This is a genomic window from Pontixanthobacter aquaemixtae, from assembly GCF_009827395.1.
GTDB lineage: Bacteria > Pseudomonadota > Alphaproteobacteria > Sphingomonadales > Sphingomonadaceae > Pontixanthobacter > Pontixanthobacter aquaemixtae.
Genome location: NZ_WTYX01000001.1, coordinates 489,291 through 546,513 on the forward strand (window position 1 = coordinate 489,291; position 57,223 = coordinate 546,513).

A 57,223-nucleotide genomic window follows, 5' to 3' on the forward strand; every position below is an offset into this window, starting at 1 on the left:
AAAGCGCTCATCTTGGCGTCCCCTCTTTGTGGTGCCCAAAATCGGGCTCACCCACGCAATTTCACTAACGACTGCTGGCCATAGATGCCCAAGCAGTCGTGTTCAGAAATGGTGAATAGATTGGAAACCTTATTTTTCTCTAAAGGTCTCGGGCTGTTTTTGCTGTCAGCGTGCGCCGCGTTTGAGCATATGCTCTGCGCGCCCGAGACAGGCAGCGAGACGGGTCATGTTGACGGCGCCGATCCGGCGCGCACCAAATAGCCAGCCGAAGGCCGAAATCGCTGCAAGAACAGGAATCTCGATGGGGAGGAGCATATTTCGCAAGCGGCCGCGATTTCCCTGCGCCGCCGCTCCGCGTCCAAGCCGTTGATAGCGCCGGAAAATGAACTCTCTGGTCATCTCGTGCGGCTGGATCTGGTGCCGGACCAGGGCATTCGGGATAAAGCGTACGCCGGCCCCTTTCCGGTGCAGTCGATGGGCCATTTCGGTATCTTGCCCGCCGGTCGGTTTTGCCCCGGCTTTCAGATTGGTCCGGTCCTCGTCAAAGCGTAAATCGTCAAGAGCGGATCGGCGGATCGCCCAGTTGCCGCCTTTGGCAAATCGCGGTGGGCAGGGCCCTTCTTCGAGCGAAAGCGGCGTGCAGCCACAACATTTCCCGATATTGGTGAGATGGATGAGCCAATCGGGGGCATGGGCAAGAAATTCGGGCCGGATTTGCCCCAGAAATGCGCCCGTATCCGGATTGTCGCGGGCTGCCTTGCGATAGGCATCGAGCCAGCCATCGGCGGGAAGAATATCATCGTCGATAAACACCAACAGATCGCCGCGCGCCTGTTCTATCGCCGTGTTGAGCGCGAAGGATTTTCCGGGCCTGGCCTCATGCACAATCGAAACATTGCGCCCTTGGGCAAATGCGTTGAACATTTCTGAGGTGCTGTCTGTGCTCGCATTATCGGCAAGGACAAACTCGACGTCGTCATGCGCCGCGGCAATCGGCTCGAGGATCGCGAACACAGGCCCAAGCGTGTCTTCGCCGTCCTTGCTGGCAATTATGATCGAGACTGCGGTGCCGGCCATCTTAATATCGCCCCGTAAACCGGCCTGTCGCCGCGGCATAGGTGCAGCCGGCCGCCCAGATCGTGGTCCCTGCGACGATGCCGGGCAGATATTTGATCGCCATGCCGAATTTTCCGCCGCTGACTATTCGCTTGAGGATCAGCGCGCATTTCGCCGCCCCGAGCAGTGGTGAAGCGGGCCAGAAGCGGACGGCTTTATGCCCGGGCATGTCGGTGCTCATGCGAACCTTGGCGAAGTGACGACCCTGATTCATCAGATGGCGGTAGAAATGGCTGAAACCGGGCAGGTTGAAATGGCCGACCTGCATATCGGGTTGGAAAATCTGTGTTTTCCCGGATTGGCGAAGCAGGTGGAACAGCATCGTATCTTGTCCTGCCCGGAAATTCTCTGGGAAATAGCCGACTGCGGCAAGATCAGCCTTGCGCACCGCCAGATTGCACGATGCGCCGCCGCGCTGCTCGCCAAAGGGGCGCCACGGCGCTTGTTCGGAAAATTCACAATGCCATACTGACATGCCCCAATACCCGCCCGTTTCCGCAGTGCCGATCGAGCCGACAATGAAGGCGCCAGGATTTGCGTGCAAGTTCTCCGCGGCCTGTTCGACCCAGTCCGCAGCAGGCACGGTGTCGCAATCGCAAAAGGCAATCGCGTCTGTCGTAGCGATCGTTGCAGCTTTGTTCCGCGCCGCGCCCGCGAACAGCCTTTCAGGCGAATGGAGCGCGGTCACTTCGGGAAATTCGCGCGCGATCCAGTCGGTCGGATCGTCGGTGCCGCTATGGCTGACAAAGATGGCGGTTGGCTGCTGCGTTCCATTGCGCAGCGCCATTAGCACGCGGCGCAAATAGGGCGTCGGCCCATAGGCCGGAATGATGACCGAGATTGAGAGTGGGTCAGCCATCGGTGGTCTCATATTGCAGCGCGCGTGCGGGGCGTGCAGCATCCGCAGGACGCTCCGCCGGCACCGGTTTCCAATGGGTCAGATCACGTCCAAGGAAATTCTCCACCCATTCAACATCACCGCGAAAACGCGACAAAAGAAGCGCGCGCGTATCGGCATTCAAAGGCGGATTTTTTGCTTTGGCGGTGCTGACCTTTTTGAGCATCTCGCGAACCTTGCGGCGTGTCGATGCACCGAATAGCGGCTTGGTGAACTTGCCGAGCCATGCAGGCGGATAGAAAGCGAGGTCGAGAAGAAAGCGCGATCGGGGAACCTTCGCGCCGTTTTTCACTGCGAGTTCGGTCCGCTCGGCAAATTCCGGATCGATCCCCAACCACTGATAGAGCTCGCGCAGGCATTCCACCGGCCTGTCTTTGAGATCGTCGAGCAGGACCAGACGGACATTGCTCTCTCCGAAAGTCTCCAAGAAGCGGCTGATATTCTCCTGATATCCATAGACTTTCGAATAGATCAGGTTCTCCGGAATGCCCTTGCGCTTCGGCGCGATTGACGCAGCGCGGCGCTCTTCTGCTGCCAGCGAAGCCTCCAGCGAGGGCAGGTTTTCTGCGCCGGTAAAGCTGAGCTGGTGATACATCGAATGCACCGCGTCCGCCGGATTGCGCAAGGCGATAATGATCTTTGCATCGGGTGATGCCGCCTTGATATTTGCAGGGGCCGTGGGATTGTAAAAATAATGGGTAGAGCCATCGAGAGCGTAGCCCGTGCCATCCCACTCATCATAGAATGACAGATAGTCGGCCTCCGGCAAATCGCCCGCCATGGTCAGGCCGCCACGGAAGAAGATCGGTTCCTTGACTTTCGAACCGAAAATTTCGGGATGCTGCGCGAGCCAGTCATACAGCGAAGTCGTGCCGCATTTCGGTGCGCCTGCAAGGAAGAGGTTCGGATATTGCGAAGTCATAATTCTCTACCGGTGGCTGGCTGACGGCGGCCAATCAATTGCAATAGCGACGGGTCAAAGCCCAATAAGCGGCGCGTTGCAATCAATGCGGCGGTGTTCCACGCAATCAATCCCACAGAAACTGCAATGGCTGCGCCCGTTGCACCATAATGCGGGACCAGCAGAACTGCGGCCACCAGAGCCGCAACAACGCCGAGAACCTTGCTGATTGTTGCCATACGGACATGTCCGGTCATCGTCAGAAGATAGCCGACCGGCCCCGTTGCAGTGTTGAAGATCTGGCCCGCGCCGACGATCCACAGCAACGGCGCGACCGCAGTAAAATCGGGCCCGAATGCCAGCAGGATCAGCGGGCCGAGGCCGGCCAGAGTGATCGTGACGGCTGTGGTCAGGCCGCAAGTGGCAAGCGTGTATGTGCGGGTGACGTCGGCCAGCCGCGACATCTGGCCTGAATTCCAGAATTCCGACACGCGCGGCGCATAACGCATTGCGGCGGCGGTAGCTGGCAGCGCAATGATCGGAGTGAGGCGAGCGATCGGCTGGTAAAGTCCGGCCTGCTCGGGAGAGGCGAACAGTGCCAGCATGATTGTCGCAAATTCGCCCTGGACGATAGCGAGCATCGACAGGGCAAAAAAAGGCGCGGCTTTGCCGAAGAATGCGGGATTGTCTGAGGTTTCGGTGTTGGCTGTGCGTTCGACTGTATTGCGCGCGGACATGTGCCTGCGGACCAATATCGCCCCGGCCAGGGCGCTGCACAGGCTCGCCATGGCAAACATGATCAGGAAGCCGGGCGCGGTCACATCGGGTATGAAAGCGAGCGAGCAGACCACCAAGGCGATCAGCATCGCGGGTCGCAATATTTCCCCGGGCCATTGCGCGGCCGATACATCGCCAAACCCCTGCGCCATCCCGCGCAAAAGCTGGATCAGCGCGACTGCCGGTATTATCGCCGCGGCAACCAGAATGACCGAGCGATATTCCGCCAGAAAGGGGCTCGCTGCGAAAATCACTATTGCCGAAAGCGCAGAAATCCCGAGCACCGATACAACTGCATGACGGGCAAATTTGCCCAGCAAATGCTGTTTTCCGCTGGCCAGCCAGCCGGCGATTTCGCGCGTGGCCAAGGTTCCGTATCCGAACAGCGCGAAAGCCGCCGCGATATGCGCAACAGACAATGCGACCGCGACCAAACCATAGCCGTCAACGCCCAGCAAACGTGCCGCGATGATTGCCTGCACAAAGGAAAGCGTAAGGCCGGTGATGCGGATCAGCACGCTGACGATAGATCCGCGTGCGATGGGCCCGGCGGCAAGCGCTGATCCGCGATTGACCAATTTGCGAAGCGCGCCGGTCATCGCTCCATCCCCGCATGTTTTAGAACGGCCAGAGCAACACGGTCCCAATTGTAGAAATCGCGCGCTGCAGTCTGTGCCTCGCGGCAAAATTCGCTGCGTTGGACCTCGGGCATTGCGGCGATTTTTTCGATCGCATCGGTCCATGCCTGGGCGTCGCCCGTGCCAATCAAGTGCCCGGTCGTTCCGTCCAGCACCGCATCGCGCAATCCGCCGTGATCTGCCGCCAGAACTATTGCGCCCGATGCAGCCGCTTCTGCCGCAACGAGGCCGAACCCTTCATACTCGCCATTGTCAGGCTCTATATTGGGCACAATGACGCACAGCGCATTGCGATAGGCATCGGCCAGCCGGTCAGGGTTAAGGCATCCGAGATAATCAACGCGCCGGTCTTCAATCACATGCGCTTCGCTGTCATCCCAGCCTGTGCCGGCGATTTGTAGGCGGATTGTTTCGGGCAGGTGAGGCAGGACGTTGTTGACGAACCAACCGCACCCTTTGCGGTGGACCAGACGACCGGCAAACAGGATGTGTCCATTGTGGCTGGAATCGTATGACGCCCCGCAATGCGCAGTACCCAGCGGGACAATCTCGCTGTTGGTCCAGCCGGTTTCGCGGGCAACTTCGGCGGTAGCGCGCGAATTGGCGATGATTATGGAGGCCGGCAGCAGTCGTGCACCCAGCCGCAGGTAAGCGCCGTAAAGCGATCCCTTGATCCCGCCTCTGCGGTGATAGGCAACATCGGTCCCGTGCGCGGCGATCAAAATCTCGGGTTTGCCGCCGCGCAATTTGGCCAGAAGCGCGAGCGGCCAAAGCGCCATGTCGCCAAGCAGAATGGCCTTGAGGCTCTCTGAACGGGTGAGGTAACGGCGCAGGACCGTAAACGGAAACAGCAGCAGGCTGAACACCGATGGCGGCATCCCGTTCTCGCGCCCCTTCAGTGCAATCAGATCAATCGGGCGCCGCGCAAGCAAATGCTCTGCCAGCTGGATCGACCATGTCTCCATCCCGCCCATGGCTGGTGCCCATTTGCGCGTAACAAACAGAAAATCCGCCGCCCGATTTGTGCGATGCGCGCTCTTGCCGGCGGGCGCATGGAGCGAGGGATCGTGCGCTGACATATCAGTACACCGTGAACAATGCGCCGGCGGGGAATGGCTCTGCCGGGATGGGCAGATTGTCGCCCCAACGAAGCGTGGCCGCTTCGCTTAGCGGACCGACCGAATAAGAGCCGCGATCAAGCCGGATGACCGACCCCACCGGATGGAGCGCGCCGTCTATCGTCAGAGCGGTGCCTTCTACCGTGTAGAATCCGGGAATAAGCAGCTCGATCGTTTGAAACTCGGTTGAAGCCGGGATCGATTTGCCAGCAACGTAGACCCGGCCCCAATGCGGGATGTAATTGTCGCGAAGCGCCTTTGCGTCCTGGGGAAGCAAGGCGTTGATGTCGTCTTCCGCGGGATCAAGAACCTCAAGCGCGTACCCCTGACGGAACAGGAATGGCGCGGGCGGATTATCCATTGCGGCGGTATAAATCGGCGTACCCTTGCGGCGATAATTGGCGAGCGCCCAACCAGACGCGAAATGCGGCACCGCGCGCGGGAAATCGGGGCGGAAGGCAATGTCATCGATATAGCGCGTGGGACTGGGGAAAATCTCGGAAATGCCGTCTTGAACGGCGCGCTGGCGGTCCAGCATCTCCCGCGGCTGGGTGGCGCTCAGCAGAACCGCATTGGCGATTATCACCGCAAGAGTGATTTTGGCGCTGTAGCGCTCGATGATCACCGATGCGCCGATGGCTGCGGCAATCGCGACAGGCGGCAAGATAAAGGCATAGAAATACGGGTAGGCATTTCGGTAGATGAGCACCCAGGCAAGCGGCGCTATCAAGCCGGAGAGCAGCCACCAAGGCATCGTGCGATCGCCGCGTAGCGCAGCGATAATGGTGCACAGGATGAATGCGGTCAGGACCGGCGCGAAGATCATTTGGTCAATAAAGAAGCGCCCTTGCGGGAACAGGCCTGCGCTGAACATGCGCCTGAGTGATGATCCGGCAAGGCCGGTAAATGACTGCACTATATCGGCGGGAACCAGCAACCAACCGGCAGCGGCGAGCGCTATTGCTGCCGCGGCCACCATGGCGAGCGTCCCGGCTTGGATCCGGTCCTGCCAGCGCCACGCGGCCATCGCCATCAGAGCCGGAGCGTAAAGCACGCTCTTGATTGTCGCGATTGTCGCAAGCCCGCACAGCAATGCGGCGACAGCGGCCCAAAGCATTGTCCTGCGACGGGTCGCGAGAATCCACAGCGCCCCGGTCAACAGCGCCGCCGCAATCATATCCGCGCGCAAAGCAAATGCATGGAGGAAGACATAACCGCCGCCGGCAAAGGCCAAGGCGGCCAGCGCCGCCGACAGATTATTGGTGAAGCGGCGCGCAATATCGAAAATCGCCAGACCCGTGACCAGCGAACAGGGCAGCAGCAGCAAACGGGTCAGCAGGATATGATCAATCGGCGTGCCAGGAAGCGCGGGAACCCAGCCGAACAAAGTCACATGCGGCGTCTGCAGCCATTGGACCGGTTCACCGCGCAGGCTGGCGTGAATCTGGCTGAAATGGAAAAATTCGTCCCAGTTGATGCTCTTGGCGAACAGCAGTTCCACCTGAACCGCGACAAGGAACAAAGCGGCGAAAATCAGCCACTTTGCCTCTAGCGTTGAAGATCGTTTCGCCGGCACATCAAGAGTTGGGGCATGGCTCGCCATTCTCAGCCGACCTTGCGGACTTTGCTATTCCGGGGTGTCTCGTCCGATTTGCCGTTCGCCAATTGATCGCGCAGCTCGCGAATTTCGTACAGATTGGTCTCGATCAATTTGCGGTTGGAAGCAACCAGATCGGCCAGCACGCCCATTGTTGCAATGAGAGTGCCAAGAACCAGCAGCGCACCGCCAATAACCAGCGACTGGATATGACCTTCGCCATCTCCGGTCAGGTAAAACCACACGAAACGCAGGATAGGTGCGAGGCCGATCAAAGCCATCAACGCACCGCCGCCAACAAACACCCGCAGCGGATTATGAGTGGTGTAGGCGCGCGCGATGGTGATTCCGGTGTTGATGATGAAACGCGGGATTGATGTGAACAGGCGGGAAGGGCGCAGCGTTTCATTGGTGCGGATGGGCACGCTCTTGATGGCCAGACGCTTGCGGCCCGCCTGGATCAGCATATCGGTGGTGTAGCTGAAATCCGTGGTGATATTGATTTGCTGCGCGGCCGCCCGGGTCATTGCCCGAAAACCGCTGACCGCATCGGTGATGTCAGTGCGCGACAGACGCCGGACTACGGTGCTGCCCAGCCTTTGCAACAGCCGCTTGAAAGGGCCGAAATAGGCATTGTTGGCGACCCCGCGATCACCGATCACAATGTCTGCTTCTCTCGCAATGACAGGCGCGACGAGCTTGGCAATATCCTCGCCAACATATTGCCCATCCGCATCGGTGTTGACGATGATATCCGCGCCCGCGTCCAATGCTGTGCGAATGCCTGTGCGGAAAGCGGTGGCCAAACCGCGATTGCGGCGATGGCGCACGATGTGATGAACGCCCCAGCGGCGCGCCACATCGGCGGTGCCATCATGGCTGCCGTCATCGATCACCAGGATCTCTACGGCAGAAATCCCGTCGATTTTGCGCGGGATCGCCGCCAGCGTCGCAGGCAGATCCTCTGCCTCGTTGAAACACGGTATCTGGACAATCAGCTTGGTCATTGTCTTGGTCGTTGGCCCCCACATGCACGCGAAAAACCGCGCGTGAGGGCGGTTTGGCAGGCAAGGCTTTAAGGAAGTGTAAACCACGAGTGGAAAGATTTTGGTGAGCAGCGGCCCACCGGGGGCCTGTTAAGAGCTATCTTCGAACCAATCAGTGATTGAAACATCGACCACACGCGCTACACGAATTGCAAAGGAATTGCCCCTAGTGGGCGCGTCAAATGTAACCCGGTTTGATTGAGGGCACCTCTCCATGTGCGGAATTATTGGCATCGTCAGCACCCAGCCAGTCGCGGATCGTCTGGTCGACGGTTTGAAGCGGATGGAATATCGCGGATATGACAGCGCCGGCGTGTGCACGATAGAGGGCGGCGAACTGGTCCGCCGCCGTGCGGAAGGCAAGCTTGGAAATCTGGTGACCGAGCTGGAGAGCAATCCTGCGCCTGGCAATATCGGTATCGCGCACACACGCTGGGCAACGCATGGCGCGCCGACCGCGCATAATGCGCATCCGCACGCCACGGGCGAAGTGGCGCTGGTTCACAACGGTATTATCGAGAATTTCAAGCCGCTGCGCGAGGCGCTGAAAGCCAAGGGGCGTCAGCTCGAAAGCGAGACCGACACCGAAGCGGTTGCGCATATGATTTCCGAAGAAGTCGAAAATGGTGCGAGCCCTCAAGACGCGGTGAAAACGGTTCTGCCGCAGCTGCGCGGCGCGTTCGCATTGGCGATTGCTTTCCGCCAGAACCCCGACATGCTGATCGGCGCACGCCTTGGTTCGCCATTGGTGGTTGGATATGGCGAGGGCGAGATGTTCCTTGGCTCTGATGCGCTTGCATTGGCGCCGTTAACGCAAAAAATTGCCTATCTTGAAGAGGGCGACTGGGTTGTCATCACGCGCGACGGTGCGGCGATCTATGACGAACAGAACAACCCTGTCGAACGCGAGATTACCACTTCGGGCGCCTCCGCAGCATCGATCGAAAAGGGCAATTACCGCCATTACATGCAGAAAGAGATTTTCGAGCAACCAACCGTGGTTGCGCAAACTCTGAGCAGCTATTTACGCCAGGCGGACGAGACGGTTGCGCTGCCCCAGATCGATTTCGACCTGTCTACTGTTAACCGTATCACAATCGTCGCTTGCGGCACCTCATATTACGCCGCGATGGTGGCGAAATACTGGTTTGAACAATTCGCCCGTGTGCCGGTCGATTTGGATTTCGCCAGCGAGTTTCGTTACCGCGAGCCGGTTCTGGAAGAGGGCGGCCTGGCTCTGTTCATTTCCCAATCGGGCGAAACCGCCGACACGTTGGCCGCGCTGCGCCATTGCAAGGCAGAAGGCCAGACTATTGGCGTGGTCGTCAATGTGCCGACCAGCTCGATGGCGCGCGAAGCGGATTTGCTGCTGCCCACGCATGCCGGCCCGGAAATCGGTGTGGCCTCGACCAAGGCCTTCACCTGCCAGCTTGCGGTGCTGGCCGCACTCGCGTCGCATCTGGCCGTCAAAAAGGGCAGAATGGACCGTTCCGAAGAACAGGAAGTGGTTAAACATCTGCTCGAAGCGCCCGCGTGCCTCAATGCCGCGCTCGATCATGATGATGACATCGCCAGCATGGCGCATCTGATCGCGCCAGCGCGTGATGTGCTTTATCTAGGCCGCGGACCTGACTTCCCTCTGGCGCTTGAGGGTGCGCTCAAACTCAAAGAAATCAGCTATATACATGCCGAAGGTTATGCTTCGGGTGAAATGAAGCACGGGCCGATCGCTCTGATCGATGAAGAGGTTCCGGTGATCGTGCTGGCGCCGTCTGGCCCGTTGTTCGAGAAAACAGTTTCCAACATGCACGAAGTGCGCGCGCGCGGCGGGCAAGTGGTGCTGATCTCTGATCGTGCGGGAATCGAGGAAGCGGGCGAGGGCTGTATTGCCACCATCGAAATGCCGCAGGTCCACCCGCTGATCGCGCCATTGGTCTATGCGGTTCCGGTGCAGCTGCTGGCCTATCATGTGGCCTGCGTAAAAGGCACCGATGTTGACCAGCCAAGAAACCTGGCAAAGTCGGTTACAGTCGAGTGACAAAACTGTCGGAAATTTAGCCCGTTTTCTGCGCAAAGTTTTACTGCCCGCTAACCTTTTTTGCTTACCTGCAAATGCGTGAGCGAGAACCCATCCGATTTACCGGCATTACCGGAGCGTCTTCCCGCGCTGGCTGTGCTTGGAATAACCAGCCCCGATCAGGATGATTGGGCGCGCCTGCGCGGTCTGCAATATGCGAGGCTTTCGGAAAGCAACTGGCTGCGTCTGTCATCGCATTCCATCGCTGCTGCTGTTGTCGTTTGGGTCTACGCCAGCACCGTTGGCCTAACCGCGCTGGGCGTGTGGCTGGTTGCGCTGATGGGCACGCTCTATCTGTGCCATAAATGCGATAGCCAGCTGGCAGGTGCGGAAACGCGCAAGCTGACGCGCACAGAATTTCGCAATCGCTCCATATCGATCACCCTGTTGAGTTTGGCCTGGTGCGTTCCGCTCACGCTATTCGCACAACAAGGCACCATTTCCGACCTGCTGGTCCTATGGACGGCGATCTCGGTGATGATTGTCGGATTGGTTCTGGTCGTCGCGGCAGCGCCGCTTGGCACGGTGATATTCACGGTTCTCACAGGCCTGTCGGTGGTCTTTTCGTCTCTCGTGTTTGGGGAATTCAAGGCCGCTGCCATTGCCGGGTTTTTCATTGTCGTCGTGCTGTTCGGCACGGTTGCCAGCGCGCGAACATATCTGACCGCCCGAATTGCCGAAGCAGGCATGGCGGAAAAGGGTGAAGTCGTCTCGCTGCTGCTGCGCGAGTTCGAGGACAACAAGGCAGATTGGCTGTGGCAAATCGACACCAATCGCCGCATCCGGTCGGTTTCTCCGCGGTTCTCTTTCGCTCTCGGCAAGGAACCGGACGCGCTGGAAGGGCAGCCATTCTTGCAGCTTATTGCCGGCGACGCGTGGGAATCGGGGTCCTTTCCCCCAAGTCTTCACGAGCTTGCTGACAAGCTGAAGCGCCGGGAAAGTTTCTCCAACCTGATCGTCAAAGTTGTCATAGGCGGGCAAAACCGCTGGTGGGAATTGTCGGGCACGCCGATCCTTGACGAACGACAGACCTATCTCGGGTTCCGCGGGGTCGGTTCGGACGTAACCGAACAACGCGAATCGAGCGACAAGATCGCTTACCTTGCCCGCTATGACACGCTGACCGGCTTGCCCAACCGGCTGATGCTCAACGAAGCGCTTAGCGATGCGATGGACTATGCCAAAAAATGGCGCACGCGCTGCGCGTTCCTGATGCTCGATCTCGACCGTTTCAAGGCGGTAAACGATTCGCTCGGTCACTTGGTTGGTGACCAGATGCTGGCGCAAGTTTCCAAGCGGCTCAAACAATTGATGGGCGAAAACGCGATGTGCGGCCGTTTGGGCGGCGATGAATTCGGCATTGTGATCCGCGACGCATCCGACAAGCGAAAAGTTGAAGAGCTGGCCAGAAATGTCATCGCCAGCCTGTCGATGCCGTATGATATCAGCAACAACACGCTCTATGTCGGCGCCAGCGTTGGCTCGGCGATCGGTCCGCGCGATGGCAAAACGGTCGAAGAGATCATGCGCAATGCCGATCTCGCACTGTATCGCGCCAAGGATGAAGGCGGGGGCGAACATTGCCAGTATGAGCCGACTCTGCACGCGCATGCCGAAGAACGCCGCAAACTGGAATTTTCGCTGCGCCGCGCGCTGGAGCGCGACGAGTTCGAGCTGCATTACCAGCCCGTTGTCGATGCCAATGACGAAACCGTGGTCAGCTTCGAAGCTCTGGTCCGGTGGAACAGCCCCGAACATGGTTATGTCCGGCCTGACAAGTTCATATCGCTGGCAGAAGACACACGCCTGATCGTTCCGATCGGTGAATGGGTCCTGGCGACGGCCTGCGCCGAGGCGGTGAATTGGCCGCCCCATGTCCGCGTTGCGGTCAACGTCTCTGGCGAGCAATTGATCGAACCCAATTTCGCGACAACAGTGGTTCAGGCTTTGTCCGACAGCGGCCTGCCTGCCAACCGTCTGGAGGTCGAAGTGACCGAGAGCATTTTCCTGCGCGATGCCAATGTCGTTCGATCTGCGCTTGAACAGGTCATGGCCTTGGGCTGTACCGTAGCGCTGGATGACTTTGGCACAGGCTATTCCTCGCTGGGTTACCTGCGCAAACTCAGCTTCTCGACCATCAAAGTCGACCGCAGCTTCGTGCAAGGCGCTGCGCAGGGCAGCGCAGAAAGCCTCGCGATCATTCGCGCCGTTGTGGCAATGGCGGACAGTCTAGAAATGTCGACGACTGCCGAAGGTGTCGAAAACGCCGAAGAAGCCGAAATGGTCCGCGGGCTGGGATGTAAGAAAATCCAGGGGTACTATTTCGGGCGCCCGATGCCCGTGGACGAAGTTCAGCAGGTGTTTGCGCGCAAGGGTGAAGTCAGAGCGCGTATCGCGTAACGGCGCGGGTCAGGCCGCGACCAAACCCTTGATCGCGGTTTCGAACAATGCCCGGCCATCGCTGCCACCATGCGCGTCTTCGATGGCGCGTTCGGGGTGGGGCATCATTCCCAGCACGTTTCCGGCATCATTCAATATACCGGCAATGTCGCGCTGAGATCCATTGACCGAATCGAGATAGCGAAAGGCCACGCGGCCTTCGCCTTCGAGCCTGTCCAGCGTGTCTTCATCGGCAAAGAAATTGCCGTCATGGTGTGCGACGGGAATGTGAATTGTTTCACCCGAATCGTAGCCGGAAGTGAACAGCGACTGGTTGTTTTCCACCCGCAGCGGCACATCGCGGCAAACGAAATTCTGGCTCGCATTGCGCATAAGCGCACCGGGCAGCAGGCCGCTTTCGGTCAGCACCTGAAAGCCGTTGCATATGCCAAGCACTGGCACACCGCGCCCCGCAGCGGCAACGACGGCCTTGGTGATCGGGCTGCGCGCAGCCATCGCGCCCGAACGCAAATAATCACCATAGGAAAAGCCGCCGGGCAGCGCGATAAAATCGAGACTTTCCGGCAATTCGGCGTCACCATGCCAGACGCGGGCCGGCGCGGTGCCAGAGATTTGTTCCAACGCCACCGCCATATCGCGGTCGCAATTGGAACCGGGGAAAGTGATAACGGCGCTGCGGAAGCTCACTATGCGTTCTCCAGCTTCTCGATCCGGTAATTCTCGATCACCATATTGGCCAAGAGCTTGCGGCACATCTGGTCAAGATCATCATCCGAAGTGCCGTCGGCGACATCCAGTTCGATCAGTTTGCCTGCGCGAACATCGTTCACGCCGGAAAATCCCAATGCCTCCAACTCGTGATGGATCGCGCGCCCTTGCGGGTCGAGCACTCCGGGTTTCAAAGAGACGTGAATATGGACTTTCATGGGCCAAACCTTTGCAAATCTACACGACTGGCGAGTCCCGCGCAGCCTATGACCGCCTATGCCGCCAAGGGCAAGTTTGCAGTGACGCTAAGCTGTCGGAAAAACCCGGCTCGTTTCATTCGCTTTCCGTCGCTGCGCCTTTGTCGCCCGTCTCGGGCACAACGCGGAACTCGACCGCGTCGGTAGGCTGGAGATATCGCACTGCCAATGCCTGCAAATCCTTGCCGGTGATGTTCTTGTAACGGTCGCTGGCGGTTAAGAAGCGGCGGATGTCATCGGGATCGCTTTGCGCGCGATCGACCAGGCTCATCCAGCCGCTATTTGTCTTCAAACGGTTTTCAAGCGATTCCAGCACCGGCTGGCGCGCACGCTGGAGCGTGTCCTCGTCCGGCGCATTTGCGATGAGATCTTGCACCACTTCGAGCAGAGCCGCCTTGGTCGCATCGAGCTGGGTCACATCGACCGACGCCCCCATCGAGAAGACGCCATAATCGCGATAAATGCTCGCCTGACTACTATTCACCGAAGGGGAGTAAGTCTGGCCCAGCTCTTCGCGGAGCTTTTCGGTCAGCTTCAGCCGCACGACCCGTGCCAGCAGGCTGAGCGAGGAGGACAGTTCCCAATCGCTGTCGTCTGTGGTGGGCCAGACCAGCCGGATCATCGCCTGATCGGGTTCGCCGCCATGCGTAATCATATGCAGCCCGCGCTGCGCAGTGAACGGACGGATCCGCCGCGCATCATCATAGGGCTGGAAAGCGGCCTCGCGCGCGGGCAAGGCACCGAATGTTTCGGCGACCATCGAGATCACTTCATCCTCGTCAAAATCACCGACGATCGCCACTTCCATTGCACCGTTTGACAGCCGGTCGCCGATGACCTTTTCGAGCTGGTCGAAATCGAGCGCACGATATGCCTCGACAGGTTGCCGGGCGAAGCGTGGATCGTTGTCTGACAGGATCGCTCTCGATCCCTCGCCATAGGCCGAATTTGGTGTTTTCCCGAGACGCGCGAAGAAATCATCGAGACCCTTGCGCCAAGGGCCCAGTCCTTCGGGGCGATAACCGGGATCGGTGACGTAAGCGGCGAACAATTGCAGCTGCAGCTTCAAATCGCGCGGCGTCGTAGTGGCGCCGCTCACGAAAGTTTCGCCCGCGCTGCCAAAACTCCCCGAGACCGACCGGCCGGCGAGGATCGATTGCAATTCATCGCGGCTATGCTGGCCCAATCCGCCGCTGCTGAGCAGGCCTGCCAGTTCTACCGCAAGCGGGTTTTCGGCCGAACGGAGCATGTCCCCGCCATCAATATAGGTGCGGATTGTTATCCGGTCGTCCTGCAGATCGGTGCTTTTCAGATTGAGCATTACGCCATTGGCGAAGCGGATGGTGCGGATGCCCAAATCTTCCGTCCGCTCGTCAGACACCACCTCACCTGCGGGGCCGAAATCGGTATAGGCAAACTCGGCGGTCCCGGCGTCCTCGGGCGGTGCCAGCTCGCGGGAAAAGGCGGTGTTGACCGTCGATCGCAGTGCATCTGCGCCGCCATCGGGCGCGGTCTTGCCGGAAAAACGGATCAGCGGATTTTCGAGCAGCAGGAACTTTGCACGCATCGCAGCGAGCACATTTTCTGGCGTAATGTCTGGCGCAAGCGCCTCAAAGCGGGCAAGCGATGCCTGCGGATCGGTGGTAACGCTCTCTCCGCGCGCAATGTCGAATGCGTCGCCCAGAAAATTGCTGTTGGTGCGGGTCGCGGCATTGGCTGCGGCGTTTTCGTAAGACGTGCGCAGACCGGCCACTTGTTCGGCAATTTCGGCTTCGGTGAAACCATGCATCAAGCCGCGCCGGAATTCGTCAATTGCGGTATCGAGGCCCAGTTTCCACCCGCCTTCTTCGGTGCTGACACGCAGCTGCACGGTTTCCGCAGATTTGAGGAAATCGCCCGAGGATATACCGACGCCGCGAAATGGCGGGTTTTCGCTACGCTGCAATCGTTGCAGCCGCCGCTGTAACGCACGGGCCCCGACGGTGGTCAGCAGGTTTTCGCGTCGCTCTTCGGCAGTGTCGGGCTTGTCCATATAGGGCGCGTGCCGCGACAGGGTGATGGTTTCGGTCAGCGCGGGGTCGAGGTAAATATCGGTTTGGCCGCGATATTCCGGATCGACGGGCCCGGCCTCAGGCTGATCGGGGGAGGGGGCGGCTTGCCAATCGGCAAACCGCGCGCGGATCTTGCTTTCGACCATCGCCGGATCGAAATCGCCCACCACAACCACCACCGTGTCGGCAGGGACATATTCACGTTCCCAGAATGCGCGCAGTCCTTGCGCGGTTGCGCCTTCGAGCGTTTCGATCGTGCCGATCGGCAGGCGCTGCGTCGCATGCGATCCGGGATAGGAAAATTCCAATCCATCGACGAGATCCTTGAATCCGAAACTGTTGCGCACCCGCCGCTCGGACAGGATAACGCCGCGTTCGCGCTCGACCGCTTCTTCTGTGATGGTCAGCTCGCTGGCGGTTTCACGCATCAGCGTCAGCGCCGTGTCGAGCAGTTCTTCCTCTGCCTTGGGTAAATTGAGCTTGTACTGGGTGCGGTCAAACCCGGTGGAGGCATTGGTATCCGCGCCGAAGGCCAGCCCCAATCGCTCAAGCAGTTTGACCATTTCGCCTTCGGGCACATTGGTCGATCCGTTGAATGCCATATGTTCGACATAATGCGCAAAGCCGCGCTCTTCATCGCGTTCGTCGAGCGAACCGGTGGCTATTTCCATGCGCACCAGAGCGGTATTTTCCGGGCGGTCATTGCGCCGGATGATGTAGCGCATTCCGTTGTCGAGCTTGCCGAAAGTCCAACCGTCCTCGGGTGAAAACTCGCTATCCTCGAGATCCCAATCGGCCGGGTCCCAGCCGGAAGTCGCGGCGACAGGTGCGGGTTCGGCAAGGTCAACCTGGCCTGCCTCAGCGCCATCTTGCGCGGCAAGCGGAGCGGCAAGGGCAGTGGTCAGGAAAAGCGACAGCGCGGCGCGCGTAAAGATGCGGGATTTCATCCCGTTCTCATGCCCAACTAAGCCTGAACCCGCAACAACGGGCTGAAAGCAAAGGCCCGGCTCTAAACGGTTACTTCTTCGGCGGAGTGGTGCGCAATTTGCTGCGATGGGCGTTCATGTCGAGTACTTCGCCGGGGCCATTATCGTCATTCTGGAGGATGCCCAGACGCCGGGCTACTTCCTGATAGGCTTCTTCTTCGCCGCCCAGATCTTGCCGGAAACGGTCTTTGTCCATTTTTTCGTTGGTTTTCATGTCCCACAGGCGGCAGCCATCGGGGCTAATTTCGTCGGCGAGAATGACGCGGCTGAAATCGCCGTCGAACAGCCGGCCGAATTCCAGTTTGAAATCGATCAGGCGGATATCGATGGCGGCGAACATTCCGCACAGGAAATCGTTGATACGGATCGCCATGCTGGCGATATCCTGCATTTCTTCCTGGCTTGCCCAGTTGAAGCAGGCGATGTGTTCTTCGGACACCAGCGGATCGCCAAGCGCGTCGTCCTTGTAATAATACTCGATCAATGTGTGCGGCAGCGGGTCGCCTTCATTGAGGCCGAGCCGCTTGCAAATCGAGCCCGCAGCGACATTGCGCAGGACCACTTCGATCGGCACAATTTCGCATTGGCGGATCAATTGCTCGCGCATGTTCAGCCGGCGGATAAAGTGAGTCGGGATGCCGATATGGCTGAGACGGGAAAACACATATTCGCTTATGCGATTATTGATCACGCCTTTGCCGTTGATCGTGCCCTTTTTCTCCGCATTGAACGCGGTCGCATCATCCTTGAAATATTGGATGATCGTGCCCGGTTCGGGACCTTCGTAAAGGACCTTGGCTTTGCCTTCATAGATCTTGCGGCGACGGGACATGCGCGGGTTCCTTCGAAAATAGCAGCGCCCCGGCGGACTGCGATAGTGCCGGGGCGTTTGCGCTGTTTACCGCCTGACGGGAAAAAGCGCAATCAATGAGGCAATCAATGGGTAGGCGGCGGCAGTTCTTCTTCAACCGCAGGCACATGCTTGGCTTTGAGGCTTTCTATCAGCTTGCCCAGAGTCGCACGCTGGACCAGTACGGAGAACAGCACTGCGGCGAATGTCGCGGCGAGCAACAGGTCGCGGGTCGGCCCTTCTGGCAGAGACAATGCCAGTGCAATCGAAATGCCCCCGCGCAGACCGCCCCACCAAAGCACTCTTCCGGCGCCCTTTTGATCGAGCCGCGCCGCAGGGATGATCTTGGTGGCGCTGCCCACCGCAATACCGCGCGCCGCCAGCGTAATCACGATCGCAGCGATGCCGAGCATTACGTGCGGAATGCCGGGAACAAGCGCGATCAGTTCGAGCCCGATCAGCAGGAACAGTACCGAATTGAGCAATTCATCGACCAGCTCCCAGAATTTGAGAACATAATCGCGGGTCACGTCGCTCATCGCGAAGCTGACGCCGTGATTGCCGATCAGAAGGCCGGCGACCGCCATCGCCAGCGGGCCGGACAGGTGGAACTGCGTGCAAAGCGCGTATCCGCCCATCACGATCGCCAGCGTAATCAGCACTTCGAGCGTATATTCATCCATGCTCGCCAGCGCGCGGTAACCGACATATCCGAACACCAGGCCAACCAGCACCCCGCCGCCTGCCTCGATCGCGAACAATCGCGCGCCCTCGCTTAGCGAGAAATCCGCGCCCGTCACTGCGGCGCCAAGCAGGATCGTGAACACAACGATGCCCACCCCGTCATTGAACAGGCTTTCTCCGGCGACCGCCGATTGGAGCGAAGCCGGGACGTTTTCTTCCTTGAGCACACCCAGCACCGAAACCGGATCGGTGGGCGATATCAATGCGCCGAAAACGAAGTACCAGATCGGCTCGATCGCAAGGCCGAGCAATGCGCCCACGCCCCAGGTGGCAAGTCCGATAAGAACTGTTGAGAATATCACGCCCACGGTCGAAAGCAGAAGGACCGGAAGCCACGCGACGCGCAGCCGGTCGAGATCGACATGCAGCGCCCCGGCAAACAGCAGGAAGCTCAGCATTCCTTGCAACAGCGTGTCGGTAAAGTTCATCTGGGTGAGCAAGTCCGCCACCCAATTGTCCAGCGTGATGCCCGGAATAAAAGCGTCGGCAATCATCAATCCGATGGCCGCGATCGCGCCCATCACGGTCAGGCCGATGACATGCGGCAATTTGATGAAATGGTGATTGAGCCAGCCAAGCACCGCAGAGGCGACGACCAGAATTGCAGCAATGTCGAAAGGCGAAAACGCGGATGATGTCTCGTGCATGTGCGGCGCATAGCCCGACGATGCGGGATTGCCAAACCTTGCCAATCGTAGCTGGCCTTGCCGCTTCCGGGGGACTGCGCCATTGATGCGCAATGACCATGAGATTTGAGCGCGATGGCGCGATTGGATATTTGCTGATTGACCGCGCCGCGAAACGCAATGCCGTGTCGCTGGCGATGTGGCAAAGCATCCCTGCTTTGATCGACGGAATAGAAACCGAAGCGGGATTGCGGGTGGTCGTTGTGAAATCGGCATCAGGCGGCGCGTTCAGCGTCGGCGCGGATATTCACGAAATGCTGGAAAATCGGGGCAATTCCGACTGGTTGGCGCAAAATCGCGCGGCTATTTCACAGGCGCAGCACCGGCTTGCGCGGTGTTCGGTCCCGACCATTGCGTTCATTGAAGGGGACGCGATGGGCGGCGGCTGCGCGATTGCTTTGGCATGCGATATCCGCATGGCCACCGGCGCGGCCAGGCTGGGGGTTACCCCTGCGCGGCTGGGGCTGGTTTACCCATTCCACGATATCAAACTGCTCAGCGATCTTGTCGGGCCGGGGCAAGCGAAAAGATTGCTGTTCACGGGTGAACATCTTTCCGCATCCGAAGCCGCGCGGATCGGATTGGTCGATATCATTGCCGACGAGGTTGGTGATTTGGCGCTGTCTATCGCCAGAAATTCCGGACGTTCCAACAAAGCAATGAAGCTGATGATGCGCCGCGTGCTTGATGGCCAGAGCGATGAGGATGCGATGACCCGAAAGATGTTTGCCGATGCCTTTACCGACGATGACTTTGCCGAAGGGGCAACCGCCTTTGCCGAAAAACGCCCGGCCAAGTTTGCTGATTAGGAGATTAGGAATGGATATTGCCAAGCTGATGTATCGCGACGGTCTGCTCGCGGGTGAGCGAATTTTGGTCACTGGCGGCGGGACCGGCTTGGGGCGCGAAATGACCGAGGCTTTCCTGAAGCTTGGGGCGACGGTGCATATTTGCGGGCGGCGCCCGAACAAGCTGGATGAAACCGCCGGTGAATTGATGGCCGCGCATGGCGGAAGTGTGGTGGGCCATGCGTGCGATATCCGCGATGCAGAAGCGATTGATGCGATGGTCGGCGCGATCTGGGCCGATGGCGGCGCGTTGACCGGTGTCGTGAACAATGCGGCGGGCAATTTTATCAGCCGGACCGAGGACCTTTCTATCAACGGCTTCAATGCGATTTCGGATATCGTGTTCCGCGGGACTTTCTATCTGACTCACAATGTCGGCAAACGTCTGATTGCAGAAGAAAAGAAGGCGAGCTTTCTCTCCATCCTGACGACTTGGGTGTGGAATGGGGGGCCCTTCGTGGTGCCGTCGGCCATGTCAAAATCGGCGATCAACACCATGACCCAGAGCCTTGCGGTCGAATGGGGGCGGTACGGCCTACGGTTCAACGCCATTGCACCGGGCCTGTTCCCGACCGACGGGATGAGCGCGCGGCTCTCTCCCGGCGGTCGCGGCGACAATTCCAGTGACCAGATGAATCCGATGGGTCGCCACGGCGAAATGCACGAGCTTGCCAATCTGGCCGTGTTCCTGATGGGCCCGGGCGCGGAATGGGTGAACGGGCAGACTATAGCGATTGATGGTGCCGGCTATCAGGCATCTGGCGGGAACTTCTTCCAGTCACTGGCACCTTTGGGCGACGCGGAATGGGAGCAAATGCGTTCTATGATCAAGAGCACCAATGCCAAAGACAAAGCCGATCGCAGCTAAGGCAAGATTTCGCGGTTCATCGGCACCGGTTGCGGCTACATAACGGCCTGGATCACGAAGAATTTCGAACCGTAATCTTTCCACATCATTTCCCGAACCGTGAATGATTGGAACAGTTTAGCATAACGCTCCGTCACTTCGTCACAGTTTTTGAAGTGGCGAACATGCGAAAAAGCGGGGAAGTTCGGAACTGACCCGAGCAAAGTCGCACCCGGTTTTATACGCCGCAGAACGTCGATTTCGTCTTCGACATGTTCCAGAAATTCCAGCATCACGACGCAGTCATAATTGCCGTCCTCAAGCGAGTTATCCGCTCTGATATCTGCGCATATAAAGCTGTAGTCAGGGCAGGCCTTTTGCCCTTTGACGGTAGCGACCAGGCTGAAGTCTAGCCCGGTATAGGACGGCACGCCCTGGTCAAACAGCATCGCCGCGAACTGCCCCGGTCCGCATCCAATATCGAGAATATTTTCAAAGCCTTCGCGCGAAATACGGTCTGCTATCACCGCCCACATCGGGAAATAGGGTGACTGCGTATAATGCGCCGATCGATGATCGACTGCGAGGAACTTGCGGTCATAAAAATTTGACGGCCGCTCCGGATTTCCGGTTTTGTTGTGATGGGAAGGCGCGCTCATTGGTGTGGTTTACGCTCACCCCGCGCAATTGGGAAGCGTCAACGCCGGATCAAAACTCGCGTAGACGGGATTTCGCCCTTGGCGAGTTGCGCGATCAATTCTGCTGAGGGGAATGGTGCCTCGAGGTGGATTCGAACCACCGACACCACGATTTTCAATCGTGTGCTCTACCAACTGAGCTATCGAGGCATTCATATCGCCGCGAACCACCGGAGTGGCTGCTGGATAATGGAAGAGCGCCTATGGCGAAGCAGCGCGCGCTTGGCAAGGGCCTAAGTGACTCGAAAGGGCGCTATTTCTGCGTTTCCCAATCGCCGGTCGCAAGTTCCTCTGGAGAGGCAGGGCGTCCGGGCACCGCATAGCCATCGCCAAACCACTGGTTCAAATCGCGATCACGGCATCCGCGCGAACAGAAAGGGTGAAATTCCTCCACGCGTGCTTTCTTACAAATGGGGCAGGCTTTGCTCATCACGGGCTCTCTAGAGGGACTGCCTGGGCAAATCCACCTTCCATCGCAAGCGTCGGGTCGCGTTCGATCCTGATTTCGCGCCCGGTGCGCTGGGCCAGAGATTGTAGCCACGGCGCTGTCAGCTTGTCTGCCACCGCATGATGGCAGCGCAGCAGAATGGCGCCGGGGTCGGTGACTTCTTCAGCGCGGCGCAGCAGCAATCTTGCAGCAGCACCGGTGCGCGAGAAATGGGTGCGGTGGAGAAGAGACGGGCGCTCCAGCCGGGCAACGATCTGGACGAAGCCAAAGCCGTTCATCGCTGTTTTTTCATGCGGCCAATCGCCAAGCGCCGCGGCAAGCGCATCGTCAACTGCCTTGCGGTCAGACTTGGCTTCCAATGTAGGAAAGTCGATCCCGATCGAACCGCCAATATCAAACCGGCCCAGCGCTTTGGCAATCGGCCTGCAAGCGGCCAGGGCAAGCTCGCGAGGGGCAAGTGCGCCATCAATATCGATCAAGGTCATTGCGGGCGTGGGTGAAAAGTGCAGCGATCCGCCTTTGAAATCATAGAATCCGGTCCACGCGTCGTCATAGATTTCTTCCCAGAAATCATCGGGAAATTGGCGGACAATCTGAACCGTGTCGCCCGCGGCTCTTATGCTGTCGGCTAGCGTTGGGGCAGGGCATAGGGGAAGCTCCGTCGGCCGCGCCTGCGCCCGTTTTACGCGTCCGCTTTCACCGATCTGGCTTCGGGTAATCTCGATCCGCAAGCTTGCCCCTTGTACCGCATCGCGCGGCAGGTGGCTGACAAGCACTTCTTCGCCATTTGCCAATTGCGCCGTACCGCGCGCACTTCCCTTGGCGCGGGATACAAGCTTTGCTTCTTCCACTTGGCCGGCGGATGCTTTGCCCGGCCAATCGACGCGGGCGCGTAGTGCGGTTCCGCCGAGCATCGCGAGCGCGCGATGTTCACCGATGCCTTCTTCAACCAGCCAGTCAGCCAATGGCAAACCCCGCTGATTTGAGCAGCGCGCGAGTCTCGTAAAGCGGCAATCCCATGACGCTGGAATGGCTACCCTGAATGCTCACAATCAACCCTTCGGCCGCGCCCTGGATGGCATAGCCGCCGGCTTTGCCTTCCCATTCTCCGCTGGCCAGATAGCTGGACAGTTCGGCGCCAGACAGGCGTTTGAACTTGACGATGGTTTCGTTCAGCTTTTCGCGCAATGTCCCGTCGGGCGAAAGCAACGCCACCGAACTCAGAACGCGGTGGCGGCGGCCTGACAGAAGCTCCAGACATTTGCGCGCGGTGGCTTCATCTTCTGCCTTGGGCAAAATGCGCCGACCAACAGCAACGACTGTATCACCCGCAAGGACAAACCCGTCCGCCGACGCGCCGGCGAGCGCTTTTTCACGCCCTATGCGGCGGGCATATTCTTTGGGTAATTCATGCTCCAGCGGGTCCTCATCGATATCCGCTGGAGCGATCCGGGCCGGTTCAACGCCGATGCGGGCAAGAAGATCTCGGCGCCGCGGGCTGGCCGAAGCCAAAATCAGTTTGGGCGATGTCATCGCCGCATCAGGCAATTAAGCGCTGGGTGCGCCGGGGTCGCGCGGGTCGGGGCCGCCGCGTCCGGGCATAAAGCGATAGGTAATTCGCGCCTTGGTCAGATCATAAGGTGTCAGTTCGCACAGAACTTCGTCACCGACCAAAACACGGATGCGGTTCTTGCGCATCTTCCCGGCAGTATGGCCAAGGACTTCATGTCCATTCTCAAGCTCTACCCGGAACATCGCGTTTGGAAGCAGCTCAACCACTTTCCCGCGCATTTCGAGGAGTTCTTCTTTAGCCATATATTTTCATAACCTATGTAGTTGGTCGAATAGTGTTGCGCGCCCATAGCCCCAGGCGGGACAAAAGGGAAGCCTGACCCTTATGGCGCGGGGCATTCACCCTACTGTCATGAAATTACGACAAATTGATACGAAACGCGGCTTGCGTTTATCTGTATCGCTGCAAATGGCTTTTCGCATGTTAGATCCCAAACTTCTTTGCTCCTGCGCAATCCTCGCGCTTGCCACTCCATCCTACGTTGTCGCTCAAGAAAATCTTGCAACCCAACCGGAAGAAGAGATCACCCTTGATGACACGATTGTGGTTGTGGGTGAACGTATTCGCGGCCAGGTCGATACAGAGCAGGAGCCGATCCTCGAACTGAATGAAGAAGATATTGCGGCCTATGGGGCAGGCTCGATTGCCGATCTGGTCGAAGCATTGGGACCGCAAACGGAATCCTCTCGCGGGCGCGGCGGCCCTCCGGTATTCCTGATCAACGGCGTCCGCGTCGGCAGTTTCCGCGAGTTTCGTTCCTATCCGCCAGAAGCGATCCGCAAGGTAGAGGTCCTTCCCGAGGAAACAGCACAGAAATTCGGCTTTGCGCCCGACCGGCGTGTGGTGAATTTCATCCTCAAGGATGATTTTTCGGCTGTGACAGTCGAGGCGGAATACGAACAGCCTTCCATTGGTGGCTATTCGCGAACCGAGCAGGAAGCGACCTTGCTCAAAATTACCGGCGGCGGACGCCTGAACTTCAATCTCGAACTGAACGACACCACGCTGCTGACGGAAAGCGAACGTGATATTGTCCAAACAGAAAGCAGCATTCCCGATGTTGCGACCGACCCTGATCCGGCCGAATATCGCAGTCTGATTGCCGACAGCGCGGATATCGAGGCGACAGCCAATTATGCCAAAGCCTTTCTGGATAGCGGCAGTTCGCTTGGCCTGAACGCAACGTTCAACAGAAGCGACAGCCGCAGCCTGTCCGGGTTGGACAGCGTGCTCTTGACCGATGGGGCCGGGAATAGCGCGCTTCGCACATTTGGCGCCGACAATCCGCTTGAGCGGCGTTCGCGGACCGACACGTCTTCAACATCGGCGAGTTACAACCGGCCAATCGGCGATTGGCAGCTGACCGCAACCGCAGATGGCAGCTACGCAGATTCGACAACAGAGATTGACCGGCGCGCCGATACTTCGGGGCTGGTTGCGGATGCCTTGGCGGGAACGCTGGCTATCGACGGCATGCTTCCCGCACTGGCTGATGCCGGTTTCGATACCGCCAATCTCAAAACCTATGCCGCCAGCAGCAAGCTGACGCTGGCAGGCAGGCCATTCTATCTCCCTGCGGGCGATGTCTCGACCACTTTTGATCTTGGTTATGACTGGACACGTCTGGACAGCGACGATTCCCGCGCAGGCTCTGCGATCCGGCTAACACGCGGCGATCTTTCGGGCGGTTTCAATGTGTCTGTGCCGATCGCGAGCACGCGCGACGATGTTCTGGCGGCGCTGGGCAGTGTGACGCTGAACGGGCAGGTCGGGTTCAATCACTATTCGGACTTCGGCACATTGTACCGGTGGAGCGGCGGTGTGAACTGGGCGCCCACGGACACGCTTGATCTTCAGGCGACCTATGTCTGGCGTGAAGTGCCGCCAAGCCTCGCCCAATTGGGAAATCCGCAGGTTACGACATTCAACGTCCCGACATTTGATTTTGCGACAGGCGATACCGTTCTTGCGACGGTAACGACCGGCGGAAATCCGTTGCTTCAGGCGGAAACCCAATCGGATTGGAGCGTGTCAGCCAATTGGGAAGTGCCCTTTATCGAAAATGCGCGCTTCAGGATCGATTATTCGAACAACCGATCCAGCGATGTGTCTTCGTCCTTCCCGTTCTTGACGCCCGAAATAGAAGCGGCCTTTCCCGGACGGGTGACGCGCGATGCGGGCGGAACCTTGACCGCGATTGACAGCCGTCCGGTCGATTTCTTTGAAACACGCAGCGAACGGCTGACCGTCGGGCTGACTTTGCGCGGTGCGTTTGGCGAGGCGCGCCCGCAGGCTGCCCCGGCATCACAGTCGCCAGCTCGATCCGCAGCACAGCCTGCAGGCCGTCCCGCAGCCGGAGAAGGTCGTGGGAACTTTGCTGCCTTTCGCGAGCGTCTCTGCGCCGATGATGGCGAGGCATTCCTGCTGCGGCTGATCGAAGCTGCATCGCGCGGCGAAACAATTGACGAAATTCCCGGTTTCGATCCCCAGCGTGCGCAGATGATGCTGTCCCGTGTTCAAAACGAGGATGGCACGATCAATCGCGAACGGCTGGCGCAATTCCGATCGCGCGTTTGCGAGGGCGGAGGGCCGGGTGGTCAAGGCGGCGATAGCGCGGGCGAACGTCCGCGTGGAGCCCCCGATTTTGCCAATATGAGCGAAGAACAGCGGTCCGCCTTCATGACTTTCCGCACCAAAGTCTGCGCGGCTGATGGCGATGCATTCTTGTTGCGCTTTGTCGAGGCGGCTGGTCGCGGTGAAGCTTTGGAAGATCTGCCCGGATTTGATCCGGAACGGGCTGAACGAATGATCGCTCGGTTCCGCAATGAAGACGGAACGATCGCTCCCGAACGGCTGGCGGCGTTCCGGTCACGCATATGCAGCATGCCCGGCGCGGGTCAAGCCAGCGGCCCGCCAGCCGGCGGAAACACCCGTCAGCGCGGTGGCGGCCCCGGATTTGGGCGGGGCGGCGATGGTCGCGGTCGTTTCTTCTTCAACCTGTCGCACTCATTCGAACTCAACCGCGAAGTGCTGATTGCTCCGGGCGGTCCTGCGTTGGATTTGCTCAACGGGGATTCGCTCAGCAGCACCGGAACGCCGTCTAATTCCACCCGGATTGAAGCGGGTATGTTCCGCGGCGGCCTCGGTCTGCGGCTTTCCGCACGCTATACCGGCCCTGCGCGGATTGACGGTACAGGCGCGCCGACCAGCACCGATCTGTTCATCGATGATCTGGCCAGTTTCGATCTGCGGCTGTTTGCCGATCTGGGCGAACTGCTCAAGAAGGATGACGGGATATTCAAGGGAATGCGGATGTCATTCCGCTTCGACAACATCTTTGATGGCCGCCGCATCGTGCGCGACGGTAATGGCGATATTCCGGTCAGCTACCAGCCGCTGCTGATCGACCCGACCGGACGCTATCTGGGAATGGAAATTCGCAAGCTGTTCTAGCTGCTGGCGGTCAGTGCAGGCTCGTTTTGGGGAATAGGAAGCTGGCGAAGCCGCGCGCTTCAAACGGTTTCCATTCCCCTTCCGCCTGGGCCAGCCGGTCCGCGATTGCGTACATCACCGAAGGGTTCACGCCCAGGCCGATATGGCTTGCGATGACTTCGATATTCTCTGTCTGACCTTCGCTGTCAGGATGGGGATGCTGGACCGAGCCGCGCCAATGGACAACGCCGTCCCCTTTGGTCAGGATCGAGGTTGTCGGGACGGGCGGCGCATCGGCCAGATTGGCGAAATTGCCGTCGCGCTGCGGCTCCGGCTGGTCGCCGTTGAAATATTGGAACAGCCGGTGGACATTGGTATGCGCGCCCGGTTCGTTGGCAATTGGGCTGCCAAGCGAAATCACGCTGCGGACATGTTCGGGCGTGGCCTTGGCCAGCTCGCGGGCAAGCACACCGCCAAGGCTCCAGCCGACAATCGAAATTTTCCCGCCGGTGCGTTCTGACAATTCGGTAACGCGCGCTGTCATCGCATCGACCCGCTCGTTGGTGATGTGAATGTTGCGGCCCAGATTCCATCCCGCCGCGTGATAGCCAAGCCCCTTCAAAACAGACCGGATTGCAGCAGTTGATCTGTCACCCGCGAGAAAGCCGGGCAGTACCAGAACACCATGCCCATCGCCCTTGGGCAGCGCTTTCATCATCGGCCGCAGCGCGATGAAACTGGCCAATTCAGCCATAGCCCGGCTTGGCTCGGTCAAGGCGAGCAAGCGGTGCGGCGCGCGCGGCGCGCGCGTTTCGGTCATGGTTGCGCTGGTCATCTGGATATGGGTCCTCTCGAATTGCGACTCTTATATAGTTATCGGGGCATCGTTTTGCAGGTCGCCGCTATGTCTTTCTGGCGCGGCTCTTTGCTGGTGCAGCCTTCTTTGGTGCTGCTTTCTTTGGTGCTGTTCTCTTTGCTGGGGCCTTTTTCGCCGGGCGTTTCTTCGCAGCTGGCTTCTTGGGGGCTGCTTTTTTGGCTGCGGGTTTAGGCTTTGGTTTCGCCGTTTTCTTGGCAGGCTGGGGCTTGCCCGGCGAAGGTGCGGCGGCCTTGGCGGCATCGCGCAATTCCTCGAAACTTTCTTCGATGCATTGCGCGTAAAATTCCGGATCGGGCATGATATCGCGGCAGGCGGTGAAAGAGATTGTCGCCTCTTTCAGATAGCTTTGCACCACATGGCCAAGCCCCATCCCGTCAGTCAGGCAAATCAGGCCCATCATGCTCTCCAACCGTGCGCCGGCTGAATAGAGCGGGATCGGCGGGCCGGGGACATTGGTGACGACGGTGGTGAAAGGCGGGCCGACCCGATCGGCAAGGCCGAGCCGGGTGTACAGCCGCGCGCCCAGCGCCATGAACAAGGCGGGGCTGACCTTGCTCATTTCGGTCATATTGCGCGCGCCCATGGCATCGCTCATCGCTTTGCTATTGGTCGTTTGCGAATAGACATATTGTAGCCGTTCGACCGGATTTTCGAGATGCGTGCCAAGCGGGGCAATCATCGCCGCGACCTGGTTGCCCATATCGCCTTTCTCTCCATCGGTGCGGACGGAAATCGGGGCCATTGCGGTCAGCGTTTTGTCGGGCAAATCCTCTTTCGCCAATAGGTATCGCCGCATGGCCCCGCCGATAATCGCAAGGAACGCATCGTTGACCTTGGCCCCCGGCACGGCGGTGCGGATCGCCTTGATATCGGCCAAGGGTACGCTGCGCCCTTCCACCACGCGGTGGCTGGAAATTGTCCGGTTGAAGCGTGTGCGCGGTGCGATCATTTCGCGGCTCACTTCAAAATCTTTGACCGCAAGCCCCTTGATCGCTTTGGCAACGCCTGGAACCGCGCGCGCGGCAACTTCCAATTGCTTGGTCGGGTTGGTCAGCGCGTTGAGATAGGATTTGCCCAGCAATTCGGCCGTACTCGGCACTTTTTCCGGCTTCCAGTCATCTGGGCTGTTGAGCGGCGGCGCATCGGGTGTCAGCGTGTGCTGCGCTTCCATCAGATCGATGCCGCTTTTGCCATCGATCGCCGCGTGGTGGACCTTGGTCACCAAAGCATAGCTGCCCTTGGCAATGCCAGGGATATTGTCGAGCCCTTCGACCACGGTGAATTCCCAAGGCGGCCGCTTGAGGTCGAGCGGGCGCGCAAAGATACGCGCGGCCTGGATGCATAATTGCCGCCAGTCGCCCGGCTGCGGCAGCGCGATATGGCGGATGTGATATTCCAGATCAAAGTCGGGGTCTTGGATCCAGTAGGGATAATCAAGATCAAACGGGACTTTGACCATCCGTTCGCGAACGAGTTTGGAAAGCTGCAATCGTCCTTCAAAGAAGCTCAAAATATCTTTGAAGCGGACAAACCCGCCCGGTGCGGTTTCGGGATTGTAGATCAGGATAGAGCCAATATGCATTGGCGAGTTGCGCGTCTCCAGCGCAACGAAAGAGGCGTCCATACCTTGGAGTTGGCGCAAATTATTTTCCTCTCCGGGGCAGGTCTGATCGCAAAACCGCCTGCACTATGCTTCCTTGGGTAACAGAGTTGCGCCCATCGTCAATGGCAGCCGGGCAAGGCCATAGACGGTAGCCTTGTGGTGATTGGTGGGTGGCGAGCGCGCCGCTGCTAGGCGTGGGTCGGCACTTTCTTCGATGCGCCGATATAGGTCCGCAAAGATTGCCGGTACCGTTTCATTGACCGGGCGGGCTGGCGCGACTGGACAAGCGGCGGGACTGAAGACGCCTCGGTCTTTCCAAGCACACCCATTTCTTCCAGCAAACGGGACATTCCCGTCGAGCTGCGGACGCTCATCCCGGCCATTCCGGGTAAATCGGTGCAATCCGCATGGGTCAGGCCGAACAGGAACAACTCGCGGTACGCCACACGCTCTGCCAATCCGCCGGTTACCCGCAGCCCGAGTTCGGCGGGCAATTGCGAAATCGCGGCATTGAAGCGTTCAAGTTGCAGCTTTTCGGCGCGGCGGACGCGGTTTTTGACTAGCATCCAATCGGTTGGCGCAAAGCCGTTCGCGACGCGTTCTGCGCGCAATTGCATCACCAATTCGGCAAAGCTTCCGGCATTGGTCAATTTCATCGTGCCGACGTTGAACTTCGCAACCGAATCCAGATCGACAAAGTTCGGATTTACCGGCGTGACCAGCTTGTCAGCCAGAGCAATGGCGCGTCTTGCGATGGGTGAATCATGCCCGGCAACGTCGATGACAATCGTATCGCAGCCTTGCCCGCTGCGGGCGATTTCCTGCATCAGCATCGCACCGCTTTGATGGTTCAGAACAAGATGTTTCGGTGTGGGCAATTCAATGCCCAGACTGCGCGTCGTGGCTTCGCGGTTTTCCAATGCGTGGTCGAGCGAGCGTTGCCGCTTGTCTAGATCGATCGCCAAAACCTTGTGCCCGGCGCGGGCAAGCGCGACTGACGTATGGAATGCCAGCGTCGATTTCCCGACCCCGCCTTTTTCATTGGCAAATACGATGACACGTGCGGAAATTTCCGGGCGATTGCGAATGTCCGCCAGAACAACTGATGGATGCTCTCCATCCACGCCGGGTTTGCCGGTTGCCTGGCTGCCTGCTGCCGGATTGTGAATGCCCATAACTGCCCCTCGGTCCCCATTTCACCGCCGAATTGCGCAGTCCAGCGCGACTCGGGATTCGCCCGATAGTGTCGCCAATTCACATGTTTTCCACAAGTAAATTCGATTCTCGTTTCGGGACGAAAGACCACTGAAATGATTCAGTGTTTTGAATCAGTTGGGTAGGTGTCATCTGACGCATTCGAGGCTATGCTTCGCGCATGTCCAAAGCGCGCGAACCCTCTGCTGCAGGCAGCCCGCATGATCCGCGCGGGGCTGAGCGGTTCAATGAAGAGAAGGCGACCTATACCGTTGCTTCCGCCACGCCGGACCTTGATGCCGGGCTGCAGGCGATCCGCGATACGGTGAAGACTTTAAAGCCGGTGCCGGGTGTTTACCGGATGCTCGATCAGCGCGGCGATGTGCTTTATGTCGGCAAGGCACGCGTGCTCAAAAACCGCGTTGCCAATTACACCCAGCCCAAGAACCAGCCGCAACGCTTGCTGCGCATGATCAGCCAGACGCGGGCGATGGAAATCGTTACCACAAATAGCGAGGCAGAGGCGCTGCTGCTGGAAGCGCAGCTGATCAAGCGGTTCCGCCCGCCTTTCAATGTGCTGCTGCGCGACGACAAGAGCTTCCCCTTTATCCTGCTTCGGTCCGATCATGATTTTCCGCGGATCATGAAGCATCGCGGTGCGCGGCGTGCGAAAGGCAATTACTACGGCCCCTTTGCCAGCGCCGGATCGGTCAACACCACGATCAATGCGCTGCAAAAACTGTTCCTGCTGCGCAGTTGCACCGACAGTTTTTTCAGCCGGCGCGACCGGCCATGCCTGCTTTACCAGATAAAGCGCTGCTCGGCCCCCTGTGTGGATCGGATCAGCAAGCAGGATTATGCCGAACTGACGCAGCAGGCGAAGGATTTCCTCGCGGGGAAATCGGGCGCGGTGCAGGCCGATCTTGAACGGCAAATGGCCAAAGCGGCGGACGATCTGGACTTTGAAACCGCGGCTATCCTGCGCGACCGGCTGCGCGCGGCGACTTTTATCCAGGGCAGTCAGGCGATCAATGCCAGCGGCGTGGGCGATGCCGATGTCTTTGCTTTGGCAAGCAAAGGCGGACAAATCGCGGTGCAGGCATTCTTCATTCGCGGTGGGCAGAATTGGGGCCATCGCGCTTTCTTCCCCAGCCACACCAAGGGCGTGGACGAAGCGCAAGTGCTCACCGATGTGCTCGCGCAATTTTACGAAGAAGTCCCGCCGCCGCGCACCATTCTGGTTGATCGTGAACTGCCCGAGCAAGCGCTGATCGAAGAAGCCTTTGCCGCTAGCGCCGAACACAAGGTCGCGATCTCCACCCCGCAGCGCGGTGACCGGCGCAAGCTGATGCAGCAGGCGCAGCGCAACGCGGTGGAAGCGCTTGACCGGCGGCTGGCGGAAAGCGGGACCAAGGCCAAAACCATGCGCGAACTGGCGGAGTTTCTGGAGCTGCCCGAAGTGCCGCAGCGGGTCGAAGTCTATGACAACAGCCACATTCAGGGCGCGAAGGCAGTGGGCGGGATGATCGTCGCCGGGCCGGAAGGCTTCATCAAGAACCAGTATCGCAAATTCAACATCAAGAACGCGCAGACCGATGATGATTTCGGGATGATGCGCGAAGTGATGCAGCGCCGCTTTGCCCGCGCGATGAAAGATGACCCGGATCGAGAGACCAGCGGAGAGAAAGCCGTGTGGCCCGATCTGGTGCTGGTCGATGGGGGCAAGGGACAGATGAGTTCGGTGCGCGATACGCTGGAGGAGCTGGGCATCGAGGACGTGCCGCTTATCGCCATCGCCAAGGGGCCGGGCCATGGCCGCGAAGGGCGCGAAGTGTTCCATTTCCCCGATGGCCGCGAGAAAATGCTGCCGACGAATTCGCCCGTCTTGTTCCAGCTGCAGCTATGGCGCGATGAAGTGCATCGCTATGCAATTGGTGCGCACCGTGCCAAGCGGAGCCGCGCGATCACAGCATCGCCGCTCGATGAGATTCCCGGCGTAGGCCCCGCCAGAAAGCGCGCGCTGCTGCTCCATTTCGGTACCGCCGGGAAAGTCCGCGCGGCCTCGCTTGAAGATCTCCAGCGCGCACCCGGCGTCAGCGCAGGCGTGGCGCAGACGGTGTATGATTATTACCACGCGGGCGGGTGAATTTTCTCCACTGCGCACCGCGGTTTGACGGGCGCAAAATTGACTCGCGAAACATGCATCGGTTACGCGCGCAGGCATCCCCGCTTGCAAGAGAATATGACCACCAATGATTACTTTGCTGTCCCCCGCGAAAAAGCTGAATTTCGATGCGGCCGAGACCGATCTTGAATTCACACGTCCGCGCCTGACCAAGGACACGCGTGAAATTGCCGAGGTCGCGAAGCAGCAATCGGCAGGCGACCTCAAGCGGTTGATGCATATTTCGGACAATCTGGCCGAGCTCAATGCAGAGCGTTTCAAAGCTTTCAACCTTAGCGGCCGGAGCAATTCGGCCAAGCCTGCTGGTCTGACTTTTGACGGCGATGTCTATTGGGGGCTTGAGGCCAAAAGCATGGATTACGCAACGCTGTCCTATGCGCAGGATCATTTGCGGATCCTGTCTGGACTGTATGGCCTGCTGCGCCCGATGGATGCGATCCAGCCCTATCGATTGGAAATGGGCACGAAGATGGCCAATCCGCGCGGCAAATCGCTGTATGATTTCTGGGGCAGCAAGATTGCCAAGACGATCAATCGCGACCTTGGCGGCCATGCGGACCAAACAATCGTCAACCTTGCCTCTGACGAATATTTCAAAGCGGTCGATCCGCAGGCGCTTTCATCGCCGGTCGTCACCGCGTCTTTCCTCAACGTGAAGGACGGCGAAGCTCGCAAGCTGATGTATCACGTGAAATTCGCGCGCGGGCTGATGGCGCGGTGGATCATGGACAATCGTGTTGACCGGGCAGAGGGTCTGAAAGACTTCAATGCGGAAGGATATTCGCTCGATGCCAAAGCGTCGAACGACACAGAGCTGGTATTTTCTCGCAAGCAGCCGCCGCTGAAGAAGTAGCGCAGAGGCCTGAGGGCCGCGCCGCTAGAGGATACGGTCGCGATATTCGGGCGGCGCGATCCAGCAGATCTCTCGCTTCCCGAAAATGCGATAGCGGTTCCGGGCGATAAAACGGTACACCGCGTCGCGTAAGAAGGCAGGTACTATTCGCAAGACGCTCGCCAGCCTCCACGGCCAGCCCAACCCTTCATAAATGCCCAGCACCGCATCGCTATCCTGCTTTACCGTGTCGCCGTGGACCAGCAGAATGCTGACCGGATCTTCGGGATCCAGTCCGTGTTTGCGAAACAAGCCCGCGCCGATTTTTCCCTGCATTGATGCCAGCCGAAAATAGCCATTCCTATCGCGGTCGAGCACGAATTGCGCATTGGCTGAACACAACACGCATTCAGCATCGAACAAGATGATGGGGTGATCCTGAATGGACGCTTCTTCGATTCGAGAGAGCCCTTTCACGTTCGATCAGCTTTCCGATTGCGCTCTGCGGGTGCGGATCATCCCTTCTTGCGCCACGCTGGCAACCAATTCGCCATCGCGGTTGAACAGACGCCCGCGGTTGAAGCCCCTTCCGCTTCCGCTCCACGGGCTGTCGGTCGCATAGAGCAGCCATTCATCGGCGCGGGCAGGGCGGTGGAACCAGATCGAATGGTCCAGGCTCGCCCCGTTCAACTCGCCCCGCATCCAGCTAAGGCCATGCGGAAGCGCGCTTGTACCAAGCAACGTATAGTCGCTGGCATAGGCGATCACTGCGCGGTGGATCGCCGGATCATCGGGCAGCGTAGCGGCCGCTTTGAACCAGCTATGCGCCCTGGGCTCTTTCTTCTCGCTATTCATCCAGTGCAGCCGGTCAATCGTGCGCATTTCAATCGGGCGCGGGCGCAGCATCATCTTGCGCGCCGCTTCGGGCATGCGGGGCTGCTTGGCGATCATCTCGCGCCGCATTTCCATGTCAGATTTCAATTCTTCCGGAGGCGCGACATCGGGCATGGCATAGTCGGCATGCTCAAGCCCCTCTTCGGCTTTTTGGAAGCTGGCCGTCATGTTCAGGATCGGGCGGCTTTGCCCATCCTCTTCGGTCTGGCTGGCCACCACACGCCGGTTGGCAAAGCTGTGACCGTCAAAATCGCGCGCGATGGTATAATCGATCGGCGGCCCTTCTTTGCCGCCGCGCAGGAAATAGGCGTGCAGCGAGTGCGCTTGCTTGTCTTCGGGAACACATTGTTGTGCAGCCATCAGGGCCTGCGCAATCACTTGCCCGCCAAACACGCGGCCAACGCCGCCTTTCTGCGGGCTTCCGGTGAAATTGTCATCGCTGTTGCGCTGGACAGTCAACAATTGAACAAGATCGTCGACCAGATCTTGCGGTGATTTAGGTTCGCTCATGAAACCGTTTTGCGTTGCAGCGCAGCGCAGGTCAACGATGCTTAGCCGACTAGCCCAAACTTTCGCAGCGCGCGGTAGGCATAGGCCTTTGGCTTGTTCGATCCGGGCCAGCGTGATGGCGCGGTCGGGGTGATGCCGGATTTGCGCAGGATGCGGTTGAAACCGCGCGCGTCGGCTTCTTCAAAGCTCCAATCGCTGCGCCAGGTGATCGATAGCGAAATAGAGCTGGTCGGCCCGTTGCGCACGAAATGCGGTGCCATTACGGGCACGAACAGAGCCTGTCCGGCGCTGATTGCAAACTCTGTCCCGCCCTTGGCGAAACTGTCATCCCAAGTCAGTTCGCGCGCGCCGCCCGAATGATAGCCTTCATGCACTTGATCGGGCGCAAACCGGGCGTCGCCTGCGGGGAATTGGGTCATCACTTTCGAACCCTTGAGCTGGAGCAGGATATTATGCTCCGGGTCGAAGTGATAGGGCGTGACCGCGTCGGGCGATGAGATGAAGATAAAGCCCTGCGGGCGAAGCATCGCGCCGGTCTTTGCCTCGATCTGCGGTTTGAGCTCTTCCAAGAGCGAGAGGAGCAGATTTTCATAGGCGGGAGATTGCTCGATATTCTTGAGCACCGCCCAGCTGTTGCTCGTCGCAATGTGGCGGATAGTGTCCTGGATCGTCAGACCGGTTGCGTCTGGCTTTCCGTCAACGCCGATCGGCAAATCGCCGCTGTTGAACTCGATAGAACTGGCCGGAAGCACGCCTGCAAGCTCGGCCAGTGCATCGAGCGACAATGCGGCATGATCCGCCATCTGGTGGTGCAGGATATGCGGCGTTTCGGGATAGTTCGCGGCGAACATATCGCGCGCGCTTTGGCCGAAAACCGCTTCGACCGCGTGCTCGCCATCATCGAAGTCATCGGCGGCAATTGTTTGAAAGTCCTGAAGGCCATCCATTGTCATTCTCCGAGGCTTTGCGCGCCGCTTTCGGCGCGTGCCAGCTGCTTGAAAGCAGCCTGCCGCAGCGATCCGCCAATGCCGATATTGACCCGTACGACAGAACGTTTCTCGCGCCAGATCCGTTCGATCATCGGGTGATCGGCCGCGGCGCAGCTATCGGCCCATTCGATCTGCGGATTGTCGAGCAGTTTGAGGTTTTCGCGTTGAAGCAGCACCCCGGGGGAAAAGCGCGCATAGCTTTCGTCAAAAGTGGTTTTGAAAGAGAATATTCCCGGCTTGCTGATGAAATTCACTAGCATCGCAATTGGCTTTCCGTCGAGCGACAGTGTCAGCCGTTCGATACGATTGGCTTTCGCGCCTTGTGTCAGGGACTCGCGGAACAGCTGCTCGGTATCGCTGCTGGAGGCGAGGGCAGATCCTTCCTTGCCTTTCCATCCGGCCGCTTCGAGCGCGAGAAATTGGTCAATCCAGTCGGTGATGCCGTTCGCGCCCGCCTGCCGTTCTATCTTTACCGCGCCCAGATCGGAAAGACGGTTGAACTGGCGGCGCAATTCCTTGCGCTTTTTGCCGCTCATAGAGGCGGTGAAATAATCCTCTGCGGATTGCTCGGAACGCAGCAGAGCCCGGTCTTCGCGGTGGACGACAAAAGCGGGGCGAGCGCCCAACCGATCGCGAAGCGAAGAGAACAGCTCTCCATTGTCGGGCATATGCATCAGATGAAGAAACAGGCCGGTTCTGGTGCTTTCACCGGCCCAGTGGATCAAGGCATCCCAGAACGCCGTTTCCGATCCGCTGGCGACCAGAGGAACGCCGCAAAATGCATTGTCGTGCAGCCACGCGCTGATGTGCGGGATCGGATATCCATAATACATGGCGGGCCGCTCTATCGGCATCAGCCCGCACAAAACGCCGTTCTGGCGGAACTGGACAATCTCTACCGATCCGCGCGGATCAAAAGATTTCAGCGCGGCATGCAGGTTCCAGCTTTCGAAAAACGGATTGGGTTCGGCCGCGACTTCGGCAAGGTCGTTCCATTCGCGCAGGAATGCAGGGTCGATTGTCTGTTGCCAGCTCCGGGCCTGAATTTCGCCCTCGCACAGGGGGGCAGCCGCAGGAATCTGCGTTCCGTCAGGACTGACTTTGCCAAGCGTGATACTCGCCACGCGTTAACCCTTATATCGCGCGGCAAATTGCGCCGCCTTGCCGGATTAGCGGGCGAATGCTGACAAGCTGTTAACGAATTGGCGGTTTCGCCTTTGTGCCAGACACAAAAAACCCCGCCGGAATTGCTTCCGGCGGGGCTCTTGATAGCCGAAGCTATTGGATCGGATCAGTGTGCCAGAGCAGCAAGAAGCAGCAGAGCCACAATGTTGGTGATCTTGATCATCGGGTTTACGGCTGGACCCGCGGTATCCTTGTAAGGATCGCCAACGGTGTCGCCGGTCACTGCAGCTTTGTGAGCTTCGCTGCCTTTACCGCCGTGATTGCCGTCTTCGATATATTTCTTCGCATTGTCCCATGCGCCGCCGCCAGCGGTCATGGAAAGCGCGACGAACAGACCGCCAACGATCACACCGAGGAGCAACGCACCCAGAGCGGCAAAAGCGCTCGCCGAGCCGTCAATCCAGCGGATCACAAAGAACACCACGATCGGCGCAAGAACCGGCAGCAGCGAAGGAATAATCATTTCCTTGATCGCAGCTTTGGTGACGAGATCCACCGTGCGCGCATAGTCAGGCTTTTCGGAATAATCCATGATGCCTGGCTTCTCTTTGAACTGCTCACGAACGTCTTTCACAACGTCGCCAGCAGCACGGCCCACAGCGGTCATGCCCATCGCACCGAACAGATACGGGAGCAGCGCGCCGAGAAGCAGGCCAACGATCACATACGGGTTCTCGAGGCTGAAATTCACAGCCGCGCGTCCATCGACCACGTCAAGGCCCAGTTTGTCCGCAAACGCGTTAAGGTCAGCGGTGTAGGCGGAGAACAGCACCAATGCAGCCAAACCGGCAGAGCCGATGGCGTACCCCTTGGTGACAGCTTTGGTGGTGTTGCCAACTGCGTCGAGCAGATCGGTTTTCTCACGCACGCTTTCGTCCAGACCCGCCATCTCAGCGATGCCGCCGGCATTGTCGGTAACAGGACCGTAAGCGTCGAGAGCAACAACCATACCGGCCAGCGCCAGCATTGCGGTTGCACCGTAAGCGAGACCGATCAAACCAGCGAGCTCATACGCGCCGATGATGGCGGCGATGATGACGATGGTCGGCAGAGCGGTTGATTCAAGGCTGATCGCCAGACCCTGGATCACGTTGGTACCGTGGCCAGTTTCTGAAGCCTTGGCAATCGAACGGACCGGACGGTAGTTCGTGCCGGTGTAGTACTCGGTTATCCAGATGATGACACCGGTCAGCACGAGGCCGATCAGCGAGCAATAGAACAGGTCACGCCCGGTGAATTCGACCATGCCGGTTCCCGGATTAAGGACTGTGTTCATGTCGGTACCAGCGGTGCCCAAGGCATGTGCTGTTGCGAACCAGATCAGCGGAATAGACAGAACGGCGGTAACAAGGAAACCCTTATACATCGCGCCCATAACATTCGTGCCCTTGCCAAGACGAACGAAGTAGGTGCCGATGATCGATGTGACGATACATGCACCGCCGATCAGCAGTGGAAGCGCCATCAGCGGCATCAGCAGATCATCCAGTTGAGTCAGCAGAAGCGCGGTCAGAACCATTGTTGCACCAACGGTCACAACGTAGGTTTCGAACAAGTCTGCAGCCATACCGGCGCAGTCGCCAACATTGTCGCCGACATTGTCAGCGATTGTCGCGGGGTTGCGTGGATCATCTTCGGGAATGCCTGCTTCGACTTTACCGACAAGATCGGCGCCAACGTCAGCAGCTTTGGTAAAGATACCGCCGCCCAAACGCGCGAAGATCGAAATCAGCGATGCACCGAATGCGAGGCCGACAAGGCCGTCAATGACATCGCGGCTGTTCGCTGCGAAGCCCATCTGGCCGACCAGCACGTAGAAGAACACTGCAATAGCCAGCAGCGCCAGACCTGCGACCAACATACCGGTAATCGCACCCGCGCGGAACGCGATGGTGAGGCCGGATTGCAGGCTGGTTTCCGCAGCAGCAGCAGTCCGCACATTGGACCGAACCGAAATGTTCATGCCGATATAGCCGGCAACGCCCGAAAGGATCGCGCCGATCAGGAAGCCGACAGCCGGAATTACGCCAAGAAACACGCCAACCAGCACCGCGACGACAACGCCGACCATGCCGATGGTTGCATATTGGCGGTTCAGATAGGCTTGTGCGCCTTCCTGAATCGCGCCGGCAATTTCTTGCATTTTTTCATTCCCGGCGCTGGCGCCGAGCACTTGGCGACTGGTCACAAAGCCGTAAATCACGGCCAGCAATCCCAGTCCAATTGAGATAAATACTAGTTCCACGAGAACCCCCATACGTATGCACAGAACAAAAAGGCCCGCTTTTGCGGGTCCTAAAAGGTGCAGGTGGCTATAGGGACGCCCGTGGGCTGCGCAAGGGCTAAGCGGTAGAAATCGACGGGACGGCACGAATTTCGCCGCGGTTAATGGCTGTATCCGAGCGGGCTATTCCCGTCCGGCGCGACGCCATCGAGCAAGATTGGCGAATCGTTTGCGGGGCCTACGGTGCCGATTTGCGTGGCTGCGACGGGCAATTTTGCGCCCGCTGGGGCGGTGAACAGCAATTGATAATCGTCGCCCCACCGCATCGCATCATCGCGGCGGCTTTCGGGCACCGCGATCGGGACGCGCGCTGCATCGATATCGATGGAGACGCCGCTGGCTTTTGCGATGCGGCTGGCATCCAGCAGCAATCCGTCAGACACGTCCATGATGGCGGTGACATGCGGGGCCAGCGCTTGCCCTTCGGCCAGCAAGGGAAGCGGGCGCAAGAATGCAGAGGCATCCGCGCCGGTCTTGTTCCGCAAGGCCTCGAAACCGAGCATCGCTGCGCCGACTGGCCCGGTCAGATAGACACCGTCCCCGGCATTCGCGCCGGACCGCGAAGGCACAGGGCAATGTGTGGCGCGGCCAATCAGAGTGGCGCCATATGTTCTTGATGCGCCGCCGGAAACCGTATCGCCGCCAAGGAGTGGGCAGCGATAGGTTTCGAGTACTTCGGAAAGCCCCGCTGCAAAACGGTCATCGGCTGTGGAAAGCGAATGGCTAAGCAGAATGCCGACCGGCGCTGCGCCCTTGGCGGCGAGGTCAGAGAGGTTGGTCGCAACAAGTTTCCAGGCTACGTCTGCCAAGTCTTGATCGGGCAGGAAATGAACGCCCTCGACCATGGTGTCATGTGTGATGACCAAGGTCTCGCCGCCGACTTCAAGAATTGCGCAATCGTCTTGCAGATTGCGCGCTGCCGGATGGAGCGGAAGCTTTTGCAGCAGGGCTATGAAGTCGGATTCGCGCATCCAACCCCACTAACCGTTCGCCCCTAGCTTGTCGAAGGGCTGCAGTTCTTGAAGAAAAGGTCAGGGCTTCGACAAGCTCAGACCGAACGGTCGGGGTCAGTTCCGCACAGCCTTCGCCACCGCGTCGAGCACGCCATTCACAAATTTTGCTTCTTTATCGTCGAAGAAAGCCTTGGCGACATCGACATATTCATTGATCACCACGCCGACTTTCACATCGTTGCGCGCCATCAATTCATAAGAGCCCGCGCGCAGGATCTGCAGCATGGTCTTGTCGAGCCGTGCAATGGTCCAGCTTTCGCTCAGCTTTTCGGTCAGCTTTTCGTCAATCTCGTCGCGCCGCGCATCCACGCCTCTGACCACATCATCGAAGAAATCGACATCGGCATCGGCATATTGGTCATCCTCAATCTCCCGACCGAGCCGGTGCTGGTGAAATTCATCGAGCAGCTTGGCGAGCGCGGTTTGCTCCATATGTTGCTGATACAGCGCTTGCACGGCAGCCAAACGGGCTGCGGAACGTGCCTGGGAGGAATGTTTGCTCATTTGAGGCGGCTTTCGATTGATTTTGCGTGGGCCGGCAGGCCTTCGGCCTCGGCCAGCGATATGGCTGCGGGGCCAATAGCGCGCAATGCGGCTTCGTCCAGTTCGATAAAGCTGGATCGCTTCATAAAGTCGAGCACCGACAGCCCGCTGGAAAAGCGTGCGCGGCGACCGGTTGGCAGAACATGGTTCGGGCCTGCGACGTAATCGCCAACCGCCTCTGGCGCATGGCGGCCGATGAAAATGCTTCCCGCATGGCGGATGCCATCAAACAGCGGCGAGGGGTCTTCGACCGCAAGTTCGACATGCTCCGCAGCCAGTTCGTTAGCGAGCGCGATCGACTGCGCCAGTTCGTCCACGACAATGATAACACCGTGATCCTGCCAGCTTTTCTGCGCCACCGATTTGGTCGCAAGCATGGAGGATTGCACATCAATGCGGTCTTCAACCTGGCGGGAAAATGCCTCGTCATCGGTAATCAGGATCGATTGCGCGCTGGGATCATGTTCGGCCTGGCTGAGCAGATCGGCGGCGATCCAGTCAGGGTCGTTATTGCCATCGGCGATGACCAGAATTTCGCTCGGTCCGGCGACCATATCGATACCGACCACGCCGAAAAGTTGCCGCTTGGCCTCTGCCACAAAGGCGTTGCCTGGCCCGGTGATGACATCGACGCGTTTGATCCGTCCGGTCCCGTAAGCGAGCGCGCCCACCGCATGCGCGCCGCCAACGCGCCAGATCTCGTCGATGCCTGCGATATGCGCGGCGGCAAGGACCAGCGGATTGACCGCACCTTTGGGCGTGGGGGTGACCACCGCAAGCCGCTTAACCCCTGCCACCTTCGCCGGGATCGCGTTCATCAACAGCGAAGAGGGGTAGGCCGCGCGGCCGCCGGGAACATACAGACCGGCCGCGTCAACCGCTTGCCACCGCGCGCCAAGGCGGACGCCCGCATCGTCGGTATAATCGCGATCTTCGGGAAGCTGCGCCTCGTGATATGTCCGGATACGATCGGCGGCGAGCTGCAACGCATCGCGCAGGCCGGTATCCAAACCGTCAAAGGCGGCTTTGCATTCTCCCGGGGTGATCGACCAATCGGAGTCGCTCGATAGCGTGTGCTGGTCGAAGCGCTGGGTGAGTTCGACAAGAACATCGTCGCCGCGCGAACGGACATCGCGAAGGATAGAGGCGACTTGCCCCGCCACATCGCTGCCGCTTTCGCGCCTGTCCTCGACTATCCGTCGAAACTTCTGTGCAAAATCCGCATCGTTGATCGATAGGCTTCGCATCAGGCCGCGTCCTGAGCGGCATTGGCGCGGAAAGCTTCTACCAAAGCGGCAACGCGCGCATCGGTTTTCAGCGCCGCGCGATTGACGATCAGCCGCGCGGTGATTTCAATGATCTTGTCTTTTTCGACCAAACCGTTTTGCTTCAATGTCGCGCCGGTTGACACCAGATCGACGATACGACCTGCCAGTCCCAGGCTGGGCGCAAGCTCCATCGCGCCGTTCAATTTTACGCATTCGGCCTGAATCCCCTGCGCTTCATAATGGCGGCGGGTGATGTTGGGATATTTGGTCGCGACGCGGATGTGGCTGGCGCCGTCCACGCTTTGCGCACCTTCCTTGGGTTCGGCAACCGCCAGGTGGCAATGGCCGATATCAAGATCAACCGGCGCATAAAGGTCAGCATAATCAAACTCTTCGATCACGTCCGAGCCAACGATTCCCACTTGCGCCGCGCCATGTGCTACAAAGGTCGCGACATCAAACGCGCGCACGCGGATCAGCCGCATATCCTCGCGCGTGGTCGCAAAGCTCAGCGACCGGTCCTTTTTGTCGTGGAACGCATCCGCCGGAACAACACCGGCGCGCGCCATCACGGGCAAGGCCTCGTCCAGAATGCGCCCTTTGGGCACTGCGAAGGTAAGCGGGGATGTCATAATGGGGCGGCAAATAGGCGTCGAACCGGTAAAGGGCAATGAAAAGGAAATTGCATGGCTGCAAACGGAATTATGAATATTGTCGATGTGCGCGAAGCAATCGAATGGCAGGCAACCCATGCGGAAGAAGCAGGCGCACCCAATACCGGACGGGTGGTGCGGGCGCTGTTGGCCGTGCTGGAAACGGATACTGCGGTTGGCCGCAGAATGTCGAGCTGGGAAGGGCTGAGCCTTGAGGATGCAATGCCGCTGCGGATCAATGGCGGCTTGCACAATTTGCTGCTGACCGGCGCGGATCGGCGGCTGGAGCCGGTCTATGCGGGGCTAACAACCGATCAGGCTGCGGTGGATGCCATTGTCGCCGATCTGGTGGAAACGTTTGATACACGCCTGTTGCCATGGCTCGATGGCCCCCCACAGACCAACGAAGCGGGACGGTCATGGGGCTTCATGAGCGCGCTGATGTGGCTTTCCCAGCGATTGGGGCCTAAATTCGAAATCAATGAACTGGGCGCTAGCGCGGGCGTCAACACCATGATGGACCGCTATCATTTTGATCTGGGCGGGGTGAGCGCCGGGCCCGTCAAATCACCAATGCAGATCAAACCCGAATGGCGCGGGCCCCCGCCGCCCGATGCTCCGGTCGAGATTGCCGCTATCAGGGGATGCGATCAGGCACCGGTTGATCTGTCCGACCCCGAAGCGGCCTTGCGGCTGAAATCCTATGTCTGGCCCGAAGCCATTGCGCGCATGGGAAGGATCGAGGCTGCAATCCAGCTGGCGGGCGAGCACGCGCCCGATCTGGTCAAACAGGATGCGGGTGATTTTGTCGCCGATATGATGGCGCGGCCTCAGGAAGAAGGCGTCACGCGGGTGCTTTGCCATTCGATTGTGTGGCAATACATTCCGGAGACGACGCGCGATGCGATCGAAGCGGCTATGCTGGAAGCGGGCGCCAAAGCCACTTCTGAAAAACCGCTCGCTTGGATCGCGCTGGAAACCAACCGCGCGACATTCCGCCACGAGCTGCATGTCCGCTATTGGCCGGGCGGGGGCGAGGAAGTGCTGCTGGGATGCGGCCACCCCCATGGTGCATGGGCGGAATGGTTCGGGGGTTAGCGCGCGGTCAAAAACGTCTCCAGCGCCGCGTTGAACTTGTCCGGTGCTTCCCAGGTTACAAAGTGACCGGAACCTTCGACTTTTTCCAGTGTCAGATCATCGACAAGGGCATCCAGCCCGTCCAGATTGGCAACGGGCAGGGCGACATCGTTCATGCCCCACACGATCAGCGTCGGGATCGCGACATTGGGCAGCGGCGGCAGAGAATAATCAGCCGGCAATTCATAGGGCGCATCCATTGGCGGCACTTCGGCCAGCCCCGCGCGGTACCAATTGATCATCGCCATCGCCGTATCGGGATTTGCCCACTCCTTGAGAAGCAATTTTCGTTCGGCGTCCTCCATCGACGCAGCGCCTTCGAAATCGAGAGCTTTTACCAGCAGCTGCAGCAACCCGTGCTCGCGGATCATCGCGTCATTTTCACGGTCGCGGAAATGGCGGATATACTGGCTGGCCGCGCGCTGATGCTGGTTGAGATAGAGCAGACTGGACAGGATAAAGGGATGCGGTGCATTGGCGATGACCAGCCGCTTTATCCGGTCTTTCATCGCACCGGTCAGCGCCATCGCCCATGCGACCACACCGCCCAGATCATGGCCGACCAGCGTGAATTTTCCGACACCCAGCGCATCGGCCATATGCTCGACATCGCCCATCAATTTCTCGATCGTATATTCGCTCGCCTCTTGCGGGTTGGAAGACCCCGCATAGCCGCGCTGATTGGGCGCGATGCAGCGATAGCGGCCGGAAAAATGCGCGATCTGATGCCGCCAAGTGCGGTGGTTTTCCGGAAATCCATGGAGGAAAACCAACGTTTCGGCATCGCGCGGTCCGGTGTCGAGAACTTCCAGCTCTATTCCGGTTGGCAGTACAACGCGTGTCATATCATCGCTCATTCGGCGCCCTCGGCTTCCATTTGTTCCATATAGCCGCCAGCGACCAACGCTGCGACCTGATCGAAAAGCGCGTCAGGCGTGCGGCGCATTTCGGCCATCGCCTCTTCCGCACCGCGCGCGATGATGATTTCGCGCTGGCTGGCTTCGATTGCATCGATCATAGTTGTCGCAGCTTCTGCTGGCGGGATACCGTTGTCGATCACATTGTCGCTCTTGCCGCGCTTGCTGCCATCGGCGGTCAGCGCATTGCGCGAAACATCGGTTTTAATCGATCCCGGGGCAATCACGTGCACATCAACCCCTTTGACCGACATTTCGGCCCGCAGCGCATCGGCATAACCGATCAGCCCGAATTTCGCCGCTGAATAGGCCGTGCGCATTGGCACGCCGACTTTTCCTGCGACCGATGAAATGAACACGAATTTGCCCGAACCGCGCTCTGCCATATGTGGGAGCAGCGCTTGCGTTGCGGCAATCTGCGCGGTCAGATCGATGTCGATGATCTCGCGATAGACCTGCATATCGGTGTGCAATGCCTGGCTGCGCTGCGAAACGCCTGCATTGGCAACAAACACATCGACATTGCCGTTCCATTGGACGGCTTTTCGGGTTGCCTCTGCAAGCGCCGCTTCGTCGCGCACATCGAAAGGCAGGATCAGGGTTTCGGTGGCGAGAGCCTCGGCGACTTCCGCCAGCCGTCCCTCATCGCGGCCCGACAAAATGATATTCGCCCCGCGCGAAGACCATTCCTTGGCCAAAGCCGTGCCAATCCCCGAGGATGCGCCCGTAATCCAGACTGTCAGTGTGCTCATACATTTTCTCCCGGTGCTGATACCTTGAGCGCAAGTGCGTGTACGCGCTGCCCGGGTATATCCCCCAGCGCCGCATTTACCATCCGCTGGCGTTGCAGCCGTGCAACGCCGTCAAACGCCGCGCTTTCGATGACAATGGTAAAGTGCGATTCCCCGCTGCCATCGTCGCCCGAATGGCCAGCATGCGAGGCGCTGTCGTTGATTATTTCCAGCTTTGTCGGGGCAAATGCTCCGGTCAGAAGCTCCCGCATTTTATCGGCTACGCTCATCCGGTTCAGATCCTTGTTTGCATTTCGCGGCTTAACCCCCATTTTAGGGCGCTATGCGCGGTGACAGGTTTCATGGTCGGTTTGAAGGGGAGGGGCAAGAATGTCACGCGCCGGGATGCACCGAAGCTGGGGAATTCCGCGCGCCTGGCCCCAAGGCCGCCGGTTTCGACGGACCGGGCAATTATCTCTGGTTCTGTCTCGACCATATCCGTGAATTCAACGCCGGCTATGACTGGTTTGAGGGAATGAATTCCGAAGAAATATTCGCCGCGCAATCTCCACTGGCGGGATGGCGAAACCAGAGCCGTGCATTCAGACCCGATGCCGGGATCGATGGTATGCCGCGCTGGGCCGATTTCGATGATCCGCTCGATGCGATCAGCGGGCGCGCTGCCAGCATCAAGAAACGCGCTGCCGGAAATATGACGGATTTTGGCCGCTTCACCCCGCGCGAACAGGAAGCGCTGACCGTGATGGGGCTGGAAACGGATATTGACCGTGCCCAGCTACGCCGCCGCTATTCGCAGCTCGTTCGCCAATATCACCCTGACCGCAATGGCGGCGATCGCAGCCACGAGGCCCGCCTGGGCAAAGTGGTGGAAGCCTATCAATTGCTTAAGGAAAGCCGCGCTTTCGCTTAGTTTTTGGCAGCTTCGGCCTCTGCTATTAGCGCCATGTCGATGGCTTTCGCTTCCTTATAGTTGGGCCGGTCGCGCAGTCGCTGCGCATAGGCAGAAAATGCATCGCGTTCCGGTATCGAACCGAATTGCAGCCCCCAATCGATCTGGCTGCCGACATAGACATCGGCCATCGTAAATCTGTCCCCACAGACAAAGTCGCGCCCGCTCATCAGCGTTTCGAACGCGTCGATTGCCATATCGTAATTGCCGAACCCCGTGGTCATCGCTTTGTCCGGGGCAACATCCCATTCCATCGCCTTGCACAGGATCGCTTGCTCAATTGGCCCCGCGGCAAAAAACAGGCGCCGGAAATAATCGGCTTTCTCGTGCTCGCCGGGAAGCAGGCCGGCATCGGGGTGCATCTCGGCCAGATAGTGGCAGATCGCCGCCGCCTCGGTCACGACATGGTCGTGCCCGCTATGATGATGCACCAGCGTCGGCACTTTGCCGAGCGGGTTGGCATCGAGCAGGCTCTGCGGTTTGTTTGCCCAATCGACCAGCTTGGTTGCATAATCTGCGCCGGCTTCGTGCAGTGCCCAGCGGACAATCTGCCCGCGCGACATCGGGTTGGTGAAGAATGTGAAGTCCGCCATCGCCTAACTGCCCTTCGCCCCGATGAGAGAGAAGAAGGCGCCTTGCGGGTCAAATCCTTGCACGATGTAGTCGCCGCCTGGAATTTCCATCGGGCCATTGACGATCTGCGCACCGTTGCTTTCGGCAAGGGTTTTTGCCGCGAGAATTTCGGGCACGCGAAAATAGAATGCCCAAAGCGAAACGGGCATTTCGTCGGGCTTCTTCATCATCGCGCCGAGCCCGTAATCATCTTGCTGGTACATCTGGTAGAGACCAATCGGCCCCATATCCATCGCATCACCCTTTTCCCATCCGAACAGACCGCGATAGAATGTGTCTGCTGCGTCAGGATCGGATGTCGCCAGTTCGTTCCAAGCGCAAACCCCTTCGCGCGGGGTGTGTTTGGCAAATGCATCGCTTGGCTGGCCCGATCGGTCGTCAATTACATAGAAAGGCGCGCCTTGCGGATCGGCGAGCATCGCGAAAGGCCCGACATCGGGGACTTCGCCGCCTTCCATAAACACATGGCCGCCAGCGCCGCGCGCTTGCTCGACCGCCGCGGGAACATCATCAACGCGCACATAGCCGACCCAAGATGCCCGCGCGCCGTGATCTTCCATCGCCTTGGTCATTTTCAGGAAACCGCCGACTTGCGCATCGCCCGCTTTGAAAGAACGGTAATCCTGCCCGTTAAAGCCCGCTTCCTCGAACTCCCAGCCCAGCAGCCCGCCATAAAATGTCTGCGCTGCATCGGGATCGGGCGTCATCAATTCGTACCAAACGAAATCACCATGTTTGTCTGCCATTGTTGCTCTCCTCAATCGCGTCCGAGTGTATAGATCGGCGTGAAACCGCCATAGATGAGCCGCTTTCCGGCAAAGGGCATGTCTTCGGGCGGTTCCATCTCTTCATTCTCTTCCATTTGCTTGGCGGCTTGATCGCAAGTGGCCTTGTCCGGCCAGACGACCCAGGAAAAGACGATCTGTTCGCCTTCTTCGGCTTTCACAGCTTTGCGAAAATCGGTGTGCTCGCCTTCGGGCACATCCTGCTCGATTGCCTCGACAATTTCGAGAGCGCCATAGCGCTGGAACATCTCACCGGCCTGTTTGGCCATGGCGAGATAGGCATCCTTCTTGCCCGGCAGAACGGGAACAACGAAACCCTGAATATACATGAGTCTCTCCTCTCCGCTTCAACATAGCACAAATGCGGGGATCGCCGCGCTCAATTTTGGCGGAATGCCCATCGCAACGTCCGGCCCACCGTATGCGCCGCGATTTTCGTTGGAAGCAGCGACAGGCGTGGCTGTTTCAGCCCGAGCATCGGCCGGGCAAAAGGCGGGAGGAGATCGACCGCCGCTGTGCCGAGCATGGTCTGGATCCCGGGCGGCGTGCCTTCTGGGCGCTGATTGAGTACCAGATCGGCAACTTCGCGCGCTTCAGCCGAAGGTTTGAGATCGGCGCGCATTTCTGCAAACAGCGCCTCGGCCTCGGACTTTGTCTCCGGCACCGGATCTGCGCCCAGCATTCGCGCGATCACCGCGAACTGGCGAAAATATTCGTCTTGCTCTGCGCGCGGCATCGCGGGCCTGACATATTGAATATAGGCCTCAAGAAAACTGAGCCCGCCGGCAACATGCACCCACGCCAGCGTCCGCGGGTCCTGCGCGGAATAGGGTGTGCCGTCGGGCAGTGAACCGTTCACTTGCGTGTGAATGCGGTTTACCCGGCTGACAATCTCCGCCGCATCATCGCGGTGGCCGAATGTTGTGACCGCGATGAAGCGCGCGGTCCGGCGCAATCGCCCATGCATATCTTCGCGAAAATTCGAATGGTCGAGCACACCCTGCAAGGCAGCGGGGTGGAGCATTTGCAACAACAGGCTGCGGATTCCGCCGATCATCATCGATACCGCATCGGCATGGACCATGCGGATCGGGGTATCTTTTGCAAACAGCGCTTCGTCGGACGGCGGAACCGGCTCTTGCCCTGCATCCACATCGTTAAAAACCGCGCGGACCCGGTCAACAAGCTTCTGGCGGATTCGATCTGATGGCCGCATTGTTGGCATGGTGTGAAAATACACTAATCCACCGGCAAGGGAATGTTCGCCTTTCACGGCTTGCAGCCGCACGCATGCGCGTCTAGGCGTTCCCGCGATATGACAGACAAGACTTTCGATCCGACTTCAAAAACATCCCTCGCCGCGCCCGACACAACGGTCGATGTGCGCGAAACTTTCGGGGTGGATATTGATTGGCAAGTGCCCGCATTTAGCGAGGCGGATGAGCGCGTGCCCGATCTCGACGAAAGCTATGTTTTCGATGCGGATACCACGCTGGCGATCCTTGCAGGCTTTGCCCACAATCGCCGGGTGATGGTGCAGGGCTATCACGGCACCGGTAAAAGTACACATATCGAACAAGTTGCCGCGCGCCTGAAATGGCCCTGTATCCGGATCAACCTCGATGCGCATATCAGCCGGATCGATCTGGTCGGCCGCGATGCAATCGTGCTGCGCGACGGTTTGCAAGTTACCGAGTTTCGCGAAGGCTTGCTGCCATGGGCGCTGCAGCATCCCGTGGCGCTGGTGTTTGATGAATATGACGCGGGCCGGCCCGATGTGATGTTCGTAATCCAGCGCGTGCTGGAGGCCGAAGGCAAGCTGACATTGCTTGATCAGAACCGCGTGATCCGCCCCGATGCGGGTTTCCGTCTTTTCGCGACCGCCAATACGGTTGGTCTCGGCGATACCAGCGGCCTTTATCATGGCACGCAGGCGATCAACCAGGGCCAGATGGACCGCTGGAACATCGTCACCGCGCTGAACTATCTGCCTGCCGAGGTGGAGCAGACCATTGTAGAAGCGAAAAACCCCGATGCCGATCCCACGCAGATCGGTGACATGATCAAAGTTGCCGATCTGACGCGGCAAGGTTTCATGAACGGCGATATCTCAACCGTGATGAGCCCGCGTACCGTCATCACTTGGGCGCAGAATGCGGCAATTTTCAAAGATGTGGGCTTCGCTTTCCGCCTTAGCTTCCTCAACAAATGTGATGAGGCTGAGCGGCTGTTGGTGGCTGAATATTACCAGCGTGTATTCGGCACCGAATTGCCTGAAAGCGTCGTTGCTCAATAAACGCGGGCCTGTTGGCGCGAATGGCTGAGCGGGTTTACCCCACCAATTGGTCGGGCGTAACGTCGGGAAGTTTGCCCAGCCGCCTGAGCTCGGCTGCGAAGATCTTGGCTCTGGCATATCCGTTTGCGTAAGATCGATCGAACAGCTTGAGCGCCTTGTCATATGACCGCTCCACACCTTTGCCGTAGACATAGGATGCGGCAAGGTTGAACTGGCACTTCGCATTTTCCAGCGCTACACATTCTTCGAACAGGGCAATGCCCTTGGGCATGTTCAACGGCGTTTCCTTGGCGTTGACATGGGCCTTGGCGACCTCGTTCAGGCCGTCACCGTGCTTTGCGGCGCGATAGCTTTCCTCTGCCTTCTTTAGATCGCGCGGGATAAAGTTACCGCGCTCTCCGGAAAAATAGGCATCTCCCAGATCGATATAGGCCTGCGGGCGATTGCTTTCGTCGAGGAATTTCATCGTCGGGGCTTTCTTGAGCCAATAGGCGGCCTTTTCGCGGCGCTGCGCATCAGCCAGCCCGCGTGTGAATGCGCCGACCGATTTCATTGCGGCTTCGCCAATCCCGCCTTTTGCCGCGCGTTCCCAATATTCCCAGTTCAGCTGGCCGTTGCGTTCAATGTCGCCGATATTGGTGGCGTTACGGATGCCGAAGCGCTGATCGCCATAATAGACATTGCCGACCACCAATTGCGAATGGGCATCGCCGGCATCGGCATGCGCCTTGACCTTGGCGAAGGCATTTTTGTCGCCGAATTCGGCCAGCTTGCGATACCAATCCACTTCCTGTTCGAATGTGCCGCCGTGACCCGCATCGAGAAGTTCGATCAGATATGTCAGCGTAAACTTGTCGGGCTTGGCCTCGTAAGATTTCTTGTAGAACCCGGCAGCGTTTGGAAGCGAACGACCAACGCCAATCCCTTCGGAATGGACATAAGCCAAGGTGGTGTAGGCTTCGGCGCGGTCTTCTGCAGAAGTGTCATCCGCTTTCAGAACAGTCTCGACAATCGCAATGCCCTTGGCAGGGTTTGCCCGCGTTCCCACGCCTTCCAGATAGGCGCTGGCGAGAAACAATTGCGCGGCGCGATGGTTTTGCTTGGCGGCTTTGTCGGCATAGGCAAAGGCCAGAACGTTGGACTGGGTCAAGCCGCCATCGCCATCCAAATGCATATAGGCCATGGCATATTGCGCGTCGGCGTTCCCTTGATCCGCAAAGGGCTTGAGGATTTGCGCCGCGCGATCATATTGCGCCTTGGTGAAGGCCTCCATTCCGCCAGCGACAGTGGCCGGCTGCGCCTCCGTTTGCGCCAGCAGCGGTGCGCCAATCGGCACACATATCGAGGCAGCAATCAGAGCGGCGCCCGCCAGGTTCGCGGCAATTTTCATCGCCTTATACTCCGCTAAGTTTACGCAGCCGCAGGGTATAACACCCGGGCGCGGTCGGTTTGCCCACCATCTCGCCGTCGAATATGGTTGCTTCCATTGCCGATGCACCGAAGCGTTCGGGCTTCTCTATCCATTCTCCGGGATTGAGCTCTATCTGGTAAGCGGGTGCGTTGGCCGTTTCCACCAGTCCGCTGACTTTGAACGATCCGGCCTTTGCATCGGGATTTGTGGCGGTCGGGAAGAAATTGAGCACACCGTCTACCGATCGCAAAGTTGCCAGTCTTGCGGCGCGCGCATCGTTGCATGGTCCGGCGCCCGATTTGCAGGAACCGGGCAGCGCGTCCCACTTTGCCGGTCCGGCATCCCTGACAGTCAAAGTCATCCCGACTTCACCAAAACCGCAGACAAATGTCCCTGCATAATGGCCTTCGACTTCGGCAGCCGAACTGGCCGCCGTTGATGCTGCGTCCTGCGCGGCAGCGGTACCGATTGCCGACAGTCCCATGGTGGAACAAAGCGCCAGAGCTGTAACGGCCAGCGCGCCTGCCTTGGATGAACGCAGTTTCATAGATTGATCTCCCTCATTCTCCATCGCGTTGTTTGTAATCCCAATTTTCGCACAACATCTTGTAAATTCGCGACATTAGGACGAGCTGCACGAGGTAGTTCGAAAAGCGCTCGCCAAAGCTGTATTGTTATTGTAACACAGTAACCGATGGTATTTCAGTTGCTTAGATTCTGGCGACCGGCGGAGCCGCGCAGCGAAGAGCCGGCCGGGCGCGACCATCGCTATTACTCCTTGCAAGAGCCATATGGTTCCGCCTTCGATGACGAGGATGACTACGACGACGATTTCGACGACCACGATGAAGTCGTCTATCGATCGGGCACGCCAAGCCCCGATCATGAGGCGTGGGATTCGCGGCTGGATCAAATCGACCACCAAGCGGCGACGGAGGACCGCCAAAGGCAGCGATGGTGGCAGCCGCGCTATTGGAAGCAGCGGCGCAAACGCTGGTGGGCGGTGCGGATCTTGGCAGCGATCATCGCGCTGCTCATCCTGATGGTCGCGTGGCTGGCGGTTACCGCGCCGCTATCCAAATCGCTCGAACCGATTGCGCCGCCGCAGATTACCCTGCTCGCTGCGGATGGAACGCCGATTGCGCGCAATGGTGCGATTACCGATGAACCGATAGAACTGGAAGAACTGCCCGATCACGTGGCCCAATCCTTCCTCGCGATTGAAGACAGGCGGTTCTACACCCATTGGGGCGTCGATCCGCGCGGCATTGCGCGGGCGATGTGGACCGGCGTGGGCGGGGGCAGCACTATTACCCAGCAGCTCGCCAAGAATTCATTCCTCACCCCCGAACGGAGCCTGAGCCGCAAAGCGCGCGAGATGTTGATCGCATTCTGGCTGGAAACATGGCTGACCAAGGAAGAGATTCTCGAACGCTATCTCTCCAATGTCTATTTCGGCGACAATGTTTACGGGCTGCGCGCGGCATCGCTCCACTATTTCTATCGCAAGCCGGAAAACCTTAAACCCGAACAGGCGGCGATGCTCGCCGGGCTGGTTCAGGCACCTTCGCGCTTTGCGCCGACGCGGCATTATGACCGCGCGGAAAAGCGCATGCAGCTGGTGCTCAAATCAATGGTCGCGGCGGGCTATCTGACTCAGGAACAGGCCGATGCGATGCCCAAACCGGTGATCGATGCTCGCGCCAAGAACGACCTGCCAACGGGGACATATTTTGCCGACTGGGCTCTGCCCGAAGTGCGCAAATTGTCCGACGCAGGATATGCCAGCCAGACCTACACGACCACGCTCGATTCGCGCCTGCAGGGGATTGCCCGCGATGTGATTGCCCGCGCGCCGTTGGGCAAGGCGCAAGTCGCGCTGGTGGCCATGCGCCCCGATGGGGAAGTGGTCGCCATGGTTGGCGGCAAGGATTACAGCGAATCCCCGTTCAACCGCGTGACACAGGCCAAGCGCCAGCCTGGTTCAACCTTTAAACTGTTCGTCTATCTCGCCGCATTGGAAGCCGGAATGGAGCCCGATGACGAGATCGATAATACCGAGATCGTAACTGGCAGCTATCGCCCCAAAAATTCCAACGGGCGCTATTCGCAGTCGATCACGCTGGAAGATGCCTTTGCCCAATCGAGCAATGTCGCCGCCGTGCGTCTGTTCAACCAATTGGGTGACGAAGCTGTGATCAAAACCGCGCGCGATCTGGGAATTACCTCGCCGTTGCCCGCGGGTGACCCCAGCCTTGCTCTGGGCACGTCCACCGTCACTCTGTTGGAGCTCACAGCGGCTTATGCCGGTGTCGCGGCCAACAGTTTCCCGGTCACGCCAAGGGCTCTCGCCGCAGAAGAGCCCGGGTGGTTTGACTGGCTCTGGAACTGGTCGGGCAGCATGTACAATTCGGATCATGACGATTTGCAGCAAATGCTCCGGCGTGCGGTGAACAACGGCACTGGCCGCGCCGCGATGTTGAGCGGTCCGAATTACGGGAAAACCGGAACCAGCCAGGACAATCGCGATGCATTGTTCGTTGGCTATGCAGGCGATCTCGTCGTCGGCGTGTGGATTGGGAATGACGACAATTCTCCGCTCGCCGGGATTAGCGGCGGCGGCTTGCCCGCTCGTATCTGGCGCGATTTCATGCGACAGGCTCAAGGCGCAACGGCCAAGCCGCGTCCCGCCCCGCAGGCCAATCCCTCCGGCCCGGTTCAGCCTCTTGATGTGCCCGATCTTGAAGATGTCCCGATTGGTGACGATGGCACAACGATCAGCGTCAGGGACGGTGAAGGCGCGACTATCTCGACCGAGATCGGGGGCGCGCCCGTGGATATCCGGCTCGATCAGGACGGGCTGCGAGTGGAAACTCCCGAACCGGAAAACTAGCTATCGGGTTCGCCCATGAGAATATTGATCGTTGCGGTGGCAATCGGCCTGTCGCGGTCGTCCTGCCATGCTTCGATAGCGATATTGGCATTCCGGCTGCCAAGCTTGGTAATGCGCGCTTTGGCATAGGTTGTTTTTTGCTTGCCCGGTGACAGGAACTGGACGGTGATATTGATGGGTTTGAGCCGGTGCTTGCGATCACGCTTTTCAAGCTCGCGCTGCAGCAGCGCATAACCCGCTGTTTCGAGCAATCCACTGATCGCACCGCCATGCAGATGTTGCGGTCTGCCCTCTACATCACCGCCAAATTCAAACGCCAATACGGGCGCGCCATCCTCTTCCCCGAACACCCGGATGCCCAGAGATTCGGCATATGCCGTCAGGACCGGGGAATTACTGCCAGACAATGAGCGGGTCCATTTCTATCGCCATGAATGTGCCGGACATGGTCGCGACTGTATCTTCCGGATTGCCGTCATGCGCGAATCCGCGCACAAAGGCTGCTGACTTGGTCAGCCGGAAGCATTCTGCGCGCCCGATCACTGGGCTGCGTTCGCGAGCAGGCCGCTGGTAATCTACTCGCAAATCGAGCGTGGCAACCGGGGCGAAAGTCTCGTGCTTGGCCCAAATCGACATGCCAGAGGCCATATCGAGCATGCTGATGATCGGGCCTGAAGCGAGGATTTCGCTTTCAACCTGGCCGACCAGGTCTGCGCGCCATGGCAATTCCAGTTCGGCCCAGTCCGCGCCATGGCCGCGATACTTCATACCGAGTTTTGCCGGATGTCCGTGCCGCATCAGAAACCGGGCGGTCTTCGCCAGATCGAATGGAGGAAGCTCGCTGGCCATTTTTATGCTCTGCTTGGTCTCACGGCCCAATTCAATCTTTAATTTTCATTGGTCGTGATTGATGGTCCGGGTGGACAGTTCGCCTGTTGGGGGAGCGGTCAGGGCTAGAGAATTCCGCCGGCCAAGGCGTCAATCGCGCCTTGCAGGAACACCGCAGCGGCATGGCTGTCAATCCGTTCGGCGCGTTTGCGGCGGCTCATATCCTGCCCGATCATATCGCGTTCCGCGCTGCTGGTGGACCAACGTTCGTCCCACAGCAAAACGGGCAGCGCAAATGCGGCGGACAGGTTGCGCGCATAGGCGCGGCTCGCTTGTGCGCGGGGGCCTTCGCTGCCGTCCATATTGCGCGGCAAGCCGATCACAATCGCGCGGATCGAACGTTCCTGGATTAGCTGGCCCAGCCGATCACGATCGCGCCCGAACTTGCCGCGTTCGAGCGTCTTGCCCGCGGTTGCGAATTGCCAGCCGGCATCGCAAGTCGCCGTGCCGATGGTCTTGGTGCCCAGATCCAGCGCCAGCAAAGCCCCGCCATCAGGCAGGGCTTCGCGCAAATCAGCCGCTGAGTCGGTGATCAGCGCGCTTTGGTCCATGCGCTCACTCTGCGGCCAACATCCTGCTGCAAATTCTTCCAGAACAGCGGGATATCATAGACGTGGTAATTCTGCCCATCGAGGACATAGTTCCCCATTTCGGGCGGGTCGCCGATCAGCAGCAACCCGCGATCATCGCAGCGTGCGGGGACTTGCCCGACGCGCAATTCGCCGGTGGAAAAATCGGGTGCGGGAACAAGCGTGCCGGTGTTCTGGTCGGCGGTTGCCGTGTCATCGACGATCCCCGAGATCGGGTTTACGCACAGGATTTTGCTGTCGCCGCGCGGTTGCCCGTCAAATCCGATCGACAGGCGATAATAATCGAGCACATCGCTGGGGTCAGCTGGTTCCGCAAAGCTCGACCATGTCACGATACAGCCGGTTTGATCCGCAGTTGCGCAGGCCGGGAAGCCGAGCGCGGGCAGATCATGCTCGATCGAAATCGGCCAGCCCACCGCATAAATTCCTGCGACACGGTCCTGCACGGGTTTGCCGTTCACCTCGTCCTTCAGCAGCCGCAGCAAATGCAGCGTGCCCTGGCTGTGGCCGCTCAACACCACGGGCGTATCTTCGGCCACGCTGGCGATGAAATATTCGAAAGCCTGCTTCACATCGGCATAGGCGGCGTCGATGGCCTTTTGCGAATCCGGCGTCGTGACCAGAAAGGCGCCGGTCGCTGCCTGGCGGTAGCGCGGGGCCCAGATCTCGCTCGCCTGATTGAACGGGCTGGCAAGGCCTTTCACGAACAGCCGCGCGCGCGCATTGGCTTTTTCGTCATCGAGAGGGGCATTCCACTGCACATTCTCGAAATTGGTCGCGAGATAGCTGGTGGGATGGATGAAGAAGACCGCGAAATTGGGCGTGTCGGTGCCTGTCTCCGAAATGTCGCGCGCTTCTCCTTCCACAGCAGGTTGCCAGCGGGCAGGGTCGGTCACACCTATGCCGGGCCGTGAAATCCACATTTCGGGGTCTTCATAGGCGTTTCCTTCAAGCGGACTTTGTTCGACAAATTCCCCGCGCGGAACGAAGGTGTATTCGGTGGCCTCTTTCCACCAGATGCTCAGTGCAATCGCCCCGACGATGAACAGGACGGTTACGAATGCTACGAAATAGAGAAACTTACGCGCCATCTGTGGCTTCCTTCGCGTTCATATCTGCAGATTGATAGCGCTCTGCGCGGCGTTCCAGCGCAACTTTGATCATCGCCATCATCGGATCGGCCAGGAACAGTCCCAACACGCCAAACAGGATACCCATAATCAGCTGCGCAGAGAGAACCAGCGCA

At 59.0% G+C, this 57,223-nt stretch carries 55 protein-coding genes and 1 tRNA gene (2 of these 56 only partly in view); 11 read left to right on the forward strand and 45 right to left on the reverse strand.

Translation table 11 applies throughout. From position 1 onward, the window contains the following. From GRI41_RS02380 to GRI41_RS02415, 8 genes are all read right to left on the reverse strand, one after another. Positions 1-11 carry the 5' end (the start) of a CpaF family protein gene (locus GRI41_RS02380; protein ID WP_160603076.1) on the reverse strand. Its footprint begins 1,528 nt before the window's first position, so only the first 11 of its 1,539 coding nucleotides appear in the window; its start codon is at positions 9-11; its stop codon lies beyond the left edge, outside the window. Between the two features lie 154 nt (positions 12-165). Beyond that, on the reverse strand, positions 166-1,077 hold the full coding sequence (locus GRI41_RS02385; RefSeq protein WP_160603078.1) for a glycosyltransferase: 912 nt from the start codon (positions 1,075-1,077) through the stop codon (positions 166-168). A 1-nt stretch (position 1,078) separates the two neighbouring features. Then, complete coding sequence (locus tag GRI41_RS02390; protein WP_160603080.1) at positions 1,079-1,975, reverse strand: glycosyltransferase family 2 protein; 897 nt, start codon at positions 1,973-1,975, stop codon at positions 1,079-1,081. Further along, the gene (locus tag GRI41_RS02395; protein WP_160603082.1) at positions 1,968-2,936 is read right to left on the reverse strand and encodes a sulfotransferase family protein; all 969 of its coding nucleotides are present in this window, start codon (positions 2,934-2,936) and stop codon (positions 1,968-1,970) included. The genes GRI41_RS02390 and GRI41_RS02395 overlap by 8 nt, the downstream gene beginning before the upstream one ends. After that, positions 2,933-4,291, reverse strand: coding sequence for an oligosaccharide flippase family protein (locus GRI41_RS02400; protein ID WP_160603084.1), 1,359 nt, complete (start codon positions 4,289-4,291; stop codon positions 2,933-2,935). The genes GRI41_RS02395 and GRI41_RS02400 overlap by 4 nt, the downstream gene beginning before the upstream one ends. Then, positions 4,288-5,409, reverse strand: a complete 1,122-nt coding sequence (locus GRI41_RS02405; protein ID WP_160603086.1) for a glycosyltransferase family 4 protein — start codon at positions 5,407-5,409, stop codon at positions 4,288-4,290. Before GRI41_RS02405 ends, GRI41_RS02400 begins: the two co-directional genes overlap by 4 nt. A 1-nt stretch (position 5,410) precedes the next feature. Then, positions 5,411-7,051, reverse strand: coding sequence for a hypothetical protein (locus tag GRI41_RS02410; RefSeq protein ID WP_160603088.1), 1,641 nt, complete (start codon positions 7,049-7,051; stop codon positions 5,411-5,413). 2 nt (positions 7,052-7,053) lie between these two features. Continuing rightward, the gene (locus tag GRI41_RS02415) at positions 7,054-8,052 is read right to left on the reverse strand and encodes a glycosyltransferase family 2 protein (RefSeq protein WP_160603090.1); all 999 of its coding nucleotides are present in this window, start codon (positions 8,050-8,052) and stop codon (positions 7,054-7,056) included. 253 nt (positions 8,053-8,305) lie between these two features. Here GRI41_RS02415 and glmS point away from each other — a divergent pair, with 253 nt between their 5' ends. Both glmS and GRI41_RS02425 read left to right on the forward strand, forming a co-directional pair. After that, the gene (glmS, locus tag GRI41_RS02420) at positions 8,306-10,129 is read left to right on the forward strand and encodes a glutamine--fructose-6-phosphate transaminase (isomerizing) (protein WP_160603092.1); all 1,824 of its coding nucleotides are present in this window, start codon (positions 8,306-8,308) and stop codon (positions 10,127-10,129) included. 78 nt (positions 10,130-10,207) lie between these two features. Further along, the gene (locus GRI41_RS02425; protein ID WP_160603094.1) at positions 10,208-12,568 is read left to right on the forward strand and encodes a putative bifunctional diguanylate cyclase/phosphodiesterase; all 2,361 of its coding nucleotides are present in this window, start codon (positions 10,208-10,210) and stop codon (positions 12,566-12,568) included. Between the two features lie 9 nt (positions 12,569-12,577). Here GRI41_RS02425 and purQ read toward each other — a convergent pair whose 3' ends face one another. The 5 genes from purQ to GRI41_RS02450 all read right to left on the reverse strand — a co-directional run bounded on the left by purQ (position 12,578) and on the right by GRI41_RS02450 (position 18,811). Next, complete coding sequence (gene purQ / locus GRI41_RS02430; protein WP_160603096.1) at positions 12,578-13,255, reverse strand: phosphoribosylformylglycinamidine synthase subunit PurQ; 678 nt, start codon at positions 13,253-13,255, stop codon at positions 12,578-12,580. After that, positions 13,255-13,494, reverse strand: a complete 240-nt coding sequence (gene purS, locus GRI41_RS02435) for a phosphoribosylformylglycinamidine synthase subunit PurS (RefSeq protein ID WP_160603098.1) — start codon at positions 13,492-13,494, stop codon at positions 13,255-13,257. The genes purQ and purS overlap by 1 nt, the downstream gene beginning before the upstream one ends. Positions 13,495-13,609: 115 nt before the next feature. Next, complete coding sequence (locus GRI41_RS02440; RefSeq protein ID WP_160603100.1) at positions 13,610-16,531, reverse strand: M16 family metallopeptidase; 2,922 nt, start codon at positions 16,529-16,531, stop codon at positions 13,610-13,612. 70 nt (positions 16,532-16,601) lie between these two features. Next, positions 16,602-17,402, reverse strand: a complete 801-nt coding sequence (purC, locus tag GRI41_RS02445) for a phosphoribosylaminoimidazolesuccinocarboxamide synthase (RefSeq protein WP_160603102.1) — start codon at positions 17,400-17,402, stop codon at positions 16,602-16,604. Positions 17,403-17,506: 104 nt separating this feature from the next. Further along, on the reverse strand, positions 17,507-18,811 hold the full coding sequence (locus GRI41_RS02450) for a cation:proton antiporter (protein WP_160603104.1): 1,305 nt from the start codon (positions 18,809-18,811) through the stop codon (positions 17,507-17,509). A 92-nt stretch (positions 18,812-18,903) separates the two neighbouring features. On the opposite strand from GRI41_RS02450, the gene GRI41_RS02455 reads away from it, so the two are divergent. Then, a complete protein-coding gene (locus GRI41_RS02455; protein WP_160603106.1) occupies positions 18,904-19,659 on the forward strand; it encodes an enoyl-CoA hydratase/isomerase family protein in 756 nt (251 codons plus the stop codon). A 10-nt stretch (positions 19,660-19,669) separates the two neighbouring features. Then, positions 19,670-20,566: an SDR family oxidoreductase gene (locus tag GRI41_RS02460; protein WP_160603108.1), complete on the forward strand. Its 897-nt coding sequence runs from the start codon at positions 19,670-19,672 to the stop codon at positions 20,564-20,566. A gap of 35 nt (positions 20,567-20,601) precedes the next feature. Here the strand turns inward: GRI41_RS02460 and GRI41_RS02465 are convergent, their stop codons facing one another. From GRI41_RS02465 to infA, 6 genes are all read right to left on the reverse strand, one after another. Next, positions 20,602-21,204: a class I SAM-dependent methyltransferase gene (locus GRI41_RS02465; RefSeq protein WP_160603110.1), complete on the reverse strand. Its 603-nt coding sequence runs from the start codon at positions 21,202-21,204 to the stop codon at positions 20,602-20,604. Positions 21,205-21,317: 113 nt separating this feature from the next. After that, positions 21,318-21,393, reverse strand: a tRNA-Phe gene (locus GRI41_RS02470). Between the two features lie 103 nt (positions 21,394-21,496). Further along, a complete protein-coding gene (locus GRI41_RS02475) occupies positions 21,497-21,673 on the reverse strand; it encodes a DNA gyrase inhibitor YacG (RefSeq protein ID WP_160603112.1) in 177 nt (58 codons plus the stop codon). Beyond that, a complete protein-coding gene (locus GRI41_RS02480) occupies positions 21,673-22,656 on the reverse strand; it encodes an Rne/Rng family ribonuclease (protein WP_160603113.1) in 984 nt (327 codons plus the stop codon). Before GRI41_RS02480 ends, GRI41_RS02475 begins: the two co-directional genes overlap by 1 nt. After that, positions 22,649-23,224, reverse strand: a complete 576-nt coding sequence (locus tag GRI41_RS02485; RefSeq protein ID WP_160603115.1) for a Maf family protein — start codon at positions 23,222-23,224, stop codon at positions 22,649-22,651. The genes GRI41_RS02480 and GRI41_RS02485 overlap by 8 nt, the downstream gene beginning before the upstream one ends. A 15-nt stretch (positions 23,225-23,239) precedes the next feature. Next, complete coding sequence (gene infA, locus GRI41_RS02490) at positions 23,240-23,506, reverse strand: translation initiation factor IF-1 (RefSeq protein ID WP_160603117.1); 267 nt, start codon at positions 23,504-23,506, stop codon at positions 23,240-23,242. A gap of 178 nt (positions 23,507-23,684) precedes the next feature. Between infA and GRI41_RS02495 the strand changes: the two genes are divergently transcribed. Then, positions 23,685-26,717, forward strand: a complete 3,033-nt coding sequence (locus GRI41_RS02495) for a TonB-dependent receptor (RefSeq protein WP_160603119.1) — start codon at positions 23,685-23,687, stop codon at positions 26,715-26,717. A gap of 10 nt (positions 26,718-26,727) precedes the next feature. Here GRI41_RS02495 and GRI41_RS02500 read toward each other — a convergent pair whose 3' ends face one another. The 3 genes from GRI41_RS02500 to GRI41_RS02510 all read right to left on the reverse strand — a co-directional run bounded on the left by GRI41_RS02500 (position 26,728) and on the right by GRI41_RS02510 (position 30,351). Continuing rightward, a complete protein-coding gene (locus tag GRI41_RS02500; RefSeq protein WP_160603121.1) occupies positions 26,728-27,531 on the reverse strand; it encodes an alpha/beta fold hydrolase in 804 nt (267 codons plus the stop codon). 67 nt (positions 27,532-27,598) lie between these two features. Further along, on the reverse strand, positions 27,599-29,215 hold the full coding sequence (locus GRI41_RS02505) for a WS/DGAT/MGAT family O-acyltransferase (RefSeq protein ID WP_235901030.1): 1,617 nt from the start codon (positions 29,213-29,215) through the stop codon (positions 27,599-27,601). 149 nt (positions 29,216-29,364) lie between these two features. Next, the gene (locus GRI41_RS02510) at positions 29,365-30,351 is read right to left on the reverse strand and encodes a division plane positioning ATPase MipZ (RefSeq protein ID WP_160603123.1); all 987 of its coding nucleotides are present in this window, start codon (positions 30,349-30,351) and stop codon (positions 29,365-29,367) included. A 200-nt stretch (positions 30,352-30,551) separates the two neighbouring features. Here GRI41_RS02510 and uvrC point away from each other — a divergent pair, with 200 nt between their 5' ends. Next, positions 30,552-32,516 carry an excinuclease ABC subunit UvrC gene (gene uvrC, locus GRI41_RS02515; protein ID WP_160603125.1) on the forward strand — a complete coding sequence of 655 codons (1,965 nt, stop codon included), beginning with the start codon at positions 30,552-30,554 and terminating at the stop codon, positions 32,514-32,516. Between the two features lie 106 nt (positions 32,517-32,622). After that, the gene (gene yaaA / locus GRI41_RS02520; protein WP_160603127.1) at positions 32,623-33,408 is read left to right on the forward strand and encodes a peroxide stress protein YaaA; all 786 of its coding nucleotides are present in this window, start codon (positions 32,623-32,625) and stop codon (positions 33,406-33,408) included. A 24-nt stretch (positions 33,409-33,432) separates the two neighbouring features. Here yaaA and GRI41_RS02525 read toward each other — a convergent pair whose 3' ends face one another. From GRI41_RS02525 to hisG, 9 genes are all read right to left on the reverse strand, one after another. Continuing rightward, positions 33,433-33,864, reverse strand: a complete 432-nt coding sequence (locus tag GRI41_RS02525) for a thiol-disulfide oxidoreductase DCC family protein (protein ID WP_328600499.1) — start codon at positions 33,862-33,864, stop codon at positions 33,433-33,435. A gap of 6 nt (positions 33,865-33,870) precedes the next feature. Further along, on the reverse strand, positions 33,871-34,791 hold the full coding sequence (locus tag GRI41_RS02530; RefSeq protein WP_160603129.1) for an acyl-CoA thioesterase: 921 nt from the start codon (positions 34,789-34,791) through the stop codon (positions 33,871-33,873). Positions 34,792-34,832: 41 nt separating this feature from the next. Then, on the reverse strand, positions 34,833-35,642 hold the full coding sequence (locus GRI41_RS02535; RefSeq protein ID WP_160604587.1) for a cupin domain-containing protein: 810 nt from the start codon (positions 35,640-35,642) through the stop codon (positions 34,833-34,835). A 98-nt stretch (positions 35,643-35,740) separates the two neighbouring features. Further along, positions 35,741-36,904: a GNAT family N-acetyltransferase gene (locus tag GRI41_RS02540; protein ID WP_328600500.1), complete on the reverse strand. Its 1,164-nt coding sequence runs from the start codon at positions 36,902-36,904 to the stop codon at positions 35,741-35,743. Positions 36,905-37,071: 167 nt separating this feature from the next. Further along, a complete protein-coding gene (locus GRI41_RS02545) occupies positions 37,072-39,222 on the reverse strand; it encodes a sodium-translocating pyrophosphatase (RefSeq protein ID WP_202388636.1) in 2,151 nt (716 codons plus the stop codon). A gap of 128 nt (positions 39,223-39,350) precedes the next feature. Further along, a complete protein-coding gene (gene thiL, locus GRI41_RS02550; RefSeq protein ID WP_160603133.1) occupies positions 39,351-40,220 on the reverse strand; it encodes a thiamine-phosphate kinase in 870 nt (289 codons plus the stop codon). Positions 40,221-40,316: 96 nt separating this feature from the next. Beyond that, a complete protein-coding gene (gene nusB / locus GRI41_RS02555) occupies positions 40,317-40,766 on the reverse strand; it encodes a transcription antitermination factor NusB (RefSeq protein ID WP_160603135.1) in 450 nt (149 codons plus the stop codon). Then, positions 40,763-42,052, reverse strand: a complete 1,290-nt coding sequence (gene hisD / locus GRI41_RS02560; RefSeq protein WP_160603137.1) for a histidinol dehydrogenase — start codon at positions 42,050-42,052, stop codon at positions 40,763-40,765. The genes nusB and hisD overlap by 4 nt, the downstream gene beginning before the upstream one ends. After that, positions 42,052-42,705, reverse strand: coding sequence for an ATP phosphoribosyltransferase (gene hisG / locus GRI41_RS02565; protein WP_160603139.1), 654 nt, complete (start codon positions 42,703-42,705; stop codon positions 42,052-42,054). Before hisG ends, hisD begins: the two co-directional genes overlap by 1 nt. A gap of 54 nt (positions 42,706-42,759) precedes the next feature. Between hisG and GRI41_RS02570 the strand changes: the two genes are divergently transcribed. After that, a complete protein-coding gene (locus tag GRI41_RS02570; RefSeq protein WP_202388637.1) occupies positions 42,760-43,824 on the forward strand; it encodes a DUF2332 domain-containing protein in 1,065 nt (354 codons plus the stop codon). Here GRI41_RS02570 and GRI41_RS02575 read toward each other — a convergent pair. Genes GRI41_RS02575 through GRI41_RS02585 form a run of 3 tightly spaced genes read right to left on the reverse strand, consistent with a single transcriptional unit; the run spans position 43,821 to position 45,801 of the window. Then, entirely contained in the window at positions 43,821-44,708 is an 888-nt protein-coding gene (locus GRI41_RS02575) for an alpha/beta fold hydrolase (RefSeq protein WP_235901031.1), read from the reverse strand. The genes GRI41_RS02570 and GRI41_RS02575 overlap by 4 nt on opposite strands. 8 nt (positions 44,709-44,716) lie before the next feature. Then, positions 44,717-45,532 (reverse strand): SDR family NAD(P)-dependent oxidoreductase, encoded by an 816-nt coding sequence (locus GRI41_RS02580; RefSeq protein WP_160603143.1) that lies wholly within the window; start codon positions 45,530-45,532, stop codon positions 44,717-44,719. After that, positions 45,529-45,801: a BolA family protein gene (locus GRI41_RS02585; protein WP_160603145.1), complete on the reverse strand. Its 273-nt coding sequence runs from the start codon at positions 45,799-45,801 to the stop codon at positions 45,529-45,531. Before GRI41_RS02585 ends, GRI41_RS02580 begins: the two co-directional genes overlap by 4 nt. A gap of 53 nt (positions 45,802-45,854) precedes the next feature. Between GRI41_RS02585 and GRI41_RS02590 the strand changes: the two genes are divergently transcribed. Then, on the forward strand, positions 45,855-46,442 hold the full coding sequence (locus tag GRI41_RS02590; RefSeq protein WP_160603147.1) for a J domain-containing protein: 588 nt from the start codon (positions 45,855-45,857) through the stop codon (positions 46,440-46,442). Here the strand turns inward: GRI41_RS02590 and GRI41_RS02595 are convergent. The 4 genes from GRI41_RS02595 to GRI41_RS02610 are packed head-to-tail and all read right to left on the reverse strand — an operon-like array spanning position 46,439 to position 49,124. Next, entirely contained in the window at positions 46,439-47,074 is a 636-nt protein-coding gene (locus GRI41_RS02595; protein ID WP_160603149.1) for a glutathione S-transferase family protein, read from the reverse strand. The genes GRI41_RS02590 and GRI41_RS02595 overlap by 4 nt on opposite strands. A gap of 3 nt (positions 47,075-47,077) precedes the next feature. Further along, positions 47,078-47,860 carry a VOC family protein gene (locus GRI41_RS02600; RefSeq protein ID WP_160603151.1) on the reverse strand — a complete coding sequence of 261 codons (783 nt, stop codon included), beginning with the start codon at positions 47,858-47,860 and terminating at the stop codon, positions 47,078-47,080. A gap of 11 nt (positions 47,861-47,871) precedes the next feature. Next, a complete protein-coding gene (locus GRI41_RS02605; protein ID WP_160603153.1) occupies positions 47,872-48,228 on the reverse strand; it encodes a DUF1428 domain-containing protein in 357 nt (118 codons plus the stop codon). A 50-nt stretch (positions 48,229-48,278) separates the two neighbouring features. Continuing rightward, on the reverse strand, positions 48,279-49,124 hold the full coding sequence (locus tag GRI41_RS02610; protein ID WP_160603155.1) for an oxygenase MpaB family protein: 846 nt from the start codon (positions 49,122-49,124) through the stop codon (positions 48,279-48,281). Positions 49,125-49,214: 90 nt separating this feature from the next. Here GRI41_RS02610 and cobS point away from each other — a divergent pair, with 90 nt between their 5' ends. Further along, a complete protein-coding gene (gene cobS, locus GRI41_RS02615; RefSeq protein WP_160603157.1) occupies positions 49,215-50,195 on the forward strand; it encodes a cobaltochelatase subunit CobS in 981 nt (326 codons plus the stop codon). A 34-nt stretch (positions 50,196-50,229) separates the two neighbouring features. Here the strand turns inward: cobS and GRI41_RS02620 are convergent, their stop codons facing one another. Together GRI41_RS02620 and GRI41_RS02625 are read right to left on the reverse strand one after the other, a co-directional pair. Further along, complete coding sequence (locus GRI41_RS02620; protein ID WP_160603159.1) at positions 50,230-51,585, reverse strand: tetratricopeptide repeat protein; 1,356 nt, start codon at positions 51,583-51,585, stop codon at positions 50,230-50,232. A gap of 4 nt (positions 51,586-51,589) precedes the next feature. Next, the gene (locus GRI41_RS02625) at positions 51,590-52,153 is read right to left on the reverse strand and encodes a hypothetical protein (RefSeq protein WP_160603161.1); all 564 of its coding nucleotides are present in this window, start codon (positions 52,151-52,153) and stop codon (positions 51,590-51,592) included. A gap of 159 nt (positions 52,154-52,312) precedes the next feature. Here GRI41_RS02625 and GRI41_RS02630 point away from each other — a divergent pair, with 159 nt between their 5' ends. Further along, a complete protein-coding gene (locus tag GRI41_RS02630) occupies positions 52,313-54,499 on the forward strand; it encodes a transglycosylase domain-containing protein (protein WP_235901032.1) in 2,187 nt (728 codons plus the stop codon). On the opposite strand, the gene GRI41_RS02635 is transcribed toward GRI41_RS02630, so the two are convergent. The 5 genes from GRI41_RS02635 to GRI41_RS02655 all read right to left on the reverse strand — a co-directional run. Next, the gene (locus GRI41_RS02635) at positions 54,496-54,906 is read right to left on the reverse strand and encodes a PaaI family thioesterase (protein ID WP_160603165.1); all 411 of its coding nucleotides are present in this window, start codon (positions 54,904-54,906) and stop codon (positions 54,496-54,498) included. The genes GRI41_RS02630 and GRI41_RS02635 overlap by 4 nt on opposite strands. After that, a complete protein-coding gene (locus GRI41_RS02640; protein ID WP_160603167.1) occupies positions 54,893-55,348 on the reverse strand; it encodes a PaaI family thioesterase in 456 nt (151 codons plus the stop codon). Before GRI41_RS02640 ends, GRI41_RS02635 begins: the two co-directional genes overlap by 14 nt. Positions 55,349-55,452: 104 nt before the next feature. After that, entirely contained in the window at positions 55,453-55,938 is a 486-nt protein-coding gene (gene ruvX, locus GRI41_RS02645) for a Holliday junction resolvase RuvX (protein ID WP_160603169.1), read from the reverse strand. After that, positions 55,920-57,068 carry a DUF3089 domain-containing protein gene (locus GRI41_RS02650; RefSeq protein WP_160603171.1) on the reverse strand — a complete coding sequence of 383 codons (1,149 nt, stop codon included), beginning with the start codon at positions 57,066-57,068 and terminating at the stop codon, positions 55,920-55,922. Before GRI41_RS02650 ends, ruvX begins: the two co-directional genes overlap by 19 nt. Further along, positions 57,058-57,223, reverse strand: partial view of an AI-2E family transporter gene (locus tag GRI41_RS02655; protein WP_160603173.1) — the 3' end only. It continues 926 nt past the right edge of the window; 166 of the gene's 1,092 nt are visible here — the last part of the coding sequence; its start codon lies off the right edge, out of view — the gene reads right to left on this strand; its stop codon occupies positions 57,058-57,060. Before GRI41_RS02655 ends, GRI41_RS02650 begins: the two co-directional genes overlap by 11 nt.

Coding starts and splice junctions, on each gene's coding strand:
- GRI41_RS02495 (WP_160603119.1), top strand. CDS start 23,685: ATGTTAGATCCCAAACTTCTTTGCTCCTGCGCAATCCTCGCGCTTGCC.
- GRI41_RS02410 (WP_160603088.1), bottom strand. CDS start 7,051: ATGGCGAGCCATGCCCCAACTCTTGATGTGCCGGCGAAACGATCTTCA.
- GRI41_RS02440 (WP_160603100.1), bottom strand. CDS start 16,531: ATGAAATCCCGCATCTTTACGCGCGCCGCGCTGTCGCTTTTCCTGACC.
- GRI41_RS02620 (WP_160603159.1), bottom strand. CDS start 51,585: ATGAAAATTGCCGCGAACCTGGCGGGCGCCGCTCTGATTGCTGCCTCG.
- GRI41_RS02415 (WP_160603090.1), bottom strand. CDS start 8,052: ATGACCAAGCTGATTGTCCAGATACCGTGTTTCAACGAGGCAGAGGAT.
- GRI41_RS02585 (WP_160603145.1), bottom strand. CDS start 45,801: ATGAGCGTAGCCGATAAAATGCGGGAGCTTCTGACCGGAGCATTTGCC.
- GRI41_RS02455 (WP_160603106.1), top strand. CDS start 18,904: ATGACCATGAGATTTGAGCGCGATGGCGCGATTGGATATTTGCTGATT.
- GRI41_RS02625 (WP_160603161.1), bottom strand. CDS start 52,153: ATGAAACTGCGTTCATCCAAGGCAGGCGCGCTGGCCGTTACAGCTCTG.
- GRI41_RS02590 (WP_160603147.1), top strand. CDS start 45,855: ATGCGCGGTGACAGGTTTCATGGTCGGTTTGAAGGGGAGGGGCAAGAA.
- GRI41_RS02405 (WP_160603086.1), bottom strand. CDS start 5,409: ATGTCAGCGCACGATCCCTCGCTCCATGCGCCCGCCGGCAAGAGCGCG.
- GRI41_RS02465 (WP_160603110.1), bottom strand. CDS start 21,204: ATGAGCGCGCCTTCCCATCACAACAAAACCGGAAATCCGGAGCGGCCG.
- purC (WP_160603102.1), bottom strand. CDS start 17,402: ATGTCCCGTCGCCGCAAGATCTATGAAGGCAAAGCCAAGGTCCTTTAC.
- GRI41_RS02600 (WP_160603151.1), bottom strand. CDS start 47,860: ATGGCAGACAAACATGGTGATTTCGTTTGGTACGAATTGATGACGCCC.
- glmS (WP_160603092.1), top strand. CDS start 8,306: ATGTGCGGAATTATTGGCATCGTCAGCACCCAGCCAGTCGCGGATCGT.
- GRI41_RS02500 (WP_160603121.1), bottom strand. CDS start 27,531: ATGACCAGCGCAACCATGACCGAAACGCGCGCGCCGCGCGCGCCGCAC.
- GRI41_RS02400 (WP_160603084.1), bottom strand. CDS start 4,291: ATGACCGGCGCGCTTCGCAAATTGGTCAATCGCGGATCAGCGCTTGCC.
- GRI41_RS02580 (WP_160603143.1), bottom strand. CDS start 45,532: ATGAGCACACTGACAGTCTGGATTACGGGCGCATCCTCGGGGATTGGC.
- GRI41_RS02510 (WP_160603123.1), bottom strand. CDS start 30,351: ATGGGCATTCACAATCCGGCAGCAGGCAGCCAGGCAACCGGCAAACCC.
- GRI41_RS02605 (WP_160603153.1), bottom strand. CDS start 48,228: ATGTATATTCAGGGTTTCGTTGTTCCCGTTCTGCCGGGCAAGAAGGAT.
- GRI41_RS02575 (WP_235901031.1), bottom strand. CDS start 44,708: ATGACACGCGTTGTACTGCCAACCGGAATAGAGCTGGAAGTTCTCGAC.
- ruvX (WP_160603169.1), bottom strand. CDS start 55,938: ATGGACCAAAGCGCGCTGATCACCGACTCAGCGGCTGATTTGCGCGAA.
- GRI41_RS02395 (WP_160603082.1), bottom strand. CDS start 2,936: ATGACTTCGCAATATCCGAACCTCTTCCTTGCAGGCGCACCGAAATGC.
- GRI41_RS02545 (WP_202388636.1), bottom strand. CDS start 39,222: ATGGGGGTTCTCGTGGAACTAGTATTTATCTCAATTGGACTGGGATTG.
- purS (WP_160603098.1), bottom strand. CDS start 13,494: ATGAAAGTCCATATTCACGTCTCTTTGAAACCCGGAGTGCTCGACCCG.
- GRI41_RS02390 (WP_160603080.1), bottom strand. CDS start 1,975: ATGGCTGACCCACTCTCAATCTCGGTCATCATTCCGGCCTATGGGCCG.
- GRI41_RS02475 (WP_160603112.1), bottom strand. CDS start 21,673: ATGAGCAAAGCCTGCCCCATTTGTAAGAAAGCACGCGTGGAGGAATTT.
- GRI41_RS02610 (WP_160603155.1), bottom strand. CDS start 49,124: ATGCCAACAATGCGGCCATCAGATCGAATCCGCCAGAAGCTTGTTGAC.
- cobS (WP_160603157.1), top strand. CDS start 49,215: ATGACAGACAAGACTTTCGATCCGACTTCAAAAACATCCCTCGCCGCG.
- GRI41_RS02485 (WP_160603115.1), bottom strand. CDS start 23,224: ATGACATCGCCCAAACTGATTTTGGCTTCGGCCAGCCCGCGGCGCCGA.
- GRI41_RS02450 (WP_160603104.1), bottom strand. CDS start 18,811: ATGCACGAGACATCATCCGCGTTTTCGCCTTTCGACATTGCTGCAATT.
- hisG (WP_160603139.1), bottom strand. CDS start 42,705: ATGACATCCCCGCTTACCTTCGCAGTGCCCAAAGGGCGCATTCTGGAC.
- GRI41_RS02650 (WP_160603171.1), bottom strand. CDS start 57,068: ATGGCGCGTAAGTTTCTCTATTTCGTAGCATTCGTAACCGTCCTGTTC.
- GRI41_RS02640 (WP_160603167.1), bottom strand. CDS start 55,348: ATGGCCAGCGAGCTTCCTCCATTCGATCTGGCGAAGACCGCCCGGTTT.
- GRI41_RS02595 (WP_160603149.1), bottom strand. CDS start 47,074: ATGGCGGACTTCACATTCTTCACCAACCCGATGTCGCGCGGGCAGATT.
- uvrC (WP_160603125.1), top strand. CDS start 30,552: ATGTCCAAAGCGCGCGAACCCTCTGCTGCAGGCAGCCCGCATGATCCG.
- GRI41_RS02460 (WP_160603108.1), top strand. CDS start 19,670: ATGGATATTGCCAAGCTGATGTATCGCGACGGTCTGCTCGCGGGTGAG.
- GRI41_RS02530 (WP_160603129.1), bottom strand. CDS start 34,791: ATGAGCGAACCTAAATCACCGCAAGATCTGGTCGACGATCTTGTTCAA.
- GRI41_RS02570 (WP_202388637.1), top strand. CDS start 42,760: ATGGCTGCAAACGGAATTATGAATATTGTCGATGTGCGCGAAGCAATC.
- hisD (WP_160603137.1), bottom strand. CDS start 42,052: ATGCGAAGCCTATCGATCAACGATGCGGATTTTGCACAGAAGTTTCGA.
- nusB (WP_160603135.1), bottom strand. CDS start 40,766: ATGAGCAAACATTCCTCCCAGGCACGTTCCGCAGCCCGTTTGGCTGCC.
- GRI41_RS02535 (WP_160604587.1), bottom strand. CDS start 35,642: ATGTTCGCCGCGAACTATCCCGAAACGCCGCATATCCTGCACCACCAG.
- infA (WP_160603117.1), bottom strand. CDS start 23,506: ATGGCTAAAGAAGAACTCCTCGAAATGCGCGGGAAAGTGGTTGAGCTG.
- GRI41_RS02385 (WP_160603078.1), bottom strand. CDS start 1,077: ATGGCCGGCACCGCAGTCTCGATCATAATTGCCAGCAAGGACGGCGAA.
- yaaA (WP_160603127.1), top strand. CDS start 32,623: ATGATTACTTTGCTGTCCCCCGCGAAAAAGCTGAATTTCGATGCGGCC.
- thiL (WP_160603133.1), bottom strand. CDS start 40,220: ATGCGCGAATCCGACTTCATAGCCCTGCTGCAAAAGCTTCCGCTCCAT.